This window comes from Pseudomonas sp. GW821-FHT09C10 (assembly GCF_059418085.1).
Map to the genome: position 1 here is coordinate 568999 of NZ_JBWKPE010000001.1, position 57671 is coordinate 626669.

The 57671-nt window shown below is 61.3% G+C and carries 54 protein-coding genes and 1 tRNA gene (2 of these 55 only partly in view); 35 read left to right on the forward strand and 20 right to left on the reverse strand.

Annotated elements, in window-relative coordinates; genetic code table 11:
* The 9 genes from AC07OT_RS02645 to AC07OT_RS02685 form a co-directional block, all read right to left on the reverse strand.
* Nucleotides 1-1266 carry the 5' portion of a phage portal protein gene (locus AC07OT_RS02645; RefSeq protein WP_495107371.1) on the reverse strand. The gene continues 216 nt to the left of window position 1, outside the view, so 1266 of the gene's 1482 nt are visible here — the first part of the coding sequence; it begins with the start codon at nt 1264-1266; the stop codon falls past the left edge of the window.
* A complete protein-coding gene (locus tag AC07OT_RS02650) occupies nt 1266-1472 on the reverse strand; it encodes a phage head-tail joining protein (RefSeq protein ID WP_032889620.1) in 207 nt (68 codons plus the stop codon). Before AC07OT_RS02650 ends, AC07OT_RS02645 begins: the two co-directional genes overlap by 1 nt.
* A gap of 1 nt (nt 1473) precedes the next feature.
* Nucleotides 1474-3498, reverse strand: a complete 2025-nt coding sequence (locus tag AC07OT_RS02655; protein ID WP_495107372.1) for a phage terminase large subunit family protein — start codon at nt 3496-3498, stop codon at nt 1474-1476.
* A 3-nt stretch (nt 3499-3501) separates the two neighbouring features.
* The gene (locus AC07OT_RS02660) at nt 3502-4104 is read right to left on the reverse strand and encodes a terminase small subunit (protein WP_115487741.1); all 603 of its coding nucleotides are present in this window, start codon (nt 4102-4104) and stop codon (nt 3502-3504) included.
* 206 nt (nt 4105-4310) lie between these two features.
* Nucleotides 4311-4655 carry a phage holin family protein gene (locus AC07OT_RS02665; protein WP_115487740.1) on the reverse strand — a complete coding sequence of 115 codons (345 nt, stop codon included), beginning with the start codon at nt 4653-4655 and terminating at the stop codon, nt 4311-4313.
* 526 nt (nt 4656-5181) lie between these two features.
* The gene (locus AC07OT_RS02670; protein ID WP_495107373.1) at nt 5182-5541 is read right to left on the reverse strand and encodes a PA0613 family protein; all 360 of its coding nucleotides are present in this window, start codon (nt 5539-5541) and stop codon (nt 5182-5184) included.
* Nucleotides 5534-7750: a VapE domain-containing protein gene (locus AC07OT_RS02675; RefSeq protein WP_495107374.1), complete on the reverse strand. Its 2217-nt coding sequence runs from the start codon at nt 7748-7750 to the stop codon at nt 5534-5536. Before AC07OT_RS02675 ends, AC07OT_RS02670 begins: the two co-directional genes overlap by 8 nt.
* A complete protein-coding gene (locus AC07OT_RS02680; protein WP_495107375.1) occupies nt 7740-7967 on the reverse strand; it encodes a TraR/DksA family transcriptional regulator in 228 nt (75 codons plus the stop codon). Before AC07OT_RS02680 ends, AC07OT_RS02675 begins: the two co-directional genes overlap by 11 nt.
* Nucleotides 7960-8478 (reverse strand): phage regulatory CII family protein, encoded by a 519-nt coding sequence (locus AC07OT_RS02685; RefSeq protein ID WP_495107376.1) that lies wholly within the window; start codon nt 8476-8478, stop codon nt 7960-7962. The genes AC07OT_RS02680 and AC07OT_RS02685 overlap by 8 nt, the downstream gene beginning before the upstream one ends.
* Nucleotides 8479-9133: 655 nt before the next feature.
* On the opposite strand from AC07OT_RS02685, the gene AC07OT_RS02690 reads away from it, so the two are divergent.
* The 9 genes from AC07OT_RS02690 to AC07OT_RS02730 all read left to right on the forward strand — a co-directional run bounded on the left by AC07OT_RS02690 (nt 9134) and on the right by AC07OT_RS02730 (nt 13432).
* Nucleotides 9134-9781 (forward strand): LexA family protein, encoded by a 648-nt coding sequence (locus tag AC07OT_RS02690; protein WP_495107377.1) that lies wholly within the window; start codon nt 9134-9136, stop codon nt 9779-9781.
* A gap of 25 nt (nt 9782-9806) precedes the next feature.
* Nucleotides 9807-10835: a hypothetical protein gene (locus AC07OT_RS02695; protein WP_495107378.1), complete on the forward strand. Its 1029-nt coding sequence runs from the start codon at nt 9807-9809 to the stop codon at nt 10833-10835.
* A gap of 70 nt (nt 10836-10905) precedes the next feature.
* Nucleotides 10906-11082, forward strand: a complete 177-nt coding sequence (locus AC07OT_RS02700; RefSeq protein WP_495107379.1) for a hypothetical protein — start codon at nt 10906-10908, stop codon at nt 11080-11082.
* Nucleotides 11079-11669 carry a hypothetical protein gene (locus AC07OT_RS02705; RefSeq protein ID WP_495107380.1) on the forward strand — a complete coding sequence of 197 codons (591 nt, stop codon included), beginning with the start codon at nt 11079-11081 and terminating at the stop codon, nt 11667-11669. Before AC07OT_RS02700 ends, AC07OT_RS02705 begins: the two co-directional genes overlap by 4 nt.
* A 9-nt stretch (nt 11670-11678) precedes the next feature.
* On the forward strand, nt 11679-11963 hold the full coding sequence (locus AC07OT_RS02710) for a phage antirepressor KilAC domain-containing protein (protein WP_003207591.1): 285 nt from the start codon (nt 11679-11681) through the stop codon (nt 11961-11963).
* A 25-nt stretch (nt 11964-11988) separates the two neighbouring features.
* Entirely contained in the window at nt 11989-12168 is a 180-nt protein-coding gene (locus AC07OT_RS02715; protein WP_495107381.1) for a hypothetical protein, read from the forward strand.
* Nucleotides 12119-12436, forward strand: a complete 318-nt coding sequence (locus AC07OT_RS02720) for a pyocin activator PrtN family protein (RefSeq protein WP_495107382.1) — start codon at nt 12119-12121, stop codon at nt 12434-12436. Before AC07OT_RS02715 ends, AC07OT_RS02720 begins: the two co-directional genes overlap by 50 nt.
* Nucleotides 12437-12494: 58 nt before the next feature.
* Nucleotides 12495-12893, forward strand: coding sequence for a FliH/SctL family protein (locus AC07OT_RS02725; RefSeq protein WP_495107383.1), 399 nt, complete (start codon nt 12495-12497; stop codon nt 12891-12893).
* Nucleotides 12890-13432 carry a phosphohydrolase gene (locus AC07OT_RS02730; protein WP_495107384.1) on the forward strand — a complete coding sequence of 181 codons (543 nt, stop codon included), beginning with the start codon at nt 12890-12892 and terminating at the stop codon, nt 13430-13432. Before AC07OT_RS02725 ends, AC07OT_RS02730 begins: the two co-directional genes overlap by 4 nt.
* Nucleotides 13433-13683: 251 nt before the next feature.
* Here AC07OT_RS02730 and AC07OT_RS02735 read toward each other — a convergent pair whose 3' ends face one another.
* On the reverse strand, nt 13684-14256 hold the full coding sequence (locus AC07OT_RS02735) for a hypothetical protein (protein ID WP_495107385.1): 573 nt from the start codon (nt 14254-14256) through the stop codon (nt 13684-13686).
* Between the two features lie 71 nt (nt 14257-14327).
* Between AC07OT_RS02735 and AC07OT_RS02740 the strand changes: the two genes are divergently transcribed.
* From AC07OT_RS02740 to AC07OT_RS02750, 3 genes are read left to right on the forward strand one after another with little or no spacing between them, the layout of a single operon-like run.
* Nucleotides 14328-15347 (forward strand): phosphoadenosine phosphosulfate reductase domain-containing protein, encoded by a 1020-nt coding sequence (locus tag AC07OT_RS02740; RefSeq protein WP_495107386.1) that lies wholly within the window; start codon nt 14328-14330, stop codon nt 15345-15347.
* Entirely contained in the window at nt 15347-15583 is a 237-nt protein-coding gene (locus AC07OT_RS02745; RefSeq protein ID WP_338508982.1) for a DUF4224 domain-containing protein, read from the forward strand. The genes AC07OT_RS02740 and AC07OT_RS02745 overlap by 1 nt, the downstream gene beginning before the upstream one ends.
* Before the next feature lie 3 nt (nt 15584-15586).
* Nucleotides 15587-16651 carry a phage integrase gene (locus AC07OT_RS02750; protein WP_495107387.1) on the forward strand — a complete coding sequence of 355 codons (1065 nt, stop codon included), beginning with the start codon at nt 15587-15589 and terminating at the stop codon, nt 16649-16651.
* 156 nt (nt 16652-16807) lie between these two features.
* Here the strand turns inward: AC07OT_RS02750 and AC07OT_RS02755 are convergent.
* Nucleotides 16808-16881 (reverse strand) — tRNA-Cys (locus AC07OT_RS02755).
* A 212-nt stretch (nt 16882-17093) separates the two neighbouring features.
* A complete protein-coding gene (pvdQ, locus tag AC07OT_RS02760; protein ID WP_495107388.1) occupies nt 17094-19382 on the reverse strand; it encodes a bifunctional acylase PvdQ in 2289 nt (762 codons plus the stop codon).
* Between the two features lie 236 nt (nt 19383-19618).
* Between pvdQ and AC07OT_RS02765 the strand changes: the two genes are divergently transcribed.
* Nucleotides 19619-19999: a fe2+ zn2+ uptake regulation protein gene (locus tag AC07OT_RS02765; RefSeq protein WP_495107389.1), complete on the forward strand. Its 381-nt coding sequence runs from the start codon at nt 19619-19621 to the stop codon at nt 19997-19999.
* 8 nt (nt 20000-20007) lie between these two features.
* On the opposite strand, the gene AC07OT_RS02770 is transcribed toward AC07OT_RS02765, so the two are convergent.
* The gene (locus AC07OT_RS02770) at nt 20008-20196 is read right to left on the reverse strand and encodes a hypothetical protein (RefSeq protein ID WP_027606724.1); all 189 of its coding nucleotides are present in this window, start codon (nt 20194-20196) and stop codon (nt 20008-20010) included.
* Nucleotides 20197-20540: 344 nt separating this feature from the next.
* Here AC07OT_RS02770 and AC07OT_RS02775 point away from each other — a divergent pair, with 344 nt between their 5' ends.
* Nucleotides 20541-24086 carry a membrane-targeted effector domain-containing toxin gene (locus tag AC07OT_RS02775; RefSeq protein WP_495107390.1) on the forward strand — a complete coding sequence of 1182 codons (3546 nt, stop codon included), beginning with the start codon at nt 20541-20543 and terminating at the stop codon, nt 24084-24086.
* A gap of 65 nt (nt 24087-24151) precedes the next feature.
* Here the strand turns inward: AC07OT_RS02775 and AC07OT_RS02780 are convergent, their stop codons facing one another.
* The 5 genes from AC07OT_RS02780 to AC07OT_RS02800 are packed head-to-tail and all read right to left on the reverse strand — an operon-like array spanning nt 24152 to nt 28558.
* On the reverse strand, nt 24152-24913 hold the full coding sequence (locus tag AC07OT_RS02780; RefSeq protein WP_495107391.1) for an ABC transporter permease: 762 nt from the start codon (nt 24911-24913) through the stop codon (nt 24152-24154).
* Complete coding sequence (locus tag AC07OT_RS02785; RefSeq protein ID WP_065941680.1) at nt 24910-26109, reverse strand: ABC transporter substrate-binding protein; 1200 nt, start codon at nt 26107-26109, stop codon at nt 24910-24912. Before AC07OT_RS02785 ends, AC07OT_RS02780 begins: the two co-directional genes overlap by 4 nt.
* Nucleotides 26096-26899 (reverse strand): ABC transporter ATP-binding protein, encoded by an 804-nt coding sequence (locus tag AC07OT_RS02790; RefSeq protein ID WP_495107392.1) that lies wholly within the window; start codon nt 26897-26899, stop codon nt 26096-26098. The genes AC07OT_RS02785 and AC07OT_RS02790 overlap by 14 nt, the downstream gene beginning before the upstream one ends.
* Nucleotides 26896-27957 (reverse strand): acyl-CoA dehydrogenase family protein, encoded by a 1062-nt coding sequence (locus AC07OT_RS02795; protein ID WP_495107393.1) that lies wholly within the window; start codon nt 27955-27957, stop codon nt 26896-26898. The genes AC07OT_RS02790 and AC07OT_RS02795 overlap by 4 nt, the downstream gene beginning before the upstream one ends.
* Nucleotides 27958-27997: 40 nt before the next feature.
* Nucleotides 27998-28558: a carboxymuconolactone decarboxylase family protein gene (locus AC07OT_RS02800; RefSeq protein WP_495107394.1), complete on the reverse strand. Its 561-nt coding sequence runs from the start codon at nt 28556-28558 to the stop codon at nt 27998-28000.
* 101 nt (nt 28559-28659) lie between these two features.
* Here AC07OT_RS02800 and AC07OT_RS02805 point away from each other — a divergent pair, with 101 nt between their 5' ends.
* Complete coding sequence (locus tag AC07OT_RS02805; protein ID WP_495107395.1) at nt 28660-29565, forward strand: AraC family transcriptional regulator; 906 nt, start codon at nt 28660-28662, stop codon at nt 29563-29565.
* Here AC07OT_RS02805 and AC07OT_RS02810 read toward each other — a convergent pair.
* Complete coding sequence (locus AC07OT_RS02810; protein ID WP_495107396.1) at nt 29562-30473, reverse strand: LysR family transcriptional regulator; 912 nt, start codon at nt 30471-30473, stop codon at nt 29562-29564. The genes AC07OT_RS02805 and AC07OT_RS02810 overlap by 4 nt on opposite strands.
* A 116-nt stretch (nt 30474-30589) precedes the next feature.
* Between AC07OT_RS02810 and AC07OT_RS02815 the strand changes: the two genes are divergently transcribed.
* The 20 genes from AC07OT_RS02815 to AC07OT_RS02910 all read left to right on the forward strand — a co-directional run bounded on the left by AC07OT_RS02815 (nt 30590) and on the right by AC07OT_RS02910 (nt 56969).
* Nucleotides 30590-31585: an aldo/keto reductase gene (locus AC07OT_RS02815; RefSeq protein ID WP_495107397.1), complete on the forward strand. Its 996-nt coding sequence runs from the start codon at nt 30590-30592 to the stop codon at nt 31583-31585.
* 157 nt (nt 31586-31742) lie between these two features.
* Entirely contained in the window at nt 31743-33290 is a 1548-nt protein-coding gene (locus AC07OT_RS02820; RefSeq protein WP_495107398.1) for a M91 family zinc metallopeptidase, read from the forward strand.
* A 155-nt stretch (nt 33291-33445) separates the two neighbouring features.
* Nucleotides 33446-35440 (forward strand): methyl-accepting chemotaxis protein, encoded by a 1995-nt coding sequence (locus AC07OT_RS02825; protein ID WP_092484838.1) that lies wholly within the window; start codon nt 33446-33448, stop codon nt 35438-35440.
* Nucleotides 35441-35518: 78 nt separating this feature from the next.
* Nucleotides 35519-35977, forward strand: coding sequence for an SRPBCC family protein (locus AC07OT_RS02830; RefSeq protein ID WP_495107399.1), 459 nt, complete (start codon nt 35519-35521; stop codon nt 35975-35977).
* A gap of 81 nt (nt 35978-36058) precedes the next feature.
* On the forward strand, nt 36059-36505 hold the full coding sequence (locus AC07OT_RS02835) for a DUF411 domain-containing protein (RefSeq protein WP_495107400.1): 447 nt from the start codon (nt 36059-36061) through the stop codon (nt 36503-36505).
* Nucleotides 36506-36514: 9 nt separating this feature from the next.
* On the forward strand, nt 36515-36952 hold the full coding sequence (locus AC07OT_RS02840; RefSeq protein ID WP_495107519.1) for a YqaA family protein: 438 nt from the start codon (nt 36515-36517) through the stop codon (nt 36950-36952).
* Nucleotides 36953-36996: 44 nt separating this feature from the next.
* Entirely contained in the window at nt 36997-37998 is a 1002-nt protein-coding gene (locus tag AC07OT_RS02845) for an alpha/beta fold hydrolase (protein ID WP_495107401.1), read from the forward strand.
* Nucleotides 37999-38023: 25 nt separating this feature from the next.
* The gene (locus AC07OT_RS02850) at nt 38024-38977 is read left to right on the forward strand and encodes a D-2-hydroxyacid dehydrogenase family protein (protein ID WP_495107402.1); all 954 of its coding nucleotides are present in this window, start codon (nt 38024-38026) and stop codon (nt 38975-38977) included.
* 523 nt (nt 38978-39500) lie between these two features.
* The gene (gene glgA, locus AC07OT_RS02855; protein ID WP_115487426.1) at nt 39501-41057 is read left to right on the forward strand and encodes a glycogen synthase GlgA; all 1557 of its coding nucleotides are present in this window, start codon (nt 39501-39503) and stop codon (nt 41055-41057) included.
* A gap of 19 nt (nt 41058-41076) precedes the next feature.
* Complete coding sequence (treZ, locus tag AC07OT_RS02860; protein WP_495107403.1) at nt 41077-42822, forward strand: malto-oligosyltrehalose trehalohydrolase; 1746 nt, start codon at nt 41077-41079, stop codon at nt 42820-42822.
* The gene (malQ, locus tag AC07OT_RS02865) at nt 42819-44903 is read left to right on the forward strand and encodes a 4-alpha-glucanotransferase (RefSeq protein ID WP_495107404.1); all 2085 of its coding nucleotides are present in this window, start codon (nt 42819-42821) and stop codon (nt 44901-44903) included. Before treZ ends, malQ begins: the two co-directional genes overlap by 4 nt.
* Nucleotides 44900-47650 carry a malto-oligosyltrehalose synthase gene (locus AC07OT_RS02870; protein WP_495107405.1) on the forward strand — a complete coding sequence of 917 codons (2751 nt, stop codon included), beginning with the start codon at nt 44900-44902 and terminating at the stop codon, nt 47648-47650. Before malQ ends, AC07OT_RS02870 begins: the two co-directional genes overlap by 4 nt.
* A gap of 24 nt (nt 47651-47674) precedes the next feature.
* On the forward strand, nt 47675-47944 hold the full coding sequence (locus AC07OT_RS02875) for a DUF2934 domain-containing protein (RefSeq protein ID WP_065941695.1): 270 nt from the start codon (nt 47675-47677) through the stop codon (nt 47942-47944).
* A gap of 130 nt (nt 47945-48074) precedes the next feature.
* A complete protein-coding gene (gene glgX, locus AC07OT_RS02880; RefSeq protein ID WP_141157627.1) occupies nt 48075-50234 on the forward strand; it encodes a glycogen debranching protein GlgX in 2160 nt (719 codons plus the stop codon).
* A gap of 1 nt (nt 50235) precedes the next feature.
* Complete coding sequence (locus AC07OT_RS02885) at nt 50236-51234, forward strand: acyl-CoA dehydrogenase family protein (protein ID WP_495107406.1); 999 nt, start codon at nt 50236-50238, stop codon at nt 51232-51234.
* Nucleotides 51231-51989 carry a PIG-L deacetylase family protein gene (locus tag AC07OT_RS02890; protein ID WP_141157625.1) on the forward strand — a complete coding sequence of 253 codons (759 nt, stop codon included), beginning with the start codon at nt 51231-51233 and terminating at the stop codon, nt 51987-51989. The genes AC07OT_RS02885 and AC07OT_RS02890 overlap by 4 nt, the downstream gene beginning before the upstream one ends.
* Nucleotides 51986-52585 (forward strand): SAM-dependent methyltransferase, encoded by a 600-nt coding sequence (locus AC07OT_RS02895; RefSeq protein WP_027606747.1) that lies wholly within the window; start codon nt 51986-51988, stop codon nt 52583-52585. Before AC07OT_RS02890 ends, AC07OT_RS02895 begins: the two co-directional genes overlap by 4 nt.
* Nucleotides 52582-53241 carry a glycosyltransferase family 2 protein gene (locus tag AC07OT_RS02900; protein WP_141157623.1) on the forward strand — a complete coding sequence of 220 codons (660 nt, stop codon included), beginning with the start codon at nt 52582-52584 and terminating at the stop codon, nt 53239-53241. The genes AC07OT_RS02895 and AC07OT_RS02900 overlap by 4 nt, the downstream gene beginning before the upstream one ends.
* A gap of 177 nt (nt 53242-53418) precedes the next feature.
* Entirely contained in the window at nt 53419-54180 is a 762-nt protein-coding gene (locus AC07OT_RS02905) for a PIG-L deacetylase family protein (RefSeq protein ID WP_065941701.1), read from the forward strand.
* Nucleotides 54181-54425: 245 nt separating this feature from the next.
* The gene (locus AC07OT_RS02910) at nt 54426-56969 is read left to right on the forward strand and encodes an autotransporter family protein (protein ID WP_495107407.1); all 2544 of its coding nucleotides are present in this window, start codon (nt 54426-54428) and stop codon (nt 56967-56969) included.
* Nucleotides 56970-56981: 12 nt separating this feature from the next.
* Here AC07OT_RS02910 and AC07OT_RS02915 read toward each other — a convergent pair whose 3' ends face one another.
* Nucleotides 56982-57671, reverse strand: the 3' end of a protein-coding gene (locus AC07OT_RS02915) for an amino acid permease (RefSeq protein WP_141157620.1). The gene runs 717 nt beyond the window's last position; only the last 690 of its 1407 coding nucleotides appear in the window; its start codon lies off the right edge, out of view; it ends in the stop codon at nt 56982-56984.

Genomic DNA, 57671 nt, shown 5'->3' on the forward strand with positions numbered 1-57671 from the left:
GCCTTGCGGTACCCAACGTGTGCGCAGGTATTCGCGGCGCCGTTGCGCGTAGTCCTCCAGCACCAGGGCACCGGACAACACCGCCATGTCCATCCACGCGGCGCGCACCGGGCGACACAGCTGATGCACGTACACGCCGAATTGCAGTTGCTCCAGGCGCCGCCGAAACTCGTTGAGCACCACCCGCAGCGCCCGGTCGTTGACCTCGCGCATGTCGCCGGTGAGGATTTCGTAAGGCGTGCCCGAACCCGCCGCCGCAGCCATCAGTTGCTGCCGCATGAAGTCCGGGTAGTTGTTGCCGGCATCCGGTGGCTTGGAGAACTCCACCTCTTCACCTGGCCCCAGCTCCTGCATGGTGCCGGGCTCCAGGGCGACCATCGGTGTGAAACCGTCGCGGTCAACGTTCAATGGCATGCCCGTAACGGGATCGCGAGGCTGCTGCGTTGCCTCCGGTGCCGGGCGCTTGATGAAGCCCGCGAACAGGTTCGCCACCTCCTGCCGGAACAGCACCGCGTCGTCGTAGTTGTCGAGACTGCGCAGGCGCTTCAACACTGGCGCCAGACGCGGCACGCCGCGCAACTGCCCAGGCTCCATCGGTTCGAAGATGTGCAGCACCTGTGTTGCCGGTACGCGAACCAACTGGTTGTAACCGGCGTTCAAAGACGATGAGTCGCGGGGATGCGACAGGTACATGTAATACGCCACACGCTTGCCCGCCGGATTGAACTCGATCCCAGCGCGGATCACGTTGCCGTTTTTGGCCGTCTCGAACTTGTCGTGAGGGACAAACTCAGGGGCCAGCGCCTGCAGCTGCAGTGGCACCGCCAAACCTTCGCTCGGGCTGCGGGGTCGCAATCGCACAAAGCATTCCCCTGCCGTTTCAACGGTGCGCGCCACCAGTGCCTGCATGCCGTAGAAGTCGGTCAGCTCATCGGCGTCCGCCTCATCCACCCAGTCATCCCACAACTGCTGCTTGAGCTTGCGCAGCTCCGCGTCGTCCGTGGTCGGCCTGGGCGTGATGCCGGTGCCGATCAGGTTGCTGACGCGTTTGTCGATGACGTTGAACGCGTACGGGTCATTGCGCACCGCCGCCCGCGAACGCGCACGTAGGTTGCGCAGGGCCGGGGTGTTGATGCTGTTGATACCGTTGTCGGAGGCTTCCCAACTGGCCGAACGTCGGCCCTCACCGGCGCCTTCGTAACTGGCCTTGATGTTCGACGGCAGCAAGAATCCGTTACGTGTCAGCGTCGGATAATGTCGGGCCATTAGATTCCCTTGCCTCCATGGGTAAGCCGGATTACGCGAGAGCGCGGCCCGGCGGCTTGACTCAGCGACGTGCGGATCTCGTCACGAGCCTTGAGCAGTTCGTCGATGGAGCGGTATTCCACCGTGCGGTCGCTGTAGCGCACGGTCTTTTCACCGCGTGCAATGGCGCGCTCGATGGCTTCGAGGTGCTTCGGGGTAAACGACATATCAGCGTCTCTTCAGGTAACCGCTGGTGGAGCTGCGGCGTTGAGGGGGGGCAGCGGGTCGCGGTTGGGCGACAGGTGCAACAGGTGGCTGCGCTGGAAGCGACTGACGCGCCGCAACCGGTGCCGGTGTTTCGTCGGCGTTGACGCGCTCGCCCTGCACGGGCTTGACGCCCAACACATCGTCGAACAAACCGGACTGAGCCAGCGCCTGGCGTACCCGCTCCCAGTCGTGTTCCTGGTAGCGGTTGATACCGAGGTAATGCGCCATTGCCAGGCAGTACACCATCAGGTCGAGCGCCTCGTTGCGCTCAGCCTTGCCCTTGACCCACTCGATACGCTTGTAGCCTTTGACGTAGCGGGCGACCTTGCGCTCGGCCACGCACTGCGCGAAGAACTCGTCCGGCAGGTCGTTGGCAAAATGCAGCGAGCCAGGGCCGTCCACGAAGGCGTAGCGGTTGTAGATCCAGTCCTTCGCGGTGTCGGTGCCAACAAACCACAGCTCGACGCCGTTGCGCTCGGTCTGGCCTTTCCAGGTCACATCCTGCATTGAGGGCCGTTGAGCGATAACGGGCTTGCCGGGCTTGCTCGCGCCCTTAATGGCGAAGATGTTGCGCCAGCGCCGCGTACGGCAGAACTGGTAAACCTCGTCCGTGTGATGCCCCCCCGAGTCGACGGCCGTCGCCAGGATCGCCAGCCCGACACCACAAGGATGGCGATAGCGCGCTTTGAGTTTTTCATCCAACACCGTCCAGGTGCGCTCATCGGCAGGGTCGCCCCAGATCACCTGGTGGTCGACCACCCAACGCTCCATCCCAACGCCAAAGCCCATCACCATCAGTTCCAGGCGATTAGCCTGGACGTCGACGGCGCCGGTCAGCATCAGCACGCCCACCGGCATACTGCCGAGGGTGTAGGTCTCCAGCCGTGCCCGTGCGACCAGCACTTCGGCCTTGGTTTGCTCTTGCGCGCTGTCCCAGACCTTGGCGAGACGGGTGTTGTAGAACACCTGCATCAGGCCCATGTCGCCTTTGGCCTGTGCCTTCTTGGCGTCTTCGAACTCCTCAGCCAGCGAGGGCCAGTCCTTCCAGCCAATCGGCGAGTACAGCGCGTTTAGGTGGAAGCCCACCGTCTTGCCGTCACCGCTGCCATGGGCACGCCATTCGCCACGGGCGAGCATGTCGGTCTTGTGGTGTTCCTCGATCAGGACATCACATTCAGGCGCGGCGCACTGGTAGTGAACTGTGCGGTAGTCCTTGCTGTAGAGCAGCCGCTCCCATTCCAGCACCTGCATATGCCCGCAAGAGGGGCATGGCACGTAGTAGTAACGCTGGTCGCTGGACTCGAACAAGTCCGAGATCCGCGAGGCACCCTTGATCGTCGGCGAGCTGGAGAAGTAGATCTTGGCGTTGCGGCCAAAGTTGGTAGCACGTGTTTCCGCCAGCACGATGGGGTCACCTTCCTGGCCGACGTCGTTCTCCCAGCGGTCAACCTCGTCGCCGTAGATGTAGCGCGCCGACAGCTCCGACAGGTTGGCTGCCGAACCGGCCGTGGTGACGTACAGGGCGCCGCCCTCGAACTCCTTGGTATCCATGGTGTTGCGGGCATCCCGTGAGCGGCTGGCCGCTACCCGCTTTGCCAACACTGGGGTGGCCTTGATCGTCTTGCTGATCCGCCCGGAGACCCGCTTGGACAGACTCAGACTGGGCAACAGCGCAAGGATGTTGGACGGTGCCATGTGGATGAGGCCACCCATCCAGTTCAAGGCAATCTGCGTTTTCATCAGTTGCGAGGCCACCATGGTGACCACTCGCCGGCACGGGTGGGCCGGTGACAGGCAACGCATCGGTTCACGGGCATACGGCGTCCGGTCGGTGCGGTACTGGCCGGGCTCAGGTGCGCCCGTGTCGCGCGGGATGCGCATGTACTCGTCGGCCCACTCGTCGATCCAGAGATCTGGGTCGGGTCGTAGCCCACGGAAATACGCCTCACGGTACGCACGGTCACCGTCAGGAAATTCCGTGGTCATAGGTCAGCTCGTCGTCATTGCTCGTTCAAGGTCGGACGAGGACATGCGCTCAGCCTCTTCCAGTGATTTACGAAGTGTCGCCGTCAGGTGTTTTTCGATGTCCCAGGGGTCGGTCATCACTGCCAACTTGTGGGACAGCTGGGGCAGTAGGCCGAACAACTGGTCACGCAGATGGCGACCGGCGTTGTAGGCGCCCAGCTCGACGGCATCCCTGGCGACCAGGGAACCCTGCGCCTTATGCAGCTCAATCTCGGCCAGCTGCGCCAGGTTGTATTCGCGCATAGCGCGAGCCTTTTGGAAGTCGTGGCCCTTGGCGCCGACAGTAATAGGCTGCTGCGGCGCAGCCGTGTTAGTCGGCTCGACCAGGGGGGACAGTTGACTGTAAACGTCACGCTGGATCCGGTCCTGTTGGTGTCGAGCAGCAACGGCGGCCTTGCTGGGGTCAGCGGTTTCGAGGATCAGCGCTTCGGTTGCCAGCACATCCACCATCTTGCCGTCTGGCGACAGCACGAGGCGGTTGTTGCCTTTGAGCCAAGTGATGTAGCTCGGCGTCCTGCCGATGCGAGCCGCGAAAGCGCTTTTAGACAGAAAAAGTGAATCCGTCATAAGCCCTCCTTTTCAACGGCTTTTCAATGGAAACCTTTCAATTTCAATGGATTGAATTTCAGTAAGTTGGCAGCCCATTCGCTAACGCTTTCCCGCGGGTTTCATGCCCCGTGTCCCTCGGATGCCGCCAGGGTCCCCGGCGAATTTTCGGCGCACCATTTTGATGCGCAACGCTGTAGGCCACGTATTCCGTGGCCTACAGCACATCAAGCCTGCCCGCCGCCCGATGGCGGCACATCGCACACGCCCAACCGCTTGGCAGCCCAGCGTTCGTACAGGCCGATGGCGACATCGGCGCCGGCCATCGCGGTGAGGCAGCCAATGCTCCCCGCCGCCAGGACCGACATGCCCGATGCGTGCAACAACATCATGGTGGACAGTCCGCAGACCACGCAGGCCCCGGACCGAAGGAGCAAGCGGCGGACCAGCGACCAGCCGCTCACCCCCGCCTTGTCGGCTCGCCATGCCTCGCCGGAAATGCCGCCGATCAGGGATAGCAGGATCACCATCCAGATCGGCATCTCAATAAGCGCTTGCTGCTCGTTTGTCATCGCCCTACCCCATAAACGCAAAAACCCGGCGCAATGGCCGGGTTCAGTGTGGTGGTGAGTCCCGCTGCTTGCGGTCGCACCTATCGAAGATGGGTACTTTTTACAGGTGGATTCCGGTGGCAGCAAGGGAGTTTTAATGCCATGGCGCAATATGGGTGCAATACAGGTAGGACGCAGGTGCAACGCAGGGACAACGCATTCAATCGGCTATCGCTTCTGGTGCCCCGTCTGACCTGTCCAACTATTCTGGATCGAAGTAGGACAGCTACAGGCGCCTGAATTCGGGGCTCTGCCCAACTGTCCTACCTTTATTCCTTTTCTCTTGTGTATAGAGAGAAAGCTAAAAGCACGCGTGCGCGCATGGGCGCGATTACGTGCCCGCTATGCTCATGTGTGCGTGGGGCGGGTGAAGGTTGGACGGTAGGACAGGCCAACAACGGCGCGGCCTGTGCCTGTCCAACTGCGCTGTATGGCAGTCGGACAAAGCGGGACAGGAGGACAGGAGTACGCGGAGTGACGCCGAGGGTCATGCAGCCTTCCCCATCAGCACGTAGTAGATATGCAGGTGGGCTTCGTGCAGACGCTGGTAGTAGGTGTCCCGACCACAGCCGCAATGGGCGTACTTCAAGCGCATGTTGGTGTCATGGTTGCAGTAGTGCTCACGGAGGACAGTCGCCAGTGGCTGGTCCAGGTGCTTATTCACGATCAGCTCTATATCAAGCGAACCCTCTAGCGGCGCACGGAACGCACGCTGACCGCGAATCAACTGACCATTGTTTTCCATCATCATGGCAACCATGTTGCCGCCAGCAAGCCCGCCCTTGGTGAAGTCGCTGTGCAGTTCTTCTGCCCACATACGGAGCCGCGCATCGATCTCTTTAATCAAAGCAAGGCTCCTCTTTAACCGACTGCTGCAACGCAGACGCACGCCCCCAGCCCTGGGGTTTTTCATAGGCCCAGGGCCGCACACCGCTTTTCGGCAGGGCCGGCATGCGCCGCTTCCGCCAACCCAGCCGGTGCATGATTGCCCCGACCCGCATCTGCTCAGGCTTGCCCCAATGGCCGAAGTCGAGCTTGAGCGCCTGGGTGAGGATCTCGTTGCCGGTGGCGGTCTCGCCGATCTGCGACTCTTCCATCCAGGCCAGAATTGGCCCTTCCCATTCGTCCACCACAAAGCGCTCGTCCTGGGCCTCGGCGAACATCTTCGATTCGTCCTTGTTCACCCACCAGATATCGCCCGCCTCAAAGCAGAACAACGCTTCTGCCCAAAGCTGGTCGCGGATCTCGCGCAGTTGTTCCAGATCGACCTTGTTGCAGAACACCGGCCAATAGCGACGATTGCCCGTGGCGTCCTTGAGGTACTCCTCTTGGTTGGTAGTGCCCACGAAAACACACTGGCGTGGCACGTCATTCGTTCTGCGGCCGTAGCTCTCGCGGTAGGTGTCGGTGGACGCGGAGAAGAACTGTTTGGCCTTGGTACTTTCTGCCTTGTTGAAGCTGTCTAGCTCCCCCAGCTCGACGATCCACTTGCCGCGAATCGCCTGGAAGCTGTCCTTGTCACCAAGGGCAAAAGGCGTGTCCATAAACCACTCCCCACCCAGGACACCCATGGCCGTGGACTTACCCGCGCCCTGCCCGCCTTCGAGGATCATTACTGAGTCGGCCTTGCAGCCTGGGCGCATCACCCGAGCAACTGCGGAGATCAGCCAGCGCTTGCCGACCTTGGCCGAGTACTCGCTGGCATTGACGCCCAGCACGTCGGTCAGCCAGGTTTCGATTCGAGGCACACGGTCCCATTCCAACTTCTCCAGGTACTCGCGCACCGGGTGGAAGGCATGGTCGTGGGCTACCACGCTGACCGCCTCGATAACATGGGAAGCTTTTACGCGCAGGTTGTATTGCTGGGCGAGCCACTTCATCACGCGCATGTCGTCAATGTCGGCCCAGTCGCCGGCACCTCCACCGAAGGGCGCAGAACGCAGCTTGACGATCTTGGAGCTGAACACGCTGTAGCCGATGACACCGGCCCAGCGTTCGTCGTTGCCCAGGATCAGCTCGACGTTTTGCATGTGCGCGATCAGGGAGCCGTTTTCGGTGCGGGCGAGCTGGTCTTTCCAACCGCCAGCTGCAGGAGGCTTGACCACCGCCAACACCTGGCGGCGGACGGCCTCCAATCCCTCGGCGATGTGTAGGTCGTTGAAGTCGGTCCACTTGATTTCGCGCTCGCCGGAGAACACGGGGGCAACCACCTGGCCACCTACGATCAGCGCGGCGTTGGCGGCCTTCTCCTCGCCCGGGTTCCAGGGTTCGCCGTTGGGGCGCTTGGTCTTCCAGTCATCGTCGCGACAGATGATCAGCGGGCAGCCGGGAAAGCGCTCGCGCATGGCCTTGGAGACGGGTAGCAGGTTGCCCGCGTCGAAGGCGATGGCGACAGTAAGCGACGTCGCCATATGCAGGCTTGCGCCCGTGGCGTAGCCCTCGCACACCAGCACCGGTTCGCCTGGTTCGGGGTGAGGGCCGATCAGATGGAAGGCGCCCTCTTTCGACATGCCGTAGGGCCAGTAGGCTTTGTCCCGACCGGTGTCCTCTTGCTTCGCGGGGAAGATTACCTGCAGGCCGACGATCTGGTCGCGCACATTGCACATGGGCACTAAAAAAGCGCCGGTACGGGGCGCATAGCGAACCTTGAAGCCGACGATCTGCTTCCGATCCAGGTAGGCGCTCTTACCCTTTTCGGGCATACGCTGGAATAGGCCGGCTGCACGGCTGGCCGCTCGGCGTGAAGCGTTGGCCGCGATCTCGGCGGCCTTACGCTTGGCGTCCTCCTGGCGAGCGCGCATGACTTCGCGCTCTTCTGGGCTCATACGACCGGCCTTGACCTTAATCTTCTGGGTCTCGCCGGAGCGCCAGTCACCAAAACTGCCGAAGATCAATGTTTCGTTCTTCTCGGTATGGTGTTCGTGGATGACGTACCAGCCGTTCTTTTCTTTGCCCTTATCCTGGGTGGTTTTGCAGCGTGTAAGTTTGCCGAACACCAGGGGTTGCGCTGGCTCAAGACCGTAGTCCGCGAATTGGTTGATTACGTCATCGAGCATAATGAGAAGCCCTCAGATCATCAGCGGCCTTGCAGCCAACACAGAGCGTGCAGCCTGGCTGTGCCAAACGCCGTGCCTCAGGGATTGCCTCGTCGCAATCGTCGCAGAACATCAGGGAATGCTGTGGTTGGCTGGACATCAGCGCCATGCGTGCAGCCACGGCTTGATCAATCCTCTCCTGCATCAGGTCATTTGCAAAATCAGCGATATCAGCCACGTTCCACCCCGCGAGTCGTCTGGTTGACGTAGCGGGCGCGGTTGTACATGCCCAACAACCCCTGGATGCCGCGAAACACCAACTGGCGAATCTCGGCCAACTCGCTGTCATCGACCTTGCCGTCGCCAATATGCTTGGCCCAGGTTTCGGACAAATCCGCAACCTGCCGAAAGAACTGTGCGATCCCCGTGGTGAGGGTTTCAGGCATGTCGTTGGTATACGCCTCGGCCAGCTCCTGCCAGATCGTGTCACCGACAAGACCGTGCACAGCATCGAGAATGCGACGGTCCTTGGTCAGTTCGAGGATCTCGCCGAACTCTTGAATGTTGATGGCGTGTGACGGGTGGGTAGGTGACAACTTGTGCTGCAGCGTGGTGGCATTTCGACCGGTGGTGGCGGCGATTGCAGCGGCACCACCGGGATAGTCCCGTGCGGCGTGGTACAGAGCTAATTCGAGCGTCAGAACTTCCCTTTGCGCTCGATCAACACAGCTTAAAACTACTCGGCTCATGGCATTAATCCTACTAAGTTGCCAGTGCCCCGCGACATGCAGTAGTGATACATTTGCCGCGTGGCTTGAAAGGGCCCAAACGCCGGCCAGATCTTAGGGATCGAAACCGGCACCGTGCCGAGGCGAACAATCCGTGTTCACCTCTGGCGCAACAGCTGCCTAATCTGTGGTGGAAAAGGCAGCAACCTAAGACATCCGTGTCTTGGCAGCGCGATGAAGGGAGGTGGAATGCATGTGGTGTGCCCTCCTACCTTCGTCGTGACCCGACAGCACTGTGGTGGTGTGTGCCGGGAGGAACTGGGCGGCCCTTGGGTCGCCTTTTTTCTATGTAGCCTTGTTCGTGGCGGGCGTTTCTATAATGCCGAAATGCTCCAAAACCTCAGCAAGCGAAACGAGACCTTCACTTTCACGGGCCAGAGACTTAATCAGTGAAACGCTGGGGTCTTTGCTAGCGTATTTGACATGAATCCGAAGGTAACTAACGGCAATGGTGCAACGATCTGCATATGCCTTAAGCCCCTGCGAATCCAGACGGTTAATGTATAGACGAAGCTTCATGGTGTACCTCCGAGCGCAGAAGTTAACCCATGAGGTTGTTTTTATCAACACCCAAAAGGACATTCACCTTGCAGGTTAATTAGAACAGAATCACTTCATGAAAATTTCCGATACAAGATTGCAAAATTTCCGCAGGGTGCTGTCAGAAAAGCAGCTCCGGCTCACTGATATTGCCGAGCGTTTGGGCAAAGCACCTGCCCAGGTCAGTGCGTTCGGTGGGAAAAATCCTACGAAAGGGATTGGTGATCTTATTGCTCGCCAAATCGAGAAAGCTCTCGATTTGCATCAAGGCTATCTAGATATGCCGTATGCCATAGGCGAATTCAACAACGCTACCGTACTGAGTCATACAGGTAGGAAGCTCCCAGTCATGGGTTCAATTGCAGCGGGCATGTGGTGTGAAACGAACGGGAGTTTTGACCCGGTTGATGCCGAAGAATGGATTGATGCCCCCGGCCCAGTTGGTCCAAGGGCTTTCATTCTGCGCGTAGAAGGCATCAGCATGGAGCCTAAATTTGTAGAAGGAGATAAAATTGTAATTGATCCTTCGCTTGAGGCATTACCAGGCCATTTTGTCGCCGCAAAAAGAACGAGAGATCAGGCCGCCACTTTGAAACAGTTGAAGCAAGAAGGTACCGAGCAGTACCTCTTCGCAATCAATCCGGATTGGCCTGATAGGATTATTAAAATGACAGAAGATTGGACCATTTGCGGTAGGGCACGCTGGAAAATATCCGAACTTTAGAACAATCTACGCTCAAGGATGAACAATGACGGTAGAACAATCGCATACGGGGAAGATTGGGCATATAAAAAACCCCCTCACCGTAATATCGCGCTTCGCAGCAATTGCAGAACTTAGCGGAACGGCAGTACTCCCATTCCTCACACCCGAAAACCAATCAACTTACATATTATTTCTGATGGCATTCCCCATTTATCTTGTAGGGATATTTTTTCTAACTCTGAATTTCAATCACAAAACTCTATACGCACCTTCAGATTATGAAAACCAAGACGACTTCTTAAAACTTTTCGGGATTGTCACCCCCCAAGAACGTGATGAAAAGCTTAGCGCAGAAGCTAAGGAGACTGATTTATCAGTAGAGCCCTCACACAACAGCACATCGTCTTCGCCGGCGTCAAACGCTCCAACCGAAGCTGAGCCAGTCGAAGATGTGCCAGTCGAAAATGCTTCCCTTACAGAAGTTGATCATGTCGAACCGGCATCATCGAATTCGAATAGCGAAGAACAAGGATCGTCTCCCGAAGCTCGAAACTCTCAGGCTGGCACCATATTTGACTTAGAAGGCTTCACGAAGCGAAGTCATATTGAATCCATGGCCAAGCTAGAGTTTATAGAAAAGCGCTCCTTGGAAAAACTCAAGCTTGCTACGAGCATTGATTTCTCACCAAAAATAAAATTTCAGTTCCCAGGCTTCAGCAAACCAATACTATTTGACGCAATTGCACAACATGGCGATACGATACACATAGCCGAGGTAAAATACTTTGATCAAAAATTCTCACAGAGTAGATTTTTATCAACTATTACCAACGCTAGGATCGCTTCTCAAAATCTCAATGAAGTTTCGAAAGTAAAGGTACAGTTGCATCTCGTGGTTATTCTGAGCACATCAACACCCCTGGATATCCAACACAATATCGAGAACGCGCTTCGAAATGCAGCCAGAAACTTCGACGTTCCGTGCAAGGTGTACATCGCTACCCTAGACGATTTGGCCTCGCCACTCACACCGCTAGCTTGGATTACAAATCATAACACCCCAAAAGGTTAACTTTTCATTGACGAGTTAACCTTTAGGGTTATTATTGCCTCACTCTTCCACCACAGAGCGAGGCAACATCATGCACACCACAGCCACCCTGCACGTCCACCCGGCCGCCGCTAACCCCTTCCGCATCTTCGAAATTCGCCGCCTGGCGCAAGATTGCGGCTGCACCTTCATCGTGTCCAAACCCAAGGCGAAACAGCGCACCGCGCCCGCACCGTTCGATCCGAATGGCGGAGGGCACGCAGCATGAGCAAGTTCAAACTCGACAACCGTACCCTTGCCCTGCTGCATGCCCAGGTCAACCTGAGCGAGACCTTCAACCACACGTTGCGCACCACACCACGGCGCGATGTGCTGGCTTTCCGCCTGAAAGTTGAACGCAGCAAAGCGGACACACACTTCACCGTTGAGCTGGGCAGCGAACGCCACACGCTGAACCTGACCAACAGCAAAAAAATGCATCTCAAGCTGGCCGACTTCATCGAAGAAATTGCCAACGGCCCGGTCGATCCCACCGAACTGCCTGATTCACTGCCAGCTCTCCACGCAAACCGTCGCTATGGCGCGTTTGATGTTGAACACAAGCAGCAAGTGTTCGAGTTGGTGCGCACCGGCGGGTCGATCAGTCTCGACCTGGGCTTCGAGCTGCCCATCTACTTGGCGATTCACCGCAACAAAACGCGCTCTGGCATTACCGCCATCATGGGTATCGGCGTGAAGTCGCCGCGCACCAAGTGCTTCACGGTATACGGGACCGACGTCGAGCTGTACGGCATGGTCGTCGAATCCATCAACCACTTGGCCGCAGCAGCGACACCTGCCGCGCACGCAGCGTAGGGGGTCGTGATGGAACGTAGCCTGGAAAAAGCTGCCAAGTACTTCGGCATCACCCGCCCCAAGCTGATCGCGCTCATGCGTGAAAAGGGCTTGCTCAACGACCGCAACTTGCCGGCCTTCCCCGTCCGTGACCGTGAGTACCTGCGGATCAAGAACGGCAACTGGTACCACGAAACTGCAGGCATGCAGTACAGCCAATCGACCAAGGTCCGGCAAGCGGGCATGCCCTGGCTCGCCGAGCAACTGGGGCTCGAACTGCCAGCCATCCCGGCTGACAACCGTGACGTGGCCTAGGGAGTACGCCCGCCAGATCATCGCCATGAGTACACGTGAGGAGCGCAACGCCGCGCTCCTCGAAGTGCCGAAGCATCTGCGGGAGTTGACCAAGCGCCATTGCCTGAACGCCTGGAACCACCCTTCACGACTCAAACGCAAGGAGGCCGAGGCCCATGAGCAACACCAGCCAAACACCGTTACGGCTGCAAGCCGCGCCGGATAGCGCGACCGTCGAGATGCTGCATCAACTCTTCGGCGACGTGCTTATCCCTCTTGAAAAGCTGCGCGTGCACTACTTCAAGAACCTCAATGAAAAGACGTTCACAGAGGCGATCAACAGCGGCCGTATTCAGCTGCCGGTGACCACGCTGGACCACAGCGTCAAGGCATTGCGGTATGCCCACATTAAGCATGTCGCCGCCTTGATCGACATCCGCGCTTACCGAGCCGATGAAGACATGCCGCGTCCAGAAACAGAATCAACCGAGTAATACCAGTTAACCCTACGGCTGCCACCACCAGCCAACAAAACCATCAGGAGCACACCACATGACTTCAATTCAAATCTGCGCATTGATCAGCATCGTGATCGCGCTTGGGATCCTCTACTGGGTCGGCTACAAGGGCGGCTTAACGGATGGTCGAGCTGAGGGCTATGACCATGGCCACGCTCAGGGCTTTATGGAAGGGATGGACCAGGGCGAGTCAGTAGGCTCTACCGAAGTTGAGCAAGTCAGCGAACGATGCCGGCGCCTGCAACTTATCTTGGATCTGCAACCACAAGATCGACTTACCCTGTTGGCCATCGCCGAAAAGCTCAAGCTTGCAGCTGACACCTTCCGAGCAGTGAGATCCGAGAGCCAGGCAACGCAAGCACTTGCCCTACGTGACAAGGCACTGAGCATGGCTGCCCTAATGGATCCATTCACCTTGGAGGATGCAGCATGAACTTCATCCTCACCTTCACCGGCAAGCACTTCAATGTGTATGAGCCAGACGCCGACATGATCGACCCACGGGACATATCGCACTCGCTGGCCAACCTGTGTCGTTTCAACGGCCACACCCGCGAGTTTTGCAGCGTGGCACAACACAGCTGCATCGTCGCCGAGCTGGTGCCGGAAGAACACAAGTTGGCGGCCCTGCTCCACGATGCCACCGAGGCGTACCTGGGCGATATGACCCGGCCACTCAAACAGTGGATGCCCGACTACCGAGGATTTGAGGACGTCGTATGGGGGCGTGTCTGTGAGCGCTTCGACCTGGCCTTCGATCTACCCGCATGCATACACCAGGCCGACCTGATCGCGTTGGCCACCGAGCGCCGCGACCTCATGCCAACCGATCCGGCTATCTGGGATTGTTTGGTCGGCATTGAACCCAGGGTTGAAACAATTCACCCATGGCCTGCCGCAGAAGCACGCAACACCTACCACCAGCGCCTGATGGACCAACTCGCTATCGAACACCGGAGGAAAGCGGCATGAAGAACCACCAGGACAACATCAGCACCCTGCCCGCTTTGCTCCGCACTCCCGCGAGTGTCGACACGCTAGAAACAAGCAGCATCTGCTGCGCAGCAGCAGGCATTATTGCTCCTTCCAACAGCACTGCAGAGGCATTTATACCCCACGAAAAGCTGCGCGGGGCAGCGCTCGCTGATGCAGCGCTAAACGCTCAGGAATGCCCGCTCGCGCAGCTTGTTTGGGGGGGGAAGCCGCTTGAGACATGGGAAGACTCAGCGCAAAAAACGCTGTTTTATATATTCTGTCTGCTGAAAGTGCTCGTACAACAATTTGCCCTCATTCCGATACTGATCGTCAAAAGATATCCAGTCGTTGAGCTTTCCGGAGACCCTCTCCCCGTACGCTGCCGCCACCTTCAAAATGCCTATAACCTCGAAGTCGTGGGGACTAAGCTGCACCATGGGAAATGCATTAAGCCCGTCAATATGGGCCGACCATCTCAGGTGCCTTCCCTCCTCAAGGTAGCCGTTAATACTTTCTCGACCAAAGTCTTCATTGGCCTTGGCCACAACACTGTACAAACGCTCAAGCATATCCACCTGCCGGACTGTTGCCATCAAAAGCAGTTCTTTGATGCGACGTTGCTCTTGTTGTTGCTTCAGCGTTTCATGCCAGACAGGAAACGCACCTGCTGCGACGATGGCTATGATCGATCCGAAGGCCTGCACCCAGCTGGCAAAGTCACTACTCAATACCCCCCAATATTTGAGGCTTCCAACAATCAGCCAAAGACAGCTGCCCAGAATCAAAAAGCCCCAGATACCCCAGATGCTGTAAGTCATCATAAGTGGCGGAATTCTAGGTATCCGTATTTTCACTTGCACTACCATCCAGTAAAAAAAGAAGAACTAGCTGAATGCCCATCAAGCAGAGGGCGACCAGCATGACCTGTCACAATATCGTTAGCGTAAGCGGCGGGAAAGACAGCACTGCCACACTATTGCTCGCCATCGCATTGGACACTCCCAACCTCCAGGCTGTCTTCGCCGACACCGGCAATGAGCACGACCAAACCTACAGGTACCTCGACTATCTGGAGCAAGCTACGCACACGAAAATTACCCGCGTGCGGGCCGACTTCACCCAGCGCATAGCAGGTAAACGGCGATTCATTGAAACCAAGTGGCGAGCTCAAGGGGTTGCCGAACCGGTGGTACTGGCAGCGCTCGACGTCCTGCGGCCAACCGGTAACCCGTTTCTTGACCTATGTATTTGGAAAGGCAGGTTCCCCAGCCGCAAGGCCCAGTTCTGCACCATGGAACTGAAGCGCGACCCAATGCTGGAACAAGTCGTGATGCCCCTCATGGGTCAAGGCGAAATGATAATAAGCTGGCAGGGTGTGCGCGCCGATGAGTCTTTAAACAGGCGCTACCTGACCGAGTGCGATGAAGTTGGTGGCGGCCTGTTCAACTACCGACCGATCCTGAAGTGGGATATTCCAGCCGTTTTCGAAGCACACCGATATATGGGCATCAAGCCGAACCCGCTGTACTCCCAAGGCATGGGCCGTGTGGGCTGCATGCCCTGTATCAACTGTCGTAAGGATGAACTGCGCGAAATCGCGCTTCGATTCCCTGAGGTTATTGACCGCATCGATCGCTGGGAACGAATCGTTCAGCAGGCCAGCAAGCGCGGAGCCGCCACATTCTTCGCTGGCTCCAATGCTAAGCACCCGAAAGGCTCAATAACCGATATGACCGCCCTAGAGGTGATGGAAATCGCGAGCATCCGGCAGGCAGTCGAATGGTCCAGAACCGCCCGAGGCGGAATTCAATACGACCTACTGACAACAGGCGCAGATAAGACGGCCTGCGCCAGTGCTTATGGGCTCTGTGAATCAACCTGGGAGCCGGTGAAGTTCAGGGAGGTCGCATGATGGAACTCAGAGCCGAAACACTTACAGAAGAAGAATTGGCCACGATCACCGGCTACCTGATCCCATCAAAGCAAATCCAATGGTTAGCCAAAAACCACTGGGAGTTTGTTCTAACAGGCGCTCGCCGCCCAGTCGTAGGCAGGGTTTATGCCCGACTAAAACTCGCTGGTGTCAGACCGTCTGCGGTCAATGCCGTGACTGAAACCTGGTCGCTCGACCTAGCGAACGTGAGCTAACTGATGCGCCAGAAAAGCATACCCAATCGCGACCTTCCGCCTCGAATGATACGGCGCACCCGCAAGCGCAAAAGCGGCGCCATCTGGTCCTCGTACTACTACAACGGCAGGGACGCCGACGGAAATCGAAAAGAAATACCGCTGGGCAATGATCTAGACGCGGCGAAGGTCGAGTGGGCTCGACTGGAACGCCGCGAACCACCTAAGCCCAATCATTTATTGGGTGCGCTGTTCGATAGGTACGAAAAAAAGATCATCCCGACCAAATCCATACGGACACAGTCCGACAACCGCAAGGAACTGAAACAGCTGCGGAAGGCATTTGAAAACGCGCCTCTCGACTCAATCACCCCCCAAGTTGTTGCGCAGTATCGAGATGCCAGAACCGCTAAGGTTAGGGCCAACCGAGAGATCGCACTGCTGTCACACATGTTCACAATCGCACGCGAGTGGGGACTGACTAACAATGCCAACCCTTGCTTCGGCGTGCGCCGGAACAAGGAAAAACCGCGGGACTACTACGCCGGCGAAACCGTGTGGAATGCAGTGTATGCAGAAGCCGTGCAGGAACTAAAAGATGCCATGGACCTTGCCTACCTGACCGGCCAGCGCCCTGCCGATGTGCTGAAGGTAGCAACTACCGATCTGGCCAACGGCTTTGTAGGGGTTCGCCAGGGCAAGGGCGGCAAACTTCTGCGTATTCGCCTGGACGATGCCGGCGAACAATCAGCGCTTAGTCTATTCCTAGACAACCTGCTCGAGCGCAGATCGCTAAACGGGGTTAAGACCTCAACGCTTATTACGAACGCGTCCGGCCTTCGGATGAGCCAGCAGATGCTACGCAACCGCTGGGATGAAGCCCGGGAGAAAGCAGCCATCAAGGCCGGTGCCGACGGCGATCCCGCCCTGGCTGTACTAATTCGCCAGTTTCAGTTCAAAGACATCCGGCCCAAAGCCGCCAGCGAGATAGAACTTGCGCATGCAAGTCGGCTGCTCGGCCACTCCACTGAGGAGATGACAAAGAAGGTCTATCGGCGTGTCGGTGAGATCGTTAACCCCACGAAGTAACAGGCCAACCTCCCCTCACCCGGCGCTGTTCTCCCCCCCCTCATTGCGATCAAAAACGCGTAGGGTTGCGGAACACATCCCAATAGTTGCGGAACACTTCTCAAATCACAGGCAATAAAAAACCCCGTAGATCATTGATCTACGGGGTTTTAAGAGTGGAGGCCGAGGTCGGAATCGAACCGGCGTAGGCGGATTTGCAATCCGCTGCATAACCATTTTGCTACTCGGCCTCAAACGATCAATGCCCTTGCCGCTGACATTCACCGTATAAAAACTTGAGTGGGCCATAGAGCCCTGCCTCTACTCTAACTCATTGAATACATTGAAGTTTTTAATGCTTCGTTGCGTTCGATGGGCGCCATTATGTACTCATTTGCTTTTGCCTGCAACCCCTTGATTTCAAAAATATTTCGTATTGGCATCAAGGGGTTGCGCGTCTGCCCTACTCCTTGATGAGCTGCTGCTGGTACTGCGGGTCGGCCTTGATCTGGGCGTCGGTGAACGGCAGTGGGCGGAGTTTTTTCTCGGAGAACGCTTGGGTCTGGTCCTTTGAGTATTTCGATGCCGGGTTGCTGGACAGGGAGAATGCCAGCAGGCCTTGGGCGTGTGGCCCCTGGTCGTCGAAGGTGACGATCTGCAGGTAGCTGCTGCCGCTGACCACTTCGCGCTTGCCGTCGGCCCGGGGCACGGTTTGCATGGCGTTGTAGATCCCCAGCGCTTGCGGGCCGCCGTGGATCGGGGTTTGGCCGCTGACCTGGATATCGCCCCATTTGCTGTCGGCGTTGAGGCCGAGTTTGGCCACGGCTGCGGTGGAGGCCAGCATGGCTTCGCGCAGGGCCTTGGCCACGGGGGCACGCTCGATGGCCAGGCCCCGTGGGGTGGTCAGGGGTTGGGCCGGGTCGAACGCGACGCGCCAGGCATCGGGGAGTTGCTGCAGGTCTTCAACCAAATTGATGAAGTGCACCAGGCCCAGGCCGCTGTCGAGGTTGGCGCGTCGGTCCCAGTCGTTGAGGCTGGTGCACAGCGACTTCAGCGCAGCCGCGTCGGTGCCGAGGTGTTTGGCGCAGAACGCCAGCAGGTCGGGCATGACCTGCCCGGCCAGGTACACCTCGTTGTCCATGACCATGTTTTGCAGGTCGGCGACGCTGATCGGTTGCGTCTCCAGGGATTGCAGGCGTTGCAGGGCGAAGCGTGCGCGCGGGCCGAGGCCGATATGGTCCTGGCTGATCACCGGGGAGAAGCCGGTCAATGGTGCCTTGGGGTTGGCCAGCCACGCCGAATCGTTAGAGTGCTGCACGTAGTCGCTACGCTCCAGCTGCGGCAACTGGTCGGCGGGGAAGATGCCGGCCTGGGCGGCGCGCGGGTCGACGTCCCAGGCGCAGGCACTGCGGGCGCCGTCGAGCATGATCATCTGCAGGCCGGCACGTGGGTCGCTGCATTGCGCCAGTTTGGCCGCGCTGACGTTGGGCACCACCGACAGGTTCATGTACAGGCTCTGGCCCTGGTCATCGGCGGCCAGGGTATTGACCCACGGGATGCCTTGCAGGGTGTGCACCGAGGTTTGCAGGTCCTTGAGGCTCGTGGCACGGTTCATGGCGTACCACTGTTGCAGGACGCGGTCGTTGCCCAGGTTGGCATCGCGCAGGCTGAAGGCGTGGTGACTGTCCCAATCCAGCTTGCCGGGCCATTGCACCACGGGGCCGAACTGCGAGCTGTAGACCGAGTGGGTTACCGGCTTCACGCTGCCGTCAGCTTGCCGGGCCTGGACCGTCACCGAGGTTTTCTCCAGGGGGATGGATTTTCCATCCAGCATATAGCGCGTGGAGTCCTTGGGATCCAACGTCAGGCGATACAGGGTGAAGTGCTTGGACGTATCCACCGTGTGCGTCCACGCCAGATGCTGGTTGAAGCCGATATTGATCACCGGCAGGCCGGGCAGCGCGGCGCCCATCACATCCAGCTGGCCGGGAATGGTCAGGTGCATTTCATAAAAGCGCATGCCGCCCACCCACGGGAAATGCGGGTTGGCCAGCAACATGCCACGGCCATTGAACGAACGGTCGCCGCCCACCGCCACGGCATTGCTGCCGCGATCCAGGCTGAAGCGCTGTTGATTGGCGGCGGCCAATTCGAATGCCTTGGCGCTGGGTTGCACACTCGCCGTTGCCTGGGGCGGCGCGGCGCCGACCAGGGCTTCTGCGAATTGGCCGACACCGCCTTCCACCAACAGCCGGCGGGTCAACTTCACCAGGTCGTCGACCACCAGCGGCCGTACCCAGGCCGCCTGGCACTGGGCGGGTGCGCCCTGCTCTTTCAGGTAACGGTTGTAGCCGGCCACGTAGCCTTGCATGCGCTGTTGGATCTGCGGGCTTTGCGCCTTCCAGAAAGCCGCCACCGCGCCCGGTGTATTCAGCCAAGTGAAAAACACATCGCTGGCCAGGTTGTTGCGCTCTTCCAAGGTCGACTGCTCGGGGCCGAAGTACCGGGCCCGCTCGCCGTTCACGGTGACGACTTCATTGGCCAGCAGGCACAGGTTGTCCTGGGCATAGGCATAACCGATCCCGAAACCCAGGCCACGCTCGTCATTGGCGCGAATATGCGGCACGCCGAAACTGGTGCGGCGGATATCCGCCGACGCCTGCGTCATCGACTCCCGTGCCGTTGCAGCCAGGCTCACCCCCAGCAACAGCCCCGTCACGCACACCCTGGCCAACCCGTTGGAAATAATCACACAGACTCCGCAGTCAAATTGAACACCCTCACAGGGGTAACCACCCCACCGTAAGAACGCAAAAAACCGGGAGAAATTTAACCCTGGAGCGGGTTTATTCGAGGCGTTGCAGATGTGACAAAGCCGATACCGACAAATTTTCTACATCACACCCTTCATGATTTCGCACGCTCGTTCGTCTTATTGACTAAGAGCGCCATCATTTTCCTGATCAGGCTCTGATAAGGAGTTTTTGCATGTACAACCCGCAAGTGCCCACGGACGGACATTCACCCGCAGCCGACAGCCAATTTGGCAACGGCGCCCAAGCGTTCGGCAAAACCACCGAACAGCAAGGCAACCAGCGTATTCGCCACCTGCTCAAGTGTTTCGGCCTGCGCACCAGCCTGATCCGGCTGAAGGTCATCGACGCCCTGCTCACCGCCGCCGACAACCAGCGCACCCTGGGGGTACGCGGCGTGCACAGCCACTTGCTGGAGCTGGGGATACCGTTGTCGTTCCTGAGTGTGCGCGAAGTGCTCAAGCGCCTGTGCAGCGAAGGCGTGATCACCCTCAACGCGGATAAAAGCTACAGCCTCCATGAAGAGGCTGCCAAGGTACTCGACGCTCGAAGCTGAGGCTGACCTTAAAGCTTGACCTTACGGCGCATGATGCCGTTGATCACCACCACGACGACCGCGACGGCGATGGCGATGGTCTGGAACGTCTTCTCACTGATAAACCCGATGTTCTGCAGGTAGGACAGGCCAAACATCGTCGCCAATACCGCCAGGGCGATCAGGATCGAGTATTTCAAGCGTTGCTTTTGGGTCATGACGGGTTCCTGAACCGGAAGAATGTAATCACTGTGTATCGCCGAACACACCAGGCACATACCCGGCGACGGGATGCACAGGGTCGACGGGATCTTATGTTACAGGTGATGAAAAGCTTTCGCTCGTCCGGTGTCCCCCTCACCCCGAGGGCGGCGGGCTTCACCTTTGAATGGACGAGGGCATCGTAACCTTTCACCCAAGCATCTACATGCAGCCTTACACACTGCATGCCTTCGAGGAGGAACCCCGGCGGGTGTTTTCCGCACCCAAAGGGGCGCCTGGGGAACAGGGAACCTCCTACTGACAGGCGCCTTTGTTGATACGTCAAAAAAGGTACCCACCGATGCAAAGTATCCTCCCCGTATCCATTCAACAGCCTCAGCATTTTCTACCTGCAACCCCAGGTGACAGCCAAAACCAGCCATCGTCCGGCTCCCAACACGCCACGCCTGCACAGACACCCCGCCACAGTGCCGCCAATACAGAATTGGCGCGGGTGATAGCATACAAACAGAACCTGCGGACCCTGGGCCAAGCACTCACCGAAATCGCCACGCGCCTGGGCACGAGCGCAACGCCCCAGGCTATCCTGGGCGCGCTGAAAACCACGACCATCGATATTCATCCCGAGTCCTTCTCATCCGACGCCCATACAACCGTCACGCTTGAGGCTTACATCAGATCGTCCGGCCTGAGCATACCCTCCCGCCACGATTCCCTGACCGTCCTGGCGGAATCGGTGCTCAGCAGAGCCCAGGAACACCCTCTGGGCGACTTTGGCGGCGCTCTGTCTTGGCCGTTACCCCTGAGTGCCGATGGACAACGCTCACTGGTGGACGCCGCCAGGCGCTTTGTGACCCAACACCCAAACCCTTCACAGATAGGTAGCCAGAGTGTGCTGGAATACCTGAACAGCAACCAGCCACTATCCAGCGAGGCCGCGCGGGACCCGGTCAAGGCGCTGGAAACGCTCCTTGCCACGCCGCGTGCGCAGGCGTTGGGCCAAGCCTTGCAGACCGAGTTGAACGGTATTGCCACACACTCCAGCGTCAACGACTACACCTTGGCCGCCATAAATCTGTTGCTGGACCCGCCATCCATGCCCCCGTCTCACACAAAAATGGTGGCAGGCTTCGATCTGGCCCAGCAAAGCCACTGGGGCGAACCCGCTTCAGCGTTGTTCGGCCACTTCAGCACGCATCTGCATAGCACCCACCGCACCACACCCGAAATGGCCAAGGTCGGCGCTTACCTGTTACTGGCCAGGAAGGCACCGGAGTTGCTGATCAAAGACCTCCCCGCCAATTTGACCTATGGCAGCCCGGCCTGGGTAAGCCTCTCCATCGCGGCAGCGACGATAGAAGCGCAGACACCAGGCAAAGTACCCAACATGACCTTTGCCCAAGTCATGCTGAAAGCCAAGGATGCCGGCCAGGAAGATATGGCCGTGACCCAGCAGGCACAGGCCGCCGCGTTGCGGACCTGGGGCGTCGTCAACGGCGTGCTCTCTGAAGATGAAGCCGCTCGGTACAACACCAGCGACATCGAAAAGGTCAGGAGCGCCTTCAACCTGCAGGCCGATGCGCGGATAGAGGCCAGCGACCAGATCGAAGCCACACTCCCCAGCCGCAAGGAAATTGCCCTGGCCAAGCTAAAGGAAAGGTTTGGCGAGAACTTGCCGTTTGAAGAGAAAATCCTGACTGTCAAAGACACCATACAGCCCTTCGCCCAACCGCTCTATGACCCCAATAGGGCGCCCGCCGGGCGACACTCGTTACTGGATATCGCGATGAGCGGGCTGCACCGGTATGAATGGGAAACACAACATCCCAAGATCAAAACGGCCATACAAGGCATGTCCCTCAAATTTGACGTAAACACCGTATTCAATAAGGACCTCAAGCAGGCCATAAAAGATCGCAAAGAGGGCATCGCCACGGCCGTCAAGCAAATGATCAGCCAACTCCCGATTAACGATCGGCAGAAGCTGGAATATGGGAAGCTCGAGTTCTATCAGAACCATACCTACACCCTGGGCATGGGCTTTAGCGGCCGAACCCTGGCAGAAAAAAATCACACGTTATTGATCAAGTCCACGGGGGTAAAGGGCCAAACAGTTTATGAGATGGATTTAAATCAAGGCACTGTCAAATCCGTTTCCGACACCGTATTGACCCGAGAGCGCGAGCGTGACGCCAACCGGGTCTATCCCATAGAGGCGTTCACCCCCAAAGACGTGCCTAAAACAGTGTTTGAACAAAACAAGCCAGCCCAAGACCCATTGCCCGTTCCCAACAGTTTCTCCAGCACTCGAACGCAGGCCATCGCCGACGCGTTTATCCAACACTTGGACATCGAAAACGAAGATGTGATCAAACAGGCCAAGGGCGCAACCACCTACGACCGGCAAATGGAAGCCCAGTCGAAACTTGTCAATTTTTTCCTTGACCTGATTCCATTGAAATCGGCGATCCAGAACTTTGTGAATGGCAACTACCTGGAAGGCGCAGTCGACCTGGGCATGGATATTTTCGGTTTCGTCACCGCCGGTGCGGGCGCGGCGGCGAAAGTGGCCAAAGTCGGATCCAAGGCCATCAGCGCGACGACCAAGGCCCTCAAGGTCACCAAAATACTCGGCACTGCCGTCATTGGCGAACTCAATCCTTTAAGTGGGGTGGGCGATCTGGTACAGGGTGGCGCCAGGCTGATCGGCAAGGGCGTGGACAAGATCAAGGCCGCTGGTGACGCCTCCGATTTGACCAGGGCCGTCAGCCGCGAGCATGGGCCCCTCACACGCGGCACATTCAAGGTCGCGGACCAGACCTATGAGGCAGACACGATCCTGTCCAATGGGCAGCGGTATGCCTACGATCCGGTCAAGAAGAAGCCTTACGGCGTACCGCTGGAAGAGTTCAAGCCTGCGGACGGTCTTGGGCCCCAGTCTCCCGACGTGAGCAAACTGCCACATCGACCGGGATTCGCAAGGGAACACCGATATGACCCCATCGGCCGGCACCACCACCCCAATGATGGCATTACAAAGACAGACCACTTGCCTGAGGGGGAGTATGTCAGCAGCATTAAAGGTGCAAGCAGTGATGCCCATTTCACTCCCAGCAGAAAAGCAGCTACCCGGGAGAAATTCAATCAGGAAATGAACGATTTCTATCGCCGCATGGCATCTGGCGAGCGTCCTGACCGCCCCCTCATTCCTGAGATCAACGGCGAGGTCAGACCTTCGGAGTTGCTCGACACGGCGCTAGACGCTGCCGATGGTTTGGTCTTCGGTGAGAAACACAGCGAAATGGCGAGCTTCCAGGTACTTTACGACAACCTGGACACCTTCAAGAAAAAAGACGTGAAGAAGCTCTATATGGAGGCCACGTTTTATGACGCACAAATGAAACTTGTCGATGACGGCATCGGTTTCCTCGGGGACGGTATCACCCAACGCTTTCCGTCATTCAAACAATTGGTCAAGAAGTTCACCGACAATGGCATAGAGATTGTGCCGCTGGATCACCCCTACCTGACACGGCACAAAGATGAGCGTGAGGTGTTTAAAAAGATCAATAGGGAAGAACAGCATGTGCCAAGGCTCAATGAATTCAACTACTACGCCGCACAGACCATCCGACAAAACTCCGCAGGGGAAAAATGGATTGCCCTTATGGGAAATGCTCACATGAACACCAGTCAGGGTGTCCCAGGTGTGGCAGAGCTGACAGGCGGGATTGGTGTTGGGGTACTCAAAAGGAACAATCCAGGCCCCAGCGTCGGCATGAGGAACACCGAACACGCTCCAAACCCGGCATTGCTGATAGGACCCAATGATTGGCCGGGCGACCTGCAGATTTTCAAACAAGTCAAAAGTCCACCCCAGCGCTGATCCAATTTATAGGCCCGATATGAAGAGCAATGAGGCCCGGTGAGTGACCGGGCCTCCCTGGCTATTCACCCCCCATGCACCCACCGCTGATGCAACCCGCGTGCAAGCGCATCCAGGGCAAACCCCAGCAGCCCGATCAGCAACACCATCGCCATCAGTTCCGAATAGGCCAGGCGATCACGGGTATCCAGGATGTAATAGCCGAGTCCCGCGCTGACTCCGAGCATTTCGCATGGCACCAGCACGATCCACAGGATCCCGATGGCCAGCCGCACGCCGGTCAGTACGTGGCCCACCACGCCGGGGATGATCACCCGGCGCAAGGTTTCCCAGCGCGTGGCGCTCAGGCTGTTGCTCAACTGCAGCCAGCGCGGGTCGAGCTGGCGCACGCCGGCGGCGGTGTTGAGCATGATCGGCCACACCGCGGCAAACGCCAGCAGGAAGTAGATCGGCTGGTCCCCTACCCCCATCAGCATCACCACGATAGGCATCCAGGACAGCGGTGAGATCATCCGCAGAAACTGGAAGGCCGGCGTGGTCGCCGCCTCCAGGTTGCGCGAACTGCCCACCAGCAGCCCCAACGGCACCCCCACCAGCAAGGCCAGGAACAGCCCGACGAAAATGCGCTTGAGGCTCACGACGATATGCAGATACAGCTCACCGCGCCCCAGCAATTCCCACAGGCTGCTGAAGGTGGCGGCCAGCGAAAATCGCGCCGCCAGGCCGCCGCCATCGCCCCACACCTTCACCCCCAGCCACCACAGCAACAACAGGCCGGCCAGGCCACTCAGCCCGAGCAGCCAGCCCGGGACTCTGCGGTTGTTCAAACGCCAATCTCCTCGGTCCGCTCAAAGCCCTCGGGCAAGCCGAAGGTGCCCATGCCGCCCACCGCTTCGATGGCATTGCGCACGAAGCGGTCATCCACCAGATCCTTGGCGACAAAGGCCGGGTCCAGGTCGGCGAGGAATTTCTTGTCCCCCTCGATCAGCGTGTCCTTCAAGCGTCGCACCAATTCCTCGGTGTAGCTGGGGAATGGATAGGGCTGGAAGTCAATGCGGTGCTCGTCCCAGTCGGCGTGCCGGATCGCGCCGTCGGCCAGGTAAGCCGCGCGGTCGGCAGCGGCTGGCGCCAGGACTTTGCTCAACACCGGCTCGGCATGTGGCGTGTAGCGGTTCGGGCCGTCCTTGGACAGCAGTTTCACCGCCTCTGCGCGATTATCACGGGTCCACACCTGGGCCTTGACGATCGCATTCACGACTTTCTGCGACCACTCCGGGCGATTGTTCAGGTCGTGTTCGTGCATGAACACCACGCAGCACGCGTGATTGCGCCACACATCGCCGGTAAACCGCTGCACACGCCCGACCTTGAGATTCTCCGCCAGGGCGTTGAACGGCTCAGCGACGATATAACCGTCGATGCGCTGGCTGGCCAGGGCCGGCGGCATGTCCGAAGGCGGCAGCACGATCAGGTTGACTTCGTTGGCGCCAATCGCACTGCCGGCGGCACGCGCCACCGGGGTCAGGCCGTTGTCACGGAACAGTTGCTGCACCACCACGTTATGGATCGAATACCAGAACGGGATCGCCACCGACTTGCCGCCCAGTTGCTTCACCTCGGTAATGCCCGGTGCCACGGTGAGCCCCGAACCGCCCACATGGTTCCACGCCACCACCTTGGCCGGCACCTGGCTGCCATAGCGTGCCCACACGGTCATCGGCGACAGCAGGTGGATCACGTTGACCTGCCCGGAGATAAACGCCTCGATCACCTGCGCCCAACTGCGCAGCAACACCGGACGCTCGGCCTTGATGCCTTCGGCTTCGAACAGGCCGTTGTTATGCGCCACCAGCAAGGGCGTTGCGTCGGTGATCGGCAGGTAGCCGATGCGCACCGGCGCATCCGGTTCGCTGGCGGCGCGGGCCTGCAGGCTGCTCAGCAGCGGCAAGGCGCCGGCGGCACTGAGTACCGCGGAAAGTTTGAGAAAGTCACGGCGCGAGTGGGTCAGGTCATCCAGGCACATGGCTGGGCTCCAGCAGGTCAAGGGGTTGGGGTTGAGGGCGGCTCGCCTGCCGTAGGGTTTTGAGAATCTCGATGCGCAGCGCGCCGATGGCTTCCACCTGTTCTTCCCGTGGTTGCGGCAGGTCGATGCGCCATTCGCCCAGCGTCCGCGCCGGGCGGTTGCCCAGCAGCAGGATGCGGTCGGACAACAGCAGTGCTTCGTCGATGTCATGGGTGATCAACACCGCCGCCGAATCCTGCTCACGGTTGACCTTGAGCAATAGGTGCTGCATATCGGCACGGGTCACTTCATCCAGCGCACCGAAGGGCTCATCCAGCAACAGCACCTGGGGCTGGCGTGCCAGGCAACGGGCCAACGCGGTGCGCTGGGCCATGCCGCCGGACAGTTGCGCCGGAAATTGCTGGCGGGCGTGCTCCAGGCCAACCGCCGCGATGGCGTGGTCGACGCGCCGGCGGCGCTCATCAGCACCCAGGTGCGGCTGGCGGGCGAAATCCAGGCCGAACGCGACGTTCTTTTCCAGGCTCAACCAGGGCAGCAGGCTGGGATCCTGGAACGCCACGGCGACACGTGGATGGGGTCCGTTCAACGGCTCGCCCAACACCTGGACCTTGCCATCCTGGGGCGCCTGCAAGCCGGCGAGCACCCGCAACAGGCTGGACTTGCCGACCCCGCTGGGCCCCAGGATCGACACCACTTCACCGCGCTGCAATTGCAGGTCGAAGCCTTGCAGCACCGGGCCGCCGGCGTACCCCAGGCCAATGCCCCGGGCACTCAATACCACCGGGCTCACAGGTTGGCCTGGCGTTGCAACTCAGTGCGCAATTGCACCAGGCTGGGCGTGACGATCGGCACAAACGCCGACTCCCGCCAGCGCCGCGCAAACCCACTGCCATGGGCCGTGAGGTAAGCCTTGCCGCCGCTGGCCTGCAGTTCCAGCTGCACCGCGCTGGCGGCGGTTTCTGCCAGGCCGATGCGCAACTTGAACAACGCCACCGGCTCGGCGGCGAAGCGCCCGGCGAGCAGGCCATTCTGCAGCTCGGTCACCAGGTGATCCAAGGTCCCGCGCAACCCTTCGAGTTCTTCGCGCAGCACCGTGCGGGCCGCGCCCAGGTGATGGGCGACTTCCGCCAGCGAGCGCCGGGCCAGGCCGATCGACATACCGCATTGCAAGCCCAGGAACGCCGGGCGCACGGCCGGCAGGAACTTGCGTGCATCTTCGTGCAGCAACCAGTCGCGACTCAGCTCGACACCTTCGAGGCCCAGGGCGGCGGTGTTGCTCGATTGCAGGCCGAGCAGCTCCAGGTCGCCGGAACGTTGCAGGCCCGCCACCGAATCCGGAATCGCCAGGATAAACGGCGCGCCACCACCGGCCTGCTCGATCGCCGCCGCCGCGACAAAGCCGTTCTTGCGCAGGTTGGTCACCCAGTGCAGGCGACCGTTGAGGGTCCAGCCGTGCTCATTCGGCTCGGCGCTGATCTGCAGCGTCTCGATGCCCGACAGGAACTTCATTGCATTCGACAAACCGGTGGCCCCCGCCAGCCTGCCACTGAGCAGGTCCGGCAGCAGTTGCTCGCGCAGCCGCTCATTCGGGCTCTGCAGCAGATACTCGATAAACGAGCGCTGGCCCCAGCACACAAACGCCGCCGCCAACGAATGGCTGGCGACATTGGCAATGGCCTCGACGGCGCCTGCCACATCGCCGCCCAGGCCGCCGAAGGCTTTTGGCACACCGATACGCAGTATGTTGGCCTCTGCCAGCCGTGGCAGCACTTCCTGGGGATCGCAACTGCCCACATCCAGGGCCTGCGCTTGAACATCGAGCCAACGGCTCAAGATCGGGTCAAGCATTCATGTTTCTCCTTGTCAAAGCAGCAGGGCCACCCGCCCTTCAGCTGGCCGGTTTTTCCCAACGGTATTGCGCCAGCTCCGGGTTCAGCGGGGTACGGGCAAACACGTTAGCGAAGTTGCACAGGGTTGCCAGGCTCACCCCCAAAATAACTTCCAGGGCCTGGCCTTCGGTGTAACCGGCGGCGCGGAACGCGTCAAATCCGGCGTCGCTGACATCGCCACGGGTGGCAATGACTTCCCGGGTAAAGGCAGCGAGTGTCTCATAACGGGCATTGGGCAATTCGCCGCGCTGGCGCAGGGCGTCGATGACGTCTTCCGGCAGCTTGGCCTTGTTGCGCGCCACGGCGGTGTGGCCGGCGACGCAGAAATCGCAGCCGTGGGTAGTGGCGGCAATCAACTGCACCACTTCGCGATCGGCCAGGCTCAGCTCGGCCTTGGCGTTCAGGCCCGAGACGGTGATGTAGGTTTCCAGCGCCGCCGGGGAATTGGCCAACACGGCCAGCAGATTGGGGATGAAGCCCGAGGTTTTCAGCGCGTTTTCCAGCAACGGCTTGGCGGCGGGTGGCGCGGTTTGCGGGGTGAGCAGCGGTACACGGGACATGGAGCGGTCTCCTGAGGGTTCGTGTATCCAGTCTGTTGGTTATAAGAAATCCTCTCAATAGGCTAAAGTAGCGATTACTTGCTCTTGAGTCTTTCCATTAGATGAATTCTTCCAGTGCACTTGTCGATTGGTTATTAGACAGCCTCGAACTCAACACCAGCCTGTTCCATGTCGGGCGTTATTGCGGCGATTGGCATGCCAGCACCCACGGCCTGGCGCGCGCCAGTTTCCACCTGATCGTGCAGGGCGAGTGCTGGCTGCATATCGCCGGCGAACCCACCGCCTTAGCGTTGAACAACGGCGACGCGGTGTTCCTGCTCCGTGACCTGGAATATCGGTTGTCCGGGGCAGCCACGGCGGCCGGCGCGCAGGAATGTCCGCGACGCCCGATGCTGCCCCTGGACAGCGGCGCCAGCGACGGCGTGGGGCTGGTGTGCGGGTTCTTTCACTTCCAGTCGGGCTTGTCGGCGATGATCGTCGATACCCTGCCCGCGTGGATCGTCCTGCGGGCCGGCGACCCCTCGCTGACGGCGGCCCGCAACTTGTTCGAGCTGATCCTGCACGAGTGCCAGCGCGACCCGGCGCCTTCCGCGGCGTTGCTCGAGCGCCTGTGCCACCTGTTGTTTCTGTATGTATTGCGCCAGCAAGTGCTGGATAACCACGCACTCGGTGGCCTCGCCGCACTGGGGCGCCAGCCGGCGTTCGCGAACCTGCTGGAACAATTGATTGCTCGCCCGGCAGACGCCTGGACCCTGGAAAGCATGGCGGCCTGCACCGGCTTGTCGCGCTCGGCGTTTTTCAAGCGCTTCACTGAGTTGTGCGGGCAGTCGCCCGGCCAGGTGCTGATGATGATGCGCATGCGCCACGCCTGCCAATTGTTCAAGCAGGACCAGACTGTCGCGGATGTCGCAGTGGCGGTGGGTTATCAGTCCGTGGCGGCGTTTACCCGCGCCTTCCACAAAGTGACCGGGCAGCAACCCGGCGCTTATCGCAAGGCCCAGGCCTAGCGTTGCAAACCTGTGCCCGGCTGGCCGCACAGTTCGACCAGCCAGTCCACAAACACCCTGACCCGCTGTGACAACTGGCGATGGGGCGGATACAGCGCCGTCAGCGCCATTTTCGGCACCGGCAACTGCGCCAGCACGGGCACCAGGCGGCCCTCGGTCAGTTGCCGCATCGCATGATAGTGCGGCGCCTGAATCAGGCCGTAGCCGGCTTCGCACGCGGCGAAATAACCATCGGAACTGTTGACCGCCACACGCTTGGGCAACTGGATCGGGTGCACGGCGTTGTCGACCAGGAACTCCAGGCCGAACCGCTTGCCGCTGGCCGTGGAGACATACTCGACCATCTGGTGATTGGCCAGGTCGTCGAGGCCCGCCGGTATGCCCATGCGTTCCAGATACCCAGGGCTCGCCAGGGTCAACTGGTCCATCATTGCCAAAGGCCTGGCCACCAGCGACTCATCCAGCGCCGCACCGCCGCGCAGCACGCAATCCACACCTTCGCGGATCAGGTCCACCGGGCGGTCGTTCAGGCCGATGTCCAATTCGATCTGCGGATAGCGCGCGGTGAACGCCGGCAACGCGGGAATCACAATCAAACGCCCGATCCCCGAGGGCATATCCACGCTCAGGGTGCCGCGTGGGTTCTGGCGGCGAGTGGAGAACACCGCCTCGGTTTCCTCCAGGTCGGTGAGCAGCTGTACGCAGCGCTGGTAATACGCCGCGCCGTCCAGGGTCGGGCTGACCTGGCGCGTGGTGCGCTGCAGCAACTGCACGCCCAGGTGCGCTTCCAGTTGCTTGATCAGGATGGTCACCGACGCGCGCGGCAGTTGCAGGCTGTCGGCGGCCTTGGCAAATCCGCCCAACTCGACAATCCGGGTAAACACCCGCATGGCGTTAAAACGATCCAAAGGCCGGCTCCAGGAGGATTATTTAGAAATTACCAATAGTGATAGTGCTTTTAGCCGGTTTATTCCGGTTTTGTCGAGGGTAACAATGGCGTCCTACCTCATCAGGAGCTGCACCCATGCACACTCGTCAACTCGGTAAGAACGGTCCCCACGTCAGTGCCATCGGCCTCGGCTGCATGGGCATGAGTGACTTCTACACGTCGGGCAGCGACACCCGGGAGGCCATCGCCACCCTGCACCGTGCCGTGGAATTGGGCGTCACCTTGCTCGACACCGCCGACATGTACGGCCCCCATACCAATGAAGAATTGATTGGCAAAGCCATTGCCGGCAAACGCGACCGGGTGTTCCTGGCCAGTAAGTTCGGCTTTGTGCGTGACCCATCGAACCCGGAGGTGCGCGGCGTGAATGGCCGGCCCGACTATATTCGTCAGGCCATCGACGGCACCTTGAAGCGCCTCGGCGTGGAGACCCTCGACCTGTATTACCAGCACCGTATCGACCCCGAGGTGGCCGTCGAAGAAAGCGTCGGCGCCATGGCCGAGCTGGTCGCCCAAGGCAAGGTGCGTTACCTGGGGCTGAGCGAAGTCAGCGCCGCCACCTTGGAGCGTGCGCACAAGGTGCATCCGATCAGCGCCCTGCAAAGCGAATACTCCCTGTGGAGCCGTGACCAGGAAGACAACGGCTGCCTGGCAGCCTGCGCACGCCTGGGTGTCGCGTTCGTACCTTACAGCCCGCTGGGGCGTGGCTTTCTCACCGGAGCCCTGAAAAGCCCGGATGATTTCGCCGAAGACGATTACCGCCGCTCCAGCCCGCGCTTCCAGGGCGAGAACTTTGCACACAACCTGCGACTGGTAGAGCGGGTCCAGGCCCTCGCCGCCGAAAAAGGCGTAACCGCCGGGCAACTGGCATTGGCCTGGGTACTGGCACAGGGTGATTACCTGATCCCCATTCCGGGCACCAAGCAGCGCAAGTATCTGGAAGAAAACGTAGCCGCCCTGGACATCACATTGAGCCCGGCCGAGCTGGCGGCACTGGCATCTGTGTTCCCGGCGGGCGCTGCGGCGGGGCCACGCTACCCCGAGGCGTCCATGGGGCTGGTGCACCAATAACGCTCAACCCGGGCGCAGCCGTCGAGGCCGCGCCCAGGAAATATTCTGCACCATGACCGGCTACGGCAGCGGGAACGTTTCGGCGCGTGCGTCCACGTAATGGAAAGGCCTGATAGGCAATCAGGATTATCTGACAACCCTCGTGAAGGACTCACTTATGCTCTCTGCGCTCACCTCCCAAACCGTTCCTACGGCTCGGTCCGCCGTTGCTACGGCTCACGACAAGCCTGAACCTTCGCCCTATGACCCGCCCACCGACCTGACGCCAGGCCTCTACAATGAACGTTCCCACACCCTGCATATCGACGGCGATATCAAGTTCGGCCGGTTAATCGTATGGAATACATCAGACCCCGAAAACCCGAAGATCGAGTTGAATCTGCTGACGGTGGAAACCGGTGACGGCGCGGATTGCGTACACGTGCGCAACTGGCCGGGCAACCGGCTGCAGGTGTGTATCAACGGCAAGTCATATGGTTTCGACAATCACGTCAAACAAGGCCCGCCACAGGGCCTTTGGATCGAGACCAAAGGCGGCAATGACACGGTGATCATCGACGATGACGTCAAGCTGCGGGTGGACATTGAAGGCGGCGATGGCCATGACTACATCCAGGCCGGAGGCGGCAGGAGCAGATTGTACGGCGGCAATGGTAACGATGTGCTGCGACTGGGCAGCGGCCTGGGCCTTGCAGCCGGCAACGACGGTGACGACACGATCATCGGCGGAAGCGGCAATGCCGTGATGTACGGTAATAACGGCAAGGATCGTCTCTATGCCGGATATGGTCCCTCGACCAAGCAGAGCTACCTGGATGGGGGTGATGGCAATGACCACCTCTACGCCGGCAGCGGGCACACCGTTGCCCATGGCGGCAACGGCAATGATGATCTTATCGGGCATGACCGCACGACCTTCTACACCGGCAAAGGCCGCGACCGTATCTGGAATAACCGGCGCAAGGATCTGATTTACGCCAATGCCCATGACCGGTTCGACCGCAGCAAAGGCTCGACTTTCACCGAGGTCAAACCCAGCAACGCCGGCAAGCAAGCGTTTACCGTGGCCGAAGGAACGCTGGGATTCAACCAGCAAGTGAGCGATGACCTCGAGTTTCTACGCAGTTCGCCGCTTGGCCAGCAAGCCCTGGCGAAAATGGACGAACTGGCGGAGATCAATGGCGCAAAGGTCGAGATCAGGCAGGTGACCTTAGGTTACACCAGCTACGATTTTGGCAGCGCTGAGTCGGATAGCCAGACGTCCGAGGAAGAGGAAAACATCGATGAGACACAATATGGCACCCTCAAGGACGGCGTTCCCGGCGCCCGCGCCAGGCATGCCTCGATCGCCTATGACCCCTACGCAGTCCTTGAGAGTACTGACCGCACCAACACCCTGGTGCCCGTCACCACCCTGTTCCATGAAAACGGCCATGCGTTCAATGGCGCCAACGGCACATTCCTCGGCGGTGAAGACAAAGAGCAGTTGCAATCCGGAGCGTGGGTGCCGGTTCGAAATGACGAACGCCAGGTCATTGGCATTCCCAGCAACGCAACACCCGCAGACCTCGACAACGACCCGTCTACGCCGCCGAGCACGGTCAATCCGCGACCTTTCATGGAGAACGCCTTGAACCAGGAGATGGGTAAACCGCTAAGAAAAACACACAAATTCGAGCACAGTGATCAGGGCGACGGCATCTGATGAGCCGGGCGTAGCGAGCCGGCGGCCGGCCTCGCTACGTGCCCGCCCAATAAACTTTGCACCATGGTACCTAAAGACGTGCCAACCCCCGCCGATACCCCTACGAAGCTCCAAAAAAGCCGCGTCGATAATAAACGCTTCGTAAGGACGACCCCATGCCCCCACTGCGTTCCATCCAAGCCCGCTATACCCTGTTCCTGGTGCTGTTCGTCCTGGTGTTGTTCGTGTTGACGGTCGTCGGCATCGGCCAACTGGTCGCGCCCACGCTGCGCCATACCGAGGAACAGGTGGTGCTCAACCGCATCAGTGAGGTGGCCGAGCAGATCCAGGGCGAACTCAACAAGGTTCAGTCCCAGCAACGCACCATCACCCAGACCATTCCCCTGCTCGACAGCGATGCCATCGACAAGGTCCTGCCGGGCCTGGTCGATCAATATGGTGAGCTGAAGGTCTTCGGCGGCGGTATCTGGCCGCTGCCCAACCAGCGCACGCCGGGGCGCAACAAGCACAGCACCTTCTGGCACCGCGATGCCTCGGGCAAGCTGGCAGTGAACACCTTCTGGAACAGCGACCCCGCCCCCAACTATTACGACCAGAGCTGGTACAAGGGCGGCCTCGCGTCGCCACGTGGCCAATGTGCCTGGGCCGCGGCCTACAAGGACGACGCCAGCCAGGAGCCGCGTACCAACTGCGCCATGGCGATCCAGCGTGACGGCGCGGCGTATGGCGTGGCCACCATCGACGTGACCCTGGGCTTCTTCAACGAACTGGTAGCCAGCAAGGAAAAGGACATCGGCGGGCAGATGCTGATCGTCGAAGGCGACGGCAAGATCATCAGCAACAGCACGCGCCTGAGCAGCCCGGTGGTGTTGAAGAACATCAGTGAATTGACCGGCACCTCGGCCTTTGCCGCCCAGGTCAGCAAGGCCCTGGCCCATCGCGACCAGGCCTTGCAGCGCAACGAGTTCGACAACCAGGGCGTGGCCAGCACCTTCTACATGCGTCCCATCGAAGGCACGCCGTGGTTCCTCGCCACCGCCCTGCCCACCTCGCTGATCACGGCCCAACGCGATGACGTACTCGGCAGCCTGGCCCTGTTGCAGATCCCCATGGTGTTGCTGCTGGTGCTGCTGGCGGTGTATGCGATTCGCCAATTGGTGCAGCGCATGAAAATCCTGAAGGCCAACATCGATGCACTGTCCACCGGCGATGCCGATCTGACGCGGCGCATCACCATCCGCGCCGAAGACGAACTGGGTGCCATCGGCCATTCGGTGAATCGCTTTATCGTCTACCTGCAAGACATGATCGGCGAAGTAACCCAGGCCACCGGCGCCATGTCATCGGGCCTTGAGCAATTGCAGCAAACCTCGGCGCACACCAACAGCATCCTGGTGCGCCACGCCTCGGAGACCGACCAGACCGTTACCGCCATCACCGAGATGAGCTCCACCGCCGATACGGTGGCGCAGAACGCGGCGCAAACCGCTTCGTTCACCCAGCGCGCCAACGAACACGCCGACCGCTCCCGCGTGGTGGTGGGTGAAGCGTCCACCAGCGTCAGTGCACTGATCGGCGAAGTCGCCAGCGCCACCCACACCGTCGAGAACATGCGCCAGGACGCCGCGCGCATCACCGAAACCCTCGGCGTGATCGGCGCAATTGCCGGCCAGACCAACCTGCTGGCCCTCAACGCCGCGATTGAAGCCGCGCGGGCCGGCGAGCAGGGTCGTGGTTTTGCGGTGGTGGCCGACGAAGTCCGCGCCCTGGCGGCGCGTACCCAGGCCAGCACTTCGCAGATCAATGAAATGCTTGCGCGCCTGACCACCGGTGTCAGTTCTTCGGTGGCGGCCATGGAGAACACCCAGGCCAGCTGCCAGTCGGCGGCGGATGCCACGGCACGGGTGAATACCGGCCTCGACGAGATGGCCGGTTCGGTCAGCCATATCAACGACCTCAGCACCCAGATCGCCACCGCTGCCGAGCAGCAAAGCGCGGTGACCGAGGAGATCAACCGCAGCATGGTGCATATCCGACATATGGTCGAAGAGCTGGTGCAGAGCGGCCATGCCACGCAAACCAATACACAAAGCCTGCTGGACGCCAATGGCCGGGTGATTGCGTTGATGGGCCGGTTCAAGGTGCGCTGATAAATGGCTGAAACACTCCCGTGCAATGTGCGGGAGTGGGACTATTCTGACAGTTCACAGCCACACAGGAGGTGTGCCATGCGCGCTGTCGAGCAGTCGGTCCGCTTGGATCGGATCAGTCAGGAACGTTTTATCCAGGCCCCTATCAATGCCGTCTACGACTATGTGACCCAACCGGATCGCTGGCACGAATGGCACCCTACCTCCCTCGGTGCCGACACCGGCACCAGCGGCCCCCTCCCAGCCGGCGCGCGCTTTACCGAAATGATCGACTTGCTCGGAGTACGCGTGCCCATGAGCTACCGCGTGCAGATCGCCCGGCGTCCCGACGAGTTCAAGACGGTGTTCACCTCACTGGCCGTCGACGGCTCGATCCACTACTTTTTGCAACCCTTTCGCGACGGCACCCTGTTCAAGCGCGTGCTGACCTATGAAACAGAATTGCAGCTGGCCAGCCTCCATGAACGCATGATCGAGCTGTCGGCGATTGCACTGGACCGGCTCAAGCAACGGATGGAAAACTCGCTCTCCGTATAATTTTGAAACATTAACCCGACGCCCCACGGATAAAAGCAGGGAGAATGCCCGGCTTACTGCCCGGTATTGGACGAGACCTCCATGAAAATCCCATTGCGATTGGCCCTGCTTTCAGTGCTGTTCACCACCACCCTGGCCCATGCCGCCGACCTGATCCCCATCGATGTGCACCGCGACGCCAACTGTGGCTGCTGCAAAAAGTGGATCAGCCACCTGGAAAGCAACGGCTTCAAGGTCAATGACCATGTCGAAGCCGACATGAGTGCGCTCAAGCAGCGGCTGGGCGTGGCCCCGCGCCTGGGCTCGTGCCATACCGCCGTGATCGACGGCAAGTTCGTCGAAGGCCATGTGCCTGCCGAGCAGGTACTGGCCTTGCGCAAGCGCGACGACCTGCTGGGTATCGCCGCCCCCGGCATGCCCATGGGTTCGCCCGGCATGGAAATGGACGGCCATGCCGAGGCCTTTCAAGTCATCGGCCTGACCCGCGATGGCCAGGATGTGGTGGTGGCGGACTACCCGGCGCGCTGATCGGTGCCGATGGGTTACCTGGGGCTGTTTCTCGCCGCATTCGGCGCGGCGACGTTACTGCCCCTGCAGTCGGAGGCGGTGCTGGTCGGCCTGTTGATCAGCGGGCATTACAGCCTGTGGCTGCTGCTGGGTATCGCCACCCTGGGCAACGTCCTCGGCTCGCTGGTCAATTGGTGGCTGGGGCGCTGGGTGGAGCACTTCAAGCAGCGTCGCTGGTTTCCGGTCAGCGACAAGCAGCTGGAAAAGGCCCGCCATCATTACCAGCGCTGGGGGCATTGGACGCTGCTGCTCAGTTGGGTGCCGGTCATTGGCGACCCGCTGACGTTGGTGGCCGGGGTGATGCGTGAGCCGTTGTGGCGGTTCCTGCTGCTGGTGACCCTGGCCAAGGGCCTGCGTTACGCGGTGCTCGCCGCCGTGACCTTGCAGTGGGTGTTAATCCCCCGTTAATCCCGCGCAAACAGCATCCGAGCATTCTGTCCGGAGCCCCGCCCATGCCTCTATCCCGTGCCTTTTGCCTCGCCGGCCTGCTGACGGCCGGCGCCGCCCCGGCGTTCGCCGCCAGTTATGGCCCTGAGCTGCAAGGTTTCCAATACCCTTATCCCCTCGAACATTTCCAATTCCAATCCCAAGGCAAATCCCTGCAAATGGGCTACATGGATGTGCCGGCCAAGGGGCAACCCAACGGTCGCAGCGTAGTGCTGATGCATGGCAAGAACTTTTGCGGCGCCACCTGGGAAAGCACGATCAAGGCCTTGAGCGACGCCGGTTACCGGGTGATTGCACCGGACCAGATCGGCTTCTGCAGTTCCAGCAAGCCCGACCACTACCAGTACAGCTTCCAGCAGTTGGCCCTCAACACCCACCAACTGCTGGAAAAACTAGGCATTCAGAAGGCCACGCTGCTCGGCCATTCCACCGGCGGCATGCTCGCCACCCGTTACGCGCTGATGTACCCCGAGCAGACCGAACAGCTCGGGCTGGTCAATCCCATCGGCCTGGAAGACTGGAAAGCTCTGGGCGTGCCCACGCTCAGCGTCGACCAATGGTATGCGCGGGAGCAAAAAGTCAGTGCCGAGGGGATTCGCAAGTACCAGCTCAATACCTATTACATAGGGCGCTGGAAGCCTGAGTACGAGCGTTGGGTAGACATGTATGCGGGCCTGAGCAATGGCCCCGGGCACACGCTGGTCGCATGGAACTCGGCATTGATTTACGACATGATCTTCACCCAGCCGGTGTACTACGAGTTCAAGCATCTGCAAATGCCTACCCTGTTGCTGATCGGGACCGCCGACACCACCGCCATTGGCAAAGACATTGCGCCGCCGGCGGTCAAGGCCAGGATCGGCAACTACGCGGTATTGGGCAAGCAAGCGGCCAAGCTGATTCCCCACGCAACGTTGGTGGAATTCCCAGGCCTGGGCCATGCGCCGCAGATGGAAGAGCCCGCGAAGTTTCACCAGGCACTGTTGCAGGGGTTGAACGCCCTTTAATCCAACTTTTTCGAGGCACTCGTGAATGTCGGTACAGATCGCAGTCATTGATGATTGGCAGCATGTAGCCAGTAGCGTGGTGGATTGGTCAGCGCTGGAGGCCGTGGGGCGGGTGCACTTCCTGCACGATTACCCGGCAGACACCGCCACGATGATTGAGCGCTTGAAGGGGTTCGCGGTCATTTGCGTCATGCGTGAACGCTCGACCTTCGACAAAGCCCTGTTGCAGGGTTTGCCCAACCTCAAGCTGCTGGTAACCGGCGGCATGCGCAATGCCGCCATCGACCTTGCCGCCGCCAAGGCCCTGGGTATCCAGGTGTGCGGCACCGACAGCTACAAGCAGGCGGCGCCGGAACTGACCTGGGCGCTGATCATGGCCTCCACCCGAAACCTGTTGGCCGAAGCCAATTCCCTGCGCGCGGGTGGTTGGCAGGTCGGCCTGGGCGGCGACCTGCATGGCAAGACCCTGGGCATACTCGGCCTTGGCAGCATTGGCCAGAAGGTCGCGCAGTTCGCCCAGGTGTTTGGCATGCGGGTGATTGCCTGGAGTGAAAACCTCACGCCGCAACGCGCAGCCGACGCCGGAGTGACGTGGGTCAGCAAGCGCGAACTGTTTGAGCAGGCCGACATTCTCAGCGTTCATTTGGTGCTCAGCGACCGCAGCCGCGGCCTGGTCGACGCCGAGGCCTTGGGCTGGATGAAACCGACGGCACGCCTCGTGAACACGGCACGCGGGCCAATCGTGGATGAGCAGGCGCTGGTGCAGGCATTGACCACTGGTCGTCTGGCGGGCGCGGCACTGGATGTGTACGCCGAAGAGCCGCTGCCGGTGGATCACCCGTTTCGACACTTGCCCAACGTACTTGCCACGCCCCATGTGGGGTACGTGAGTGAGCAGAACTACCGGCAGTTCTATGAGCAGATGATCGAAGATATCCAGGCCTGGGCCGAGGGGGCACCCATTCGGGTGCTGGGCTGACGCACCAATAAGGTGCAGCCCGCACTAAGGGTGTGAGCTTAATCTTCGTGGTGAGCAGGCTTGCCCTGCGCTGGGGCGCGAAGCGGCCCTGAAAACCGGCAACGGGGTGGCAGGCCGCCAAATTTTTTGGGAGCGCTTCGCACTCCAGCGCAGGGCAAGCCTGCTCACTACAACCTATCGCCTTCGTCAATCGCATATGGTTACAAGTTTTTTGTCCTACAAAATTCCCGCACAAACCCTACAGGCTCTGGAATCTGTCCTAGACTGATGACCGATGGGTCCCTTCCAAAACAAAAACCCCGCAAAAAATCTAAACTTTCGAACTCTGCCGTAGGTCCAGTTTTAAGGTAAGGCGAGTGCACGCGGTTCACACCCGATGCCCGTCCATCCACTCTATTTAAGCCGACCGTGCAACTGGCATAAGCCTTGCCAGCTTGTATAGCGCTTGTGCGCCTGGCCGCAGGATGCGGCCTTCGGAGCTAGTGGCAGCGGGCCATTAGCCAACCAACATTGGGAGAGAACTATGATCAGTGCCGCTGTAGATACTCAGGGAGAGCGTTTTAGTAAGGCGGTAGAGGGGCCGACGTCATTGGCCGACCTGCCCAACACTGTGCGGCCGATCGTGAGTAATAATCCCAATCGCAAGAAGGTATTGTTCGTCACCTCCGAGTTCGCCGACCTGGTGAAAACCGGTGGCCTGGGCGATGTGTCCGCGGCCCTGCCCCGCGCCATGGCCCATTTGCACGATGTGCGCGTCCTCATCCCCGGTTACCCGCAGGTGATGGAAAGCGACAACCCGATCCATATCATCGGTGAGCTGGGTGGCCACGCCGCGCTGCCGCCGTGCAAAATCGGGCGCATGGACCTCAAGGACGGCCTGGTCATCTATGTGCTGATCTGCCCCGAGCTCTACGAGCGCGAAGGCACGCCCTACGGCGCCAACAACGGCCGCGACTGGCCGGACAACCATATTCGCTTCGCCCGCCTGGGCCTGGCCGCTGCCGACATGGCCGCCAACCTCGCCCAGATCCACTGGTGCCCGGACCTGGTGCATGCCCATGACTGGCCCGCCGGCCTGGCACCCGCCTATATGCACTGGCGTGGGTCACGCACGCCGACCTTGTTCACCATCCATAACCTCGCCTATCAAGGCGTGGTCAGCCTGGCCTCGACGCCGGAGTTGGGTATCCCACCCCACGCGTTGCAGCAGGAAGGCATGGAGTTCTACGGCAAGATGTCGTTCCTCAAGGCCGGCATGGCGTACTCCAGCCATATCACCACGGTGAGCGCGACCTACGCCCAGGAAATCACCACCCCGGAATTCGGCTGCGGCCTCGACGGCTTCCTTGCCGCCAAGACCCAGCAGGGCCTGCTCAGTGGCATCCCCAACGGCATCGATGAAAGCTGGGAAACCTCCACCGACACGCACCTGACCCACAACTTCAATATCGGTGACTGGGAAGGCAAGGCCATCAACGCCGACCACGTGCGCGAGCTGTTCGGCCTGCATGACTCCACCGGCCCACTGTTCGCGGTGGTCTCGCGCCTGGTCTACCAGAAAGGCCTGGACCTCACCGAAGCGGTGGCGAGCTTTATCGTCGAGAACGGCGGGCAGATCGCCATTATCGGGCGCGGCGAGCCGGAAGAAGAACAGGCCATGCGTGAACTGGCGCTGCGCTTCCCGGGCCAGGTCGGTGTGCGCATCGGCTTCAACGAGACCGACGCGCGGCGCATGTTCGCCGGCAGTGACTTCCTGCTGATGCCATCGCGCTACGAGCCCTGCGGCCTGAGCCAGATGTATGCCCAGCGCTTCGGCTCGCTGCCTGTGGCTCGCAACACCGGCGGGCTGGCGGACACCATCGAGAATGGCGTCACCGGCTTCCTGTTCAATGAATCCACCGTAGAAAGCTACGAAGAAGCCCTGAGCCGCGCGTTCCGGGTCTTCGCCAATAAAGGCCTGCTCAACGCCATGCGCAGCCGTGCCATGACTCAACCCTTCAACTGGTGCCAGGCGGTGGAACCCTACGCCGAGCTGTATGAACAACTGGTGGCCAAGGCCTTGGGGAAATCGACTAAATAATCAAGGGAGGTCTTCATAGATGCCGTTACGGACTTTGGAAACCTGGCCCCACGGCGCAATCATGCTGGACGCGCAACACACGCGTTTTGCCTTGTGGGCGCCAGACGCGTTTTATGTCAGCGTTGAATTGGAAAACGGTAAATCCATCGCCATGCTGCCCCAGGCAGATGGCTGGTTCGAGACTGAAGTGAAGTGCCCGGCGGGCACGCGCTACCGCTATAACATCGATGGGGAAATGGATGTTCCCGACCCCGCGTCCCGGGCCCAGGCCTCGGACGTGCATGGCTGGAGCCTGGTGGTCGACCCGCTCGCCTACACCTGGCGTCACGCCAACTGGCAAGGCCGCCCCTGGCACGAAGCGGTGATCTACGAAGTGCACGTCGGCGCGATGGGCGGTTACGCCGAAGTCGAAAAGCACCTGCCACGCCTGGCCGAGCTGGGCGTCACCGCGATTGAATTGATGCCACTGGCGCAATTTCCCGGTGAGCGCAATTGGGGTTACGACGGTGTACTGCCCTACGCACCGCACTCCTCCTACGGCTCGCCCGAGCAACTCAAGCACCTCGTCGACAGCGCCCACGAGCACGGCCTCGCCGTTATTCTCGACGTGGTCTACAACCACTTCGGCCCCGACGGCAATTACCTCGGCCAATACGCCAAAGGCTTCTTCCAGGAAGATGTGCACACCCCATGGGGTGCCGGGATCGACTTCGAGCGCCGCGAAGTGCGGAATTTCTTCCTCGATAACGCGCTGATGTGGCTGCTCGAATACCGCTTCGACGGCCTGCGCCTGGACGCCGTACACGCCATCGACAACCCCGGCTTCCTCCAGGAACTCGCGCAACGGGTACGCCGGCAGGTGGATACCGGTCGGCAGGTGTGGCTGGTGCTGGAAAACGAGCTGAACCAGGCCAGCCTGCTCAAGCAGGATTTCGACGCGCAATGGAATGATGACTTCCATAACGTGCTGCACGTGTTGCTGACCGGCGAGACCGATGCCTATTACAGCGACTTTGCCCAGGATCCCACCACCAAACTCGCCCGGTGCCTGGGCGAAGGGTTTATCTACCAGGGCCACACCACTCGCCATGGCCACGAGCGCGGCGAACCGAGCGCTGACTTGCCGCCCACGGCCTTCGTCGCGTTCCTGCAAAACCATGACCAGATCGGCAACCGCGCCCTGGGCGAACGCCTGCACCAGCTCTGCTCGCCCCAGGCGCTCAAGGCTGCAACCGCCCTGCTGCTGTTGTCGCCGATGATTCCGCTGATGTTCATGGGGGATGAGGCGAACGCGAGCGAGCCGTTCCTGTTTTTTACCGACCACCACGGTGAACTGGCTGAAGCGGTACGCGAAGGCCGACGCAATGAATTTGCCGACTTCGCCGCGTTCCATGACCCCGAGCGCCGTGAACGCATCCCCGATCCCAACGCACTGTCGACATTCGCGCAATCGGCCCCGGTGATCGCCGACACCCCACACGCCGAGCTCTACCGCCAACTGCTGGGCCTGCGCCATCGCCATATCGTGCCGCACCTGCCTGGTACGGTGGCATTGGGCGCACAGGAGCTGGCCTACGCCGCCGTCAGTGCGCGCTGGCGCCTGGGCAACGGCAGCCTGTTGCAGATCGACCTGAACCTGAGCGCCACGCCGCTGGATCACCCGGCCACCGCGCCGGTCCTGTTTGAAACGCCGGCCCTGCAAGGTGCGCAACTGCCGCCCTTCAGCGCCCGCGTCACCTTATCCCCTGTTGGAGAGCACCCTTGAGCGAAGCGAACCTGGAAATCCTCGCCAGCCGCGCGGGCCTGGCCGTCGATTGGATCGACGCAAACGGCCGCCCGCAACGAGTGACACCCGACGCCCTGCGCGCGGTTCTCAAAGGCCTGGGCCACCCGGCCGACAGCGATGCCGACATCAACGCCAGCCTGCTTGAATTGGAGCGGGTGCAACAAGACAAACACCTGCCGCCCCTGATGACCGTCGACAGCGGTGAAGGCCTCGACCTGGCGCGCTACTTCGAACCCGACACCCTGTGCCGGGTCAACCTCGAAGACGGCGAAAGCCTGGAACTGCGCCTCGACGGCGATGCCGTGCTGCCCGGTGTTATCGCCTTGGGCTACCACCAGGTGCAGATCGACAACCAGAGCTTTACCCTGGCGGTCGCGCCCACCCATTGCTACAGCGTGGCCGAAGCGGTGGACAACCGCCCCGCCCGCGCCTGGGGCCTGAGCGCCCAGCTGTATTCACTGCGCCGCTTGGGCGATGGCGGTTTCGGCGACACCCTGGCCCTGGAACACCTGGTCCGTTCCGCCGCCGAACGCGGCGCCGATGCCCTGGCGATCAGCCCGATGCACGCGATGTTCAGTGCCGATACCGAGCGCTACAGCCCGTACTCGCCGTCCAGCCGCCTGTTCCTCAACAGCCTGTACGCCTCGCCTGCCTGCATTCTCGGTGAACGTGAGGTGCGCAATGCGATTGAAGCCCTTGGCCTGGAAGAAGAGCTGCACGCGCTGGAACAGCACAGCCTGATCGACTGGCCGGCCGCTGCGCGGGCCAAACAACGGCTGTTGCGCGTTCTGTATGAAGACTTCCGTCACGGCCATCACCCGCAGCATGCCGACTTCCTGAGCTTTCGCCAGGCCGGTGGCGAGGCGCTGGAAAACCATTGTCGCTTCGAAGCCGTGCAGGCAGTGCGCGCCGCTGCAGGCGAGGACCTTGACTGGCGCCACTGGCCCCAGGAGTGGCGCTCGCCGCAAAGCCCTGCGCTGGTTGCGTTCGCCGAAGAGCACCACGCCGAGATCGGCTTCTACGCCTTTGGCCAATGGCTGATCGCCCGTTGCCTGGAGCGCGCCCAACAAGCCGCCAAAGGCAGCGGCATGGGCGTCGGCTTGATCGCCGACCTGGCCGTCGGCGCCGACGGCGGTGGCAGCCAGGCCTGGAGCCGCCAGGATGAGCTGCTGGCCGACCTGACCGTGGGCGCGCCACCCGACATCCTGAACCGTGCCGGTCAGGGTTGGGGCATTTCCGCGTTTTCCCCCGAAGGTCTCAAGCGCAATGGTTTTCGCGCGTTTATCGAGATGCTGCGGGCCAACTTCGCCCACGCCGGCGGCTTGCGCATCGACCATGTAATGGGCCTGCAACGCCTGTGGGTGATCCCCATGGACGCCTCGCCGCGTGAGGGCGCTTACCTGTATTACCCGGTGGACGACCTGTTGCGCCTGCTGGCCCTGGAATCCCACCGTCACCAGGCCATCGTGCTCGGTGAAGACCTCGGCACGGTGCCCGATGGGCTGCGCGAAAAACTCATTGCACGTTCGATCCTCGGCATGCGCGTGCTGTTGTTCGAACAGGGCCACGATGGCCAGTTCAAGCCGATCCTCGACTGGCCGGACAACGCCCTGGCCACCACCAGCACCCACGACTTGCCGACCCTCAACGGTTGGTGGCACAGCCGTGATATCGACTGGAACGTCCAGTTGGGCCTGATCGATGCGCCCACCGTGGAGCAATGGAGCGAGCACCGCCTGCGTGAACGCCAGGCGCTGCGCCAGGCCTTGAGCCAGGACCCGCAGAACTTCGTCGATGAGATCCGCAATGAAACCGACCACATGATCGACGCCAGCGTGCGCTACCTCGGCCACACCCGAGCACCGCTGGTGCTGTTGCCGCTGGAAGACGCTCTGGGCCTGGAAGAACAGGCCAACCTGCCCGGCACCACCGACACCCATCCCAATTGGCGCCGCCGTCTGCCGGGCGAGGCCTCCAGCCTGCTCGACAACGCCGGTGCCGCGCGCCGCCTTGAACTGCTGGCCGTCGCGCGTAACCAAGCCTATGAGCGTGACCGATGAAAGCCCTGCCCCTGCGCGCTACACAGCGCCTGCAATTCCACAAAGGTTTTACCCTGGACGATGCGGTGCCACTGGTGCCGTACTTCGCCCAGCTCGGCATCAGCCATCTCTATGCCTCGCCCTTGCTGAGTGCGCGTGCCGGTTCCATGCACGGCTACGATGTGGTCGACCCCACCAGCGTCAATCCCGAGCTGGGTGGCGAGGCCGCCTTGCGCCGGTTGGTCGCGGCCCTGCGCGAGCACGATATGGGGCTGATCCTCGATATCGTCTCCAACCATATGGCCGTGGGCGGCGCCGACAACCCTTGGTGGCTGGACCTGTTGGAATGGGGCCGGCTGAGCCCCTACAGCGAATTCTTCGATATCCAGTGGCACTCCCCCGACCCGCTGCTCAAGGGCCAACTGCTCATGCCCTTCCTCGGCAGCGACTACGGCGAAGCCTTGCAGAGCGGCACGCTGACGCTGCATTTCGATGCCGCCCACGGCGGGTTTCATGTTGAGCATTACGAACATCGCTTCCCGATCTGCCCACGGGATTACGCGGCGATCCTCGGCACCGACGAGCTGCTCAAACCCCTGGCCGACCGCTTCAGCGCCCTGGCCTATCAGGATGACGCCTACGCCGAAGCCGCCTGGCTCAAGCAGGCCTTGGCCGAGCGTGCCACCGAAGTCCTCGAGCTTATCGAACGCCGGCTGACCGAGTTCGACGGACGCACGCCCGAGGGCTTCAAGCGCCTGCACCAGTTGCTCGAGCAACAGGCCTACCGCCTGGCCAGCTGGCGCACGGCGGCGGACGATATCAACTGGCGGCGCTTCTTCGACGTCAACGAACTGGGCGGGCTGCGCGTGGAGCGCACGGCGGTGTTCGAAGCCACCCACGGCAAGATCTTCGAACTGATCAGCCAAGGCCTGGTGGATGGCCTGCGCATCGACCACATCGACGGCCTGGCCGACCCGCGCGGTTACTGCCGCAAGCTGCGTCGTCGGGTGGATTCGCTGTCGCCCGAGCGGCACTTGCCGATCTTCGTCGAAAAAATCCTCGGCGAGGGGGAAACCCTTCGCGAAGACTGGCAAGTGGACGGCACCACCGGCTACGAATTCATGAACCAGTTGTCGTTGCTACAACACCATCCCGAGGGGTTTGCGCCGCTGGCCGAGTTGTGGACACGCCACAGCGAACGGCCCTCGGCGTTTATCGAAGAGGCGCGGCTGGCCCGCCAGCAAATCCTCAACGGCTCCCTGGGCGGCGACTTTGAAAGCGTGGCCCAGGCCCTGTTGCAAGTGGCCCGCGACGACGTGATGACCCGCGACCTGACCCTCGGCGCGATCCGTCGCGCATTGCAGGAACTGATCGTGCACTTCCCGGTGTACCGCACCTATATCAGTGCCCGTGGTCGCAGCGCAGATGACGACAAGGTGTTCCAGCAGGCCATGGACGGCGCCCGCACGACCCTTGGCGAGGGCGACTGGCCGGTGCTCGAGCATCTGGAAAATTGGCTCGGCGGCCAACCCTGGCGCAATCGCCCGGTGGGCCGCGAACGCAAGATGCTCAAGCATGCCTGTGTGCGCTTCCAGCAACTGACCTCGCCGGCAGCGGCCAAGGCCGTGGAAGACACCGCGTTCTACCGCTCGGCCGTGCTGCTGTCGCGCAATGATGTGGGCTTCAGTACCGAGCAGTTCAGCGCGCCGTTGGCCGAGTTTCATGCCATCAACCAACAGCGCTTGCAGGCCTTCCCCGACAACCTGCTGGCCACCGCCACCCATGACCATAAGCGCGGCGAAGATACCCGCGCGCGCCTGGCCGTGCTCAGCGAGTGTGCGCCGTGGTACGTCGAGCAGGTGGAGCATTGGCGTACCCTGGCGGCGCCGTTGCGCGACGACGCGACCACACCGTCGGCCGGCGATGAACTGATCCTGTACCAGGTGTTGCTGGGCAGTTGGCCGCTGGACCAGGCCGAGGACTTCGAGGGCTATCACCAGCGCCTGTGGCAGTGGCAACAAAAAGCCCTGCGCGAAGCCAAGTTGCAGAGCAGTTGGAGCGCGCCCAATGAGGCCTATGAACAGGGGGTCGAGGCTTTTCTCACCCGTCTGCTGCTCACGGAGGAAGGTCGGCCCCTGCGCAGTGCGATCAATAATGCGGCCCAGGCCATCGCCCCCGCCGGCGCACTGAATGGGCTGGCGCAAACCTTGCTTCGCCTTACCGTACCGGGTGTGCCGGACCTGTACCAGGGCGATGAGTTCTGGGACTTCAGCCTGGTGGACCCGGACAACCGTCGCCCGGTGGATTTCACCGCGCGTCAACAGGCACTCAATACCCCGCCGGACATCGGCGAACTGTTGTTCAACTGGCGTGATGGGCGTATCAAGCAAACCTTGATTGCCCAGGTACTGGCCTTGCGCAAGGCCCATCCGCAGGTGTTCCGCAGCGGCCGCTATACAGCGCTGGAAGTGGTCGGCCAACACGCCGAGCGGGTGGTCGCATTCTGCCGCGAACACCAGGGCAAACGCGTGCTGGTGGTGGTGCCACGCTGGTCCCATGAGCTGCTTGAAAACGGTGTGCGTCCCCAGATCAATGCGCGGGTTTGGGGCGATACACGGGTGAAATTACCGTTCGCCGCACCAACGCAAAACTGGAGGGGACTTTTTCATACAGGCGCAGTCACACCAGACAAGGAGCTGTTGATCAGCACTGCCCTGGGGGATTTCCCGGTCAATGTCTTTATCAATCCTGATGATCAAGAAAGCTGAAAATTTTCTGTGAGGAGCATTGTGATGAGTACTGAAGACAAACGCATACGCGAACTGGCGCATCAGATCTGGGAGTCTGAAGGCAAACCCCACGGGGAAGACGCGCGCCACTGGGAGATGGCGCGCAAGCTGGCCGAAGCCGAAGCGCTGACGCCGAGCAAACCCAAGCCCGCCGCCAAGCCCAAGACCGCCCCCAAGCCTGCGGCGAAGGCCAAGCCAGCGGCGCCAGCCGCGAGCAAGCCGGCGCCGCCGGCGGCCAAGAAGCCACCCGCGCCGAAAAAGCCCAAGGCTTAACGCGCACGGCGCCATCGACCTTTTGCCGGCGCGGTCGGCAAAAGGTGATTTCACTCTTCTTATCATCCGCTGAAAACTCGTCAGCACGGCCGCGTTCGGCCCGAAAAAATAGCCTTGCAGGAGCAACTCAATGAGCAAACCCCATAAGACCCCTTCGACGCCGGGCAGCGAGCCGTCGCGGATTCGTGAAGGTTTGCCCTTCCCCCTCGGCGCGACCTGGGATGGCCTGGGTGTCAACTTTGCGCTGTTCTCGGCCAACGCCGAGAAAGTCGAACTGTGCCTGTTCGACGACACCGGCGAAGTGGAACTCGAGCGCATCGAACTGCCCGAATACACCGACGAAATTTTTCACGGTTACTTGCCCGACGCCCACCCCGGCCTGATCTACGGCTACCGCGTGTACGGGCCTTATGATCCGGCCAATGGTCATCGCTTCAACCACCACAAATTGCTGATCGACCCCTACGCCAAGCAGCTGGTGGGCGAACTCAAATGGTCCGAAGCGCTGTTCGGCTACACCATCGGCCACCCGGACGACGACCTCAGTTTCGACGAGCGTGACAGCGCGCCCTTCGTGCCCAAGTGCAAGGTCATCGACCCGGCGCACACCTGGGGCAACGACCAGCCGGTGCGGGTGCCGTGGGACCGTACGATCATCTACGAAACCCACCTGCGCGGCATCAGCATGCGCCACCCTTCGGTGGGCGAAGACGTGCGCGGCACCTGTGCCGGGTTGATGGAAGATGATGTGCTCAAGCACATCCGCCAGTTGGGCATCTCCTCGGTGGAATTGCTGCCGGTGCACGCCTTCGTCAACGACCAGCACCTGCTGGAAAAAGGCATGACCAACTACTGGGGCTACAACAGCATTGCGTTCTTCGCCCCCGACCCGCGCTACCTGGCCAGCGGCAAGATCGCCGAGTTCAAGGAGATGGTCGCGCACCTGCACGAGCAGAAACTGGAAGTGATCCTCGACGTGGTCTACAACCACACCGCCGAAGGCAACGAACGCGGCCCGACCCTGTCCATGCGAGGCATCGACAACGCCTCGTACTACCGGCTGATGCCCGACGACAAGCGCTTCTACATCAACGACTCCGGCACCGGCAACACCCTGGACCTGAGCCACCCGTGCGTACTGCAGATGGTCACCGACTCCCTGCGTTACTGGGCCAACGAGATGCACGTCGACGGCTTCCGCTTCGACCTGGCGACCATCCTCGGCCGCTACCGCGATGGCTTCGATGAACGCCACAGCTTCCTCGTGGCCTGCCGCCAGGACCCGGTGCTGCGCCAGCTCAAACTGATTGCCGAGCCCTGGGACTGCGGCCCCGGTGGCTACCAGGTGGGCAACTTCCCGCCCGGCTGGGTTGAATGGAACGACCGTTTCCGCGACACCGTACGCGCGTTCTGGAAAGGCGATGACGGCCAACTGGCGGACTTCGCCGGGCGCATGACCGCCTCGGGCGAGATGTTCAACCACCGTGGCCGCCGCCCGTACAGTTCGGTGAACTTCATCACCGCCCATGACGGTTTCACCCTGCATGACCTGGTGTCGTACAACGACAAGCACAACGAAGCCAACGACGAAAACAACCAGGACGGCAGCAATAACAACCTGTCCTGGAACCACGGCGTCGAGGGCCCCACCGACGACCCGGAAATCAACGCACTGCGCCTGCGCCAGATGCGCAACTTCTTCGCGACGCTGCTGCTGGCCCAAGGCACGCCGATGATCGTGGCCGGTGACGAGTTCGCGCGGACCCAGCACGGCAACAACAATGCCTACTGCCAGGACAGCGAGATCGGCTGGGTCAACTGGGACCTGGACGAGGACGGCAAGGCGTTGCTCAAGTTCGTCAAGCGCCTGATCAAGCTGCGCCTGGCCTACCCGATCCTGCGTCGTGGGCGCTTCCTGGTGGGCGACTACAACGAGGACATCGGCGTCAAGGACGTCACCTGGCTGTCGCCGGCTGGCGACGAGATGACCACCGAGCAGTGGGAAGACAGCCACGGCCGTTGCCTGGGCATGCTGATGGATGGCCGCGCCCAGGAAACCGGGATTCGCCGCGCCGGTGCCGACGCCACCCTGTTGCTGGTGGTAAACGCCCACCACGACGTGGTCAATTTCCGCCTGCCGCCGGTGCCACAGGGTGAGTTCTGGACCTGCATGCTCGACACCAACGAGCCGGCGGTGCGTGGCCAGGAACGCTTCGAGTTCGATCACGAGTACGGCGTGACCGGCCGCTCGCTGCTGCTGTTCGAACTGCAGCGTGACGACGAGGTGTGACATGGCACTGCATGGATTCCTTCAAGGCTTCCAGGGCTATGCGGACACGCAGGACCTGGCCAAGGCCCTGAGGGCACTTCAGGAGGAAGGCCTCGATCAGTTGCCGCTGCCTGGCAGCGGCGACACCCTGGGGCGGTTCAGTCGCCTGGCGCAGGTGGCGGGTCATGACCTGCGCTTGTGCAAGCTGTTCGAAGGCCACACCGATGCGCTGGCGATCATTGCTGAGCTGCGTAGCCCGGCGCCGCCTTTGGGCAGTCTGTGGGGCATGTGGGCCGCAGAACCGCCGAATGCCAAGGTGCAGGTGCGCTGCGAGGGCCATCGCCTGCGTCTGGACGGGCGTAAAGCCTGGTGTTCCGGGGCGGCGGTGCTCAGCCATGGTTTGTTGACGGCGTGGGATGAACAAGGCGGCCAGCAATTGGTGGCGGTGCAGATGGATCAACCGGGCATCACGGTCACCCACGACGGTTGGAATGCCGTGGGCATGGCCGCCACCGGCAGCGTCGAGGTCGTCTTTGACGGCGCCCATGGCCTTGCCGTGGGCGGCCCCGGCGACTACCTCGGGCGTCCCGGGTTCTGGCAAGGCGGCATCGGTATCGCCGCCTGCTGGTACGGTGCCGCACAACGCCTGGCCGAAGTGTTGCGCGATCACTGCAGCAGGCGTTCGGAGCCCCACGCCCTCGCCCACCTGGGCGCGGTCGACAGCGCCTTGAACAGCGCGGCCTGCGTGCTGCGGGCCAGCGCTGAACAGATCGATCGCTACCCCAGGGCCAATGCCCGGCACCTGGCCCAGCAAGTGCGCGCGAGCATCGAGGACACCGTCGAGCAGGTCATGCGCCATGTGGGCAGAGCCATGGGCGCGGGTCCGTACTGCAAGGATCCGCACTTCGCCCAGTTGATGGCGGACCTGCCGGTGTATGTCCGCCAGAGCCATGCCGAACGCGACCTGGCCGGCCTCGGCGAACTGGTCGCCGGGGAACCGACAGGGAGGTGGCAGTTATGAAACCCAACCCGATCGTCGGCCAGGGCACGCCCCTGCAGCGCTGGCAGGACTCGCCGCTGATGGCCGAACTGCCGCAGATCAGCGTCGAACAATTGGTGCCCGAGGGCCACCGCGCGGTGATCATCGCCCCGCACCCGGATGACGAGGTGCTGGGCTGTGGCGGCCTGTTGCAGGGCTTGGCCGAGTTGGGCCGGCCCATTCAATTGATTTCGGTCACCGATGGCAGCGCCAGTCACCCCGGTTCCACCCACTGGTCGGTGGAGCGCTTGAGCGTGGTGCGCCCCCAGGAGTCGGCCCAGGCCCTGCATCGCCTCGGGGTGCCGTTGCACAGCCTGAAATGGTTGCGGGCCGGCTTCAGCGACAGCCAGGTGGCGGCGCGGGAGGAGCAGCTCAGCGCCTTTATCCAGCGCCACCTCAAGCCCACGGATGTGGTGTTTACCACCTGGCGCGAAGACGGCCATTGCGACCACGAGGCCGTCGGCCGCGCGAGCGCCAGGGCGGCGCACGCGGTGGGTGCGACCCTCTATGAGCTGCCGGTGTGGACCTGGCACTGGGCGTCCCCCGAGAACAGCCAAGTGCCGTGGCACCGTGCCCGCAAAATCCCCCTGACCTGTGAAGCCGTCGCGCGCAAGCGCCACGCCATCCATGCGTTCGCCAGCCAGCTGGAGGGTGACCCGCAGATCGGCCTGCCGCCGGTGCTGGCGCCCTATGTGGTGGAGCGTCTGCTACAACCTTTTGAAGTGGTATTCGTATGAGTGTGGCGACACCGTATTTCGATCAACTGTTTGCCGGTAACGACGACCCCTGGGCCTTTCGCCAACGCTGGTACGAGCGCCGCAAACGGGCGCTGACCCTGGCACTCCTGACCCGGCCGCGCTATGCCTCGGTGTTCGAGCCCGGTTGCGCAAATGGCGAATTGAGCTTCGAGCTGGCCCCGCGCTGTGATCACCTTTTGTGTTGCGACACCGCCTCGGCCGCCGTCGCCCTGGCACGCAGCCGCCTGCTGGGCTTTGCCCATGCCCGGGTGGAGCAGAGCCGCCTGCCTGGGCAATGGCCGACCGGCGAATTCGATCTGATCGTCTTGAGCGAGCTGTGCTACTACCTCGACCGCGATGACCTGTGCCGCTTGATCGATCGCGCCCTCGGCAGCCTCACCGCCAGCGGCCAGGTGTTGGCCTGCCACTGGCGCCCGACGATCGACGGGTGCCCGCAGACCGCCGAACAGGTGCATGCCCTGCTCCATGAGCGGCTGGGGATGCCCCTGGTCGCCACCCACCACGAACCCGACTTTCTACTCGACCTGTGGAGCCGTGACGGCACTTCGGTTGCCACCCTTGAGGGCCTGCGATGATCGGCATTCTGATCCCGGTACATAACGAAGAGGCGCTGCTCGGCGAGTGTCTGGAGGCCGCATTGGTGGCTGCCAGTCACCCAGGCCTGCTGGGTGAAGCGGTGCAGATCCTGGTGCTGCTCGACAGTTGCAGCGACGCCAGTGCGGCGATTGCCGAAGGGTTCCCGGTGCAGCGCCTGGAGGTGCAGGCGCGCAACGTGGGCCATGTGCGCGGGGTGGGTGCGCGACACCTGCTCAACCAGGGTGCGCGCTGGATCTCATGCACCGACGCCGACAGCCGCGTGGCCCCCGATTGGCTGGTGGCCCAGTTGGCGCTGGGCGCCGACGCGGTGTGCGGCACCGTGACCGTCGACGCCTGGAGCGAAGGGTTCGACCCGGCGGCGCAGATCCGTTACCAGGCGGCGTACCACGCCCGTGACGGCCACCGGCATATCCATGGCGCCAACCTGGGCATCAGTGCCGGGGCCTATGTGCGCGCCGGAGGGTTCGAACCGCTGGCCTGTCACGAAGATGTGCAACTGGTGCGCGACCTCGAACGCTGCGGGGCGTCCATCGCCTGGAGCCACGCCCCGCAAGTCATCACCAGCGCGCGCCTGGAGGCCCGTGCCCAAGGCGGGTTCGGCGATTATTTGAAGAGCCTGATGTGCGCGTCTTGAAAAAAACGACATTGCAAAATGTAAAAGCGACCAATCCTTGTCTATGCTGATGACGCCTTGCTGGTAATTCAGGGTTGGATTACCACGCATACACCACGGCGGAGTCTGTGGTGAATAAATAGAGTCGTCCCGTCAACGGGGCACGACCCAGCATCAACCGACAAGGACGTAACGCCCATGAAGCCTGCCTCCCTCAGTGAAGGCCGTCGCGGCCCCGCGCAAATCTGGAACAGCGCACCGCAGTTGGCGCAAATCCCGCCTATCTCTACCGCCTCCCTGGTGCCCGCTGGCGCGCGCGTGGTGATCATCGCGCCGCATCCCGGCGACGAGGTGGTGGCCTGCGGCGGTCTACTGCAATTGCTCAGCACCCTGGAACACCCCCTGCAAATGATCTCCATCACGGACGGCAGTGCCAGCCACCCGGGTTCCCACGTATGGCCGGCCAGCCGCCTGAGTGTGGTGCGGCCCCAGGAAAGCGCCGAGGCGCTGCGCCGCCTGGGCATGCCCTTGCACAGCCTGAAGTGGATTCGCGGCGGTTTCTGCGACAACGCCCTCGCCGCTCGCGAGCCGCAACTGAGCCAATTCATCGCGCGCTACCTGCAACCGGGCGACGTGGTGTTTTCCACCTGGCGCAACGACGGCAATGACGACCATGAGGCCGTCGGCCGTGCCAGCGCCAACGCCTGCAGCCTGGTGGGCGCGCAACTCTATGAACTGCCGATCTGGGCCTGGCACTGCCCCGCCCGCGAGGGTGCGACGATCCCCTGGCAACGGGCGCGCAAGGTACGCCTGGACACCTGGACCGTGGCGCGCAAGCTCCACGCCGTCCATGCGTATGCCAGCCAGTTGGCAGGCGACCCGCAGATCGGCCTGGCGCCGATATTGGCCCAGGTGCTGCTGGAGCGTATGCGCGAGCCTTACGAGATTGTGTTTGCGTAATCCTCCACTCGTCTATACCTGTTATTTCTGACAGTGGCGGCCCGCAGGATGGGTGGCTATGGTGCAAAAAGCGCTGCACAGCTTGAGGTGCAGTCGAGAAAGCCATGCCAACCCCTTGCATTGGCCGGTGTTTTCGAACAGGTAACCCGTCGTCCCTGATCCGTATCGCGTCACGTTGTCATGGTCTGGCCGGCACCGGCCTTTGCCGGTGCCGGGGCAACTTTCCCCTCGCACGAGGATGGATCATGCGCTCACGGACTCTGACCCTGCTGTACCTGATTGCCTTGGCGACGTTGACGCCCGCGTCTTACGGGGCGTGCACCATCAGCAACACCGCCGGCGATGACCTTTCTTCCTGCGACAGCGGCACGGCACCGGGCTTTACCGACAACGCGGGCAACAACACCCTGAACCTCAGCGCCACGGGGCGGATTACCGGGAATGTCACCTACGGCGCCGGCAACGATCTGGTGGATGTGAACGGGCCGAGCGCCGGGATCGACGGCAACCTCAACCAGGGCGATGGCAGTAATATTTTCCGGCTCAACTTGGGCAGCATCACCGGCAGCGTCAGCCAGGGCTCGGGGGCGGATGTGGCGCAGATCAGCGGCGGCCAGGCCGGCGCCGTCAGCCAGGGCGCAGGCGTTGACAGCTACGCCCAGAGCGGCGGCACCATTGCCTCACTGGCCCAGGGCGATGGCCTGGACGACTTCAACATGAGTGGCGGCACCATAACCGGAGCCTTCGAGGATGGCGACCGGGCCAGGATGAGCGGCGGCCGCATTGGCCGGGTCGACATGAAGCTCGACAACAACCTGTTCGATATGGTGGGTGGCAGCATCATCGGCAACCTGGTGACCGGCTTCGGCAACGACACCATCCTGATCTCGGGCACGGCCTTTGTCGGCGGCAACATCAGTGTCAGCGGGGGCAACGATCACGTGGCGGTGTCCGGTGGCGACGTCAACGGCCAGATACTCCTCAGCTTTGGCAACGATGACTTCGAATGGACTGGTGGCAACCTGCATTCGTTCGTACTGCTGGGCGCCGGTGACGACACGGCGGTGCTGCAAAACCTGGTCAACACCCAACTGGCCGCGGCGCAGTTGATCGACGGTGGCCTGGGTATCGACACGCTCACACTGGACAATACCAAGGCCGGCGATCCAGGCCTGTTTCCCAATTGGGAAAACATCCGCCTGGACAACCAGTCGCAGCTGACCCTGGGCGGAACGCTGAAACTGGGTGACAGCGCCACCGGTACCGGTAGCCTGACCATCGACGGAACCAGTGAACTGTTGATCAGAACCGGAGTGATCGACCCGTTTACGGCCGGGCAACGGGTGAACGTCACCAACAGCGGCACCCTCAACATGACCACCGGCAACACCCGGACCAGCGACACCTTGACCATCAATGGCAATTACACCGGCGACAACGGGCGGCTTGCGCTGCAAAGCGCCTTGGGCGCGGACGATTCCCCCAGCGACAAACTGATCATCAACCAGGGCACCCTCGCCGGGACCACGGCCATCAGTGTCACCAACCTCGGCGGCGCGGGTGCGGCCACCCTGCAGGACGGCATCCAGGTGGTGCAGGCCCTCAACGGCGCGTCTGGCAGTGGCAGCGCGTTTACACTGGCGGGCCCGGTGTCTGCCGGCGCCTTCGACTATCGCCTGTTCAAGGGCGGCGTAACGGCCGGCACGGCAGAGAACTACTACCTGCGCTCGACGATCCCCGTGGTGCCGCCTGACCCGGTGATTATCGTGCCGTTACCCACTCCGGTTCCCGGTGAACCACCGCTGCCGCCCAATCCCGGGACCGAACCGATCCCTATTTATCGTCCGGAAGTGCCGATCTACGCCGCGCTGTTTCCCGCCGCGCAGCAACTCGTGCAGGGCATGCTCGGCACCTTTCACCAGCGCATGGGTGACCAGAGCCAGCAACTGCACAGCGGTGCGTTCACCTCGGGTTGGGGGCGGTTCTACGGCAGCAGCTCGCGTCAGAGCTTCACCGGGACGGTCAGCCCATCGCTCGACAGTTCGGTGACCGGCTTCCAAGTGGGGACCGACCTGTACGCCAGCACCTACTACAATGGCCTGACCCAACGCAGCGGGTTCTTCGTCGGCCACAGCACCCTCAAAGGCAACATCAAAGGCTTCAACGGCGGCTGGCAGGACAAGGACGCCGGCAAGACCACCTTGCGCGGGGACAGCCTGGGGGTCTACTGGACGCTGATCGGCGCCAACCAGGCCTACCTCGACCTGGTATTGATGGGCACCCGCTTCGACGGCAATAACGAGTCGGATCGTGGCGTGAAGATGGACACCCACGGGCACAACGTCACAGCCTCCGCCGAGGCCGGCTGGCCGTTTACATGGGGGGCTGGCTGGGTGGTTGAACCGCAGGCGCAACTGATCATCGGCAAGACCAGACTGGATAAGCAAAACGACGGGATCTCCGACGTCGCCTATGACGCCGACACCACCGTCACCAGCCGCCTGGGTGTACGCCTGCGCGGTGACTATCAGGTCCGCAGCATGCCGCTTCAACCCTACGTACGGGCGAATGTCTGGCACACCAGCGCCGGTCAGAACACCGTCACCTTCAACGATGTGACGGCTATCGACACCGAGCAGAAGTCCACCACCCTGGACCTGAGCGCCGGCGCCACGCTGAAGGTGGCCACGGGCATCAGCCTGTACGGCGAGGTGGGCTACAACCGCAACCTGGGCAGCAACACCTTCAACGGCCGCCAGGGCACATTTGGCCTGAGAATGGAGTTCTGAGCACCCCGTGAATCACCTGTGGTCGGGGTTGACCACACCGGCCGCCTTGAAGCGTGAAAACTGAAAGGCAATGCCCAGCCAGATAAACCAGGCCGGCATCACGCACAGCGCCAGGCGTGTATCCGGCCGCAACGCCAGCAGGCACAACACGAAGACCAGGAATGCCAGGGAAAACCACGCCATCGGCACACCGCCGGGCATCTTGTAGAGAGATCTGGCGTGCAGGTCCGGGCGCTTTTTACGGTAGGCGATGTAGGACGCGAGGATGGTCGACCAGGTGAAAATCACCAGGATCGCCGACACCGTCGACACAATCGTGAAGGCGGTCATCACTTCCGGCACCACAAACAGCAACACCAGGCCCAGCAGCATCAGCAAGGTGGTGAAGGCCAGGCTGATAAACGGCACGCTGCTTTTCGACAAGCGCCCAAAGATACCCGGCGCGTCCCCCAGGTCGGCCAGGCCGAACAACATCCGGCTGGCGGAGAACACCCCACTGTTGGCCGACGATGCCGCCGAGGTCAGCACCACGAAATTGACGATCCCCGCCGCCGCTGGAAAGCCCGCCACCAGGAACAGTTCCACGAACGGGCTCTTGCTCGGCGACACCTGTTGCCACGAAGTGACCGCGATGATGCACGCCAGGGCCAGCACGTAGAACAGGATGATGCGCAGCGGAATCGAGTTGATCGCCTTGGGCAA

Excerpts from the sequence above, each read along its gene's own strand:
- AC07OT_RS02650 (WP_032889620.1), bottom strand. The coding sequence starts at position 1,472 with ATGTCGTTTACCCCGAAGCACCTCGAAGCCATCGAGCGCGCCATTGCA.
- AC07OT_RS02655 (WP_495107372.1), bottom strand. The coding sequence starts at position 3,498 with ATGACCACGGAATTTCCTGACGGTGACCGTGCGTACCGTGAGGCGTAT.
- AC07OT_RS02660 (WP_115487741.1), bottom strand. The coding sequence starts at position 4,104 with ATGACGGATTCACTTTTTCTGTCTAAAAGCGCTTTCGCGGCTCGCATC.
- AC07OT_RS02665 (WP_115487740.1), bottom strand. The coding sequence starts at position 4,655 with ATGACAAACGAGCAGCAAGCGCTTATTGAGATGCCGATCTGGATGGTG.
- AC07OT_RS02675 (WP_495107374.1), bottom strand. The coding sequence starts at position 7,750 with ATGCTCGATGACGTAATCAACCAATTCGCGGACTACGGTCTTGAGCCA.
- AC07OT_RS02685 (WP_495107376.1), bottom strand. The coding sequence starts at position 8,478 with ATGAGCCGAGTAGTTTTAAGCTGTGTTGATCGAGCGCAAAGGGAAGTT.
- AC07OT_RS02690 (WP_495107377.1), top strand. The coding sequence starts at position 9,134 with ATGAAAATTTCCGATACAAGATTGCAAAATTTCCGCAGGGTGCTGTCA.
- AC07OT_RS02695 (WP_495107378.1), top strand. The coding sequence starts at position 9,807 with ATGACGGTAGAACAATCGCATACGGGGAAGATTGGGCATATAAAAAAC.
- AC07OT_RS02700 (WP_495107379.1), top strand. The coding sequence starts at position 10,906 with ATGCACACCACAGCCACCCTGCACGTCCACCCGGCCGCCGCTAACCCC.
- AC07OT_RS02705 (WP_495107380.1), top strand. The coding sequence starts at position 11,079 with ATGAGCAAGTTCAAACTCGACAACCGTACCCTTGCCCTGCTGCATGCC.
- AC07OT_RS02710 (WP_003207591.1), top strand. The coding sequence starts at position 11,679 with ATGGAACGTAGCCTGGAAAAAGCTGCCAAGTACTTCGGCATCACCCGC.
- AC07OT_RS02715 (WP_495107381.1), top strand. The coding sequence starts at position 11,989 with ATGAGTACACGTGAGGAGCGCAACGCCGCGCTCCTCGAAGTGCCGAAG.
- AC07OT_RS02720 (WP_495107382.1), top strand. The coding sequence starts at position 12,119 with ATGAGCAACACCAGCCAAACACCGTTACGGCTGCAAGCCGCGCCGGAT.
- AC07OT_RS02725 (WP_495107383.1), top strand. The coding sequence starts at position 12,495 with ATGACTTCAATTCAAATCTGCGCATTGATCAGCATCGTGATCGCGCTT.
- AC07OT_RS02730 (WP_495107384.1), top strand. The coding sequence starts at position 12,890 with ATGAACTTCATCCTCACCTTCACCGGCAAGCACTTCAATGTGTATGAG.
- AC07OT_RS02735 (WP_495107385.1), bottom strand. The coding sequence starts at position 14,256 with ATGATGACTTACAGCATCTGGGGTATCTGGGGCTTTTTGATTCTGGGC.
- AC07OT_RS02740 (WP_495107386.1), top strand. The coding sequence starts at position 14,328 with ATGCCCATCAAGCAGAGGGCGACCAGCATGACCTGTCACAATATCGTT.
- AC07OT_RS02745 (WP_338508982.1), top strand. The coding sequence starts at position 15,347 with ATGGAACTCAGAGCCGAAACACTTACAGAAGAAGAATTGGCCACGATC.
- AC07OT_RS02750 (WP_495107387.1), top strand. The coding sequence starts at position 15,587 with ATGCGCCAGAAAAGCATACCCAATCGCGACCTTCCGCCTCGAATGATA.
- AC07OT_RS02765 (WP_495107389.1), top strand. The coding sequence starts at position 19,619 with ATGTACAACCCGCAAGTGCCCACGGACGGACATTCACCCGCAGCCGAC.
- AC07OT_RS02770 (WP_027606724.1), bottom strand. The coding sequence starts at position 20,196 with ATGACCCAAAAGCAACGCTTGAAATACTCGATCCTGATCGCCCTGGCG.
- AC07OT_RS02775 (WP_495107390.1), top strand. The coding sequence starts at position 20,541 with ATGCAAAGTATCCTCCCCGTATCCATTCAACAGCCTCAGCATTTTCTA.
- AC07OT_RS02785 (WP_065941680.1), bottom strand. The coding sequence starts at position 26,109 with ATGTGCCTGGATGACCTGACCCACTCGCGCCGTGACTTTCTCAAACTT.
- AC07OT_RS02795 (WP_495107393.1), bottom strand. The coding sequence starts at position 27,957 with ATGCTTGACCCGATCTTGAGCCGTTGGCTCGATGTTCAAGCGCAGGCC.
- AC07OT_RS02800 (WP_495107394.1), bottom strand. The coding sequence starts at position 28,558 with ATGTCCCGTGTACCGCTGCTCACCCCGCAAACCGCGCCACCCGCCGCC.
- AC07OT_RS02805 (WP_495107395.1), top strand. The coding sequence starts at position 28,660 with ATGAATTCTTCCAGTGCACTTGTCGATTGGTTATTAGACAGCCTCGAA.
- AC07OT_RS02815 (WP_495107397.1), top strand. The coding sequence starts at position 30,590 with ATGCACACTCGTCAACTCGGTAAGAACGGTCCCCACGTCAGTGCCATC.
- AC07OT_RS02820 (WP_495107398.1), top strand. The coding sequence starts at position 31,743 with ATGCTCTCTGCGCTCACCTCCCAAACCGTTCCTACGGCTCGGTCCGCC.
- AC07OT_RS02825 (WP_092484838.1), top strand. The coding sequence starts at position 33,446 with ATGCCCCCACTGCGTTCCATCCAAGCCCGCTATACCCTGTTCCTGGTG.
- AC07OT_RS02830 (WP_495107399.1), top strand. The coding sequence starts at position 35,519 with ATGCGCGCTGTCGAGCAGTCGGTCCGCTTGGATCGGATCAGTCAGGAA.
- AC07OT_RS02835 (WP_495107400.1), top strand. The coding sequence starts at position 36,059 with ATGAAAATCCCATTGCGATTGGCCCTGCTTTCAGTGCTGTTCACCACC.
- AC07OT_RS02840 (WP_495107519.1), top strand. The coding sequence starts at position 36,515 with ATGGGTTACCTGGGGCTGTTTCTCGCCGCATTCGGCGCGGCGACGTTA.
- AC07OT_RS02845 (WP_495107401.1), top strand. The coding sequence starts at position 36,997 with ATGCCTCTATCCCGTGCCTTTTGCCTCGCCGGCCTGCTGACGGCCGGC.
- AC07OT_RS02850 (WP_495107402.1), top strand. The coding sequence starts at position 38,024 with ATGTCGGTACAGATCGCAGTCATTGATGATTGGCAGCATGTAGCCAGT.
- glgA (WP_115487426.1), top strand. The coding sequence starts at position 39,501 with ATGATCAGTGCCGCTGTAGATACTCAGGGAGAGCGTTTTAGTAAGGCG.
- treZ (WP_495107403.1), top strand. The coding sequence starts at position 41,077 with ATGCCGTTACGGACTTTGGAAACCTGGCCCCACGGCGCAATCATGCTG.
- AC07OT_RS02870 (WP_495107405.1), top strand. The coding sequence starts at position 44,900 with ATGAAAGCCCTGCCCCTGCGCGCTACACAGCGCCTGCAATTCCACAAA.
- AC07OT_RS02875 (WP_065941695.1), top strand. The coding sequence starts at position 47,675 with ATGAGTACTGAAGACAAACGCATACGCGAACTGGCGCATCAGATCTGG.
- glgX (WP_141157627.1), top strand. The coding sequence starts at position 48,075 with ATGAGCAAACCCCATAAGACCCCTTCGACGCCGGGCAGCGAGCCGTCG.
- AC07OT_RS02885 (WP_495107406.1), top strand. The coding sequence starts at position 50,236 with ATGGCACTGCATGGATTCCTTCAAGGCTTCCAGGGCTATGCGGACACG.
- AC07OT_RS02890 (WP_141157625.1), top strand. The coding sequence starts at position 51,231 with ATGAAACCCAACCCGATCGTCGGCCAGGGCACGCCCCTGCAGCGCTGG.
- AC07OT_RS02895 (WP_027606747.1), top strand. The coding sequence starts at position 51,986 with ATGAGTGTGGCGACACCGTATTTCGATCAACTGTTTGCCGGTAACGAC.
- AC07OT_RS02900 (WP_141157623.1), top strand. The coding sequence starts at position 52,582 with ATGATCGGCATTCTGATCCCGGTACATAACGAAGAGGCGCTGCTCGGC.
- AC07OT_RS02905 (WP_065941701.1), top strand. The coding sequence starts at position 53,419 with ATGAAGCCTGCCTCCCTCAGTGAAGGCCGTCGCGGCCCCGCGCAAATC.
- AC07OT_RS02910 (WP_495107407.1), top strand. The coding sequence starts at position 54,426 with ATGCGCTCACGGACTCTGACCCTGCTGTACCTGATTGCCTTGGCGACG.